Annotated in this window: 42 protein-coding genes (1 of these 42 running past the window's edge); 22 read left to right on the forward strand and 20 right to left on the reverse strand. The window is 73.8% G+C overall.

Features of this window, described 5'->3' with window-relative positions:
- Positions 1 to 44 precede the first annotated feature (44 nt).
- A complete protein-coding gene (locus tag V1L54_RS17505; RefSeq protein ID WP_330118964.1) occupies positions 45 to 2,633 on the reverse strand; it encodes an ATP-dependent Clp protease ATP-binding subunit in 2,589 nt (862 codons plus the stop codon).
- A 393-nt stretch (positions 2,634 to 3,026) separates the two neighbouring features.
- Here V1L54_RS17505 and V1L54_RS17510 point away from each other — a divergent pair, with 393 nt between their 5' ends.
- Entirely contained in the window at positions 3,027 to 7,562 is a 4,536-nt protein-coding gene (locus tag V1L54_RS17510) for a cation-translocating P-type ATPase (protein ID WP_330118965.1), read from the forward strand.
- 201 nt (positions 7,563 to 7,763) lie between these two features.
- Here the strand turns inward: V1L54_RS17510 and V1L54_RS17515 are convergent, their stop codons facing one another.
- The 9 genes from V1L54_RS17515 to V1L54_RS17555 all read right to left on the reverse strand — a co-directional run bounded on the left by V1L54_RS17515 (position 7,764) and on the right by V1L54_RS17555 (position 19,375).
- The gene (locus V1L54_RS17515) at positions 7,764 to 8,213 is read right to left on the reverse strand and encodes an SRPBCC family protein (RefSeq protein WP_330118966.1); all 450 of its coding nucleotides are present in this window, start codon (positions 8,211 to 8,213) and stop codon (positions 7,764 to 7,766) included.
- Between the two features lie 169 nt (positions 8,214 to 8,382).
- Entirely contained in the window at positions 8,383 to 9,267 is an 885-nt protein-coding gene (locus tag V1L54_RS17520) for an SDR family oxidoreductase (RefSeq protein WP_330118967.1), read from the reverse strand.
- 173 nt (positions 9,268 to 9,440) lie between these two features.
- Positions 9,441 to 9,860 (reverse strand): DUF2795 domain-containing protein, encoded by a 420-nt coding sequence (locus V1L54_RS17525; RefSeq protein ID WP_330118968.1) that lies wholly within the window; start codon positions 9,858 to 9,860, stop codon positions 9,441 to 9,443.
- A gap of 114 nt (positions 9,861 to 9,974) precedes the next feature.
- Positions 9,975 to 11,687 (reverse strand): aa3-type cytochrome oxidase subunit I, encoded by a 1,713-nt coding sequence (gene ctaD / locus V1L54_RS17530; RefSeq protein ID WP_330118969.1) that lies wholly within the window; start codon positions 11,685 to 11,687, stop codon positions 9,975 to 9,977.
- A 328-nt stretch (positions 11,688 to 12,015) separates the two neighbouring features.
- Positions 12,016 to 13,206 carry a CPBP family glutamic-type intramembrane protease gene (locus V1L54_RS17535; RefSeq protein WP_330118970.1) on the reverse strand — a complete coding sequence of 397 codons (1,191 nt, stop codon included), beginning with the start codon at positions 13,204 to 13,206 and terminating at the stop codon, positions 12,016 to 12,018.
- A 195-nt stretch (positions 13,207 to 13,401) separates the two neighbouring features.
- Complete coding sequence (locus V1L54_RS17540) at positions 13,402 to 14,373, reverse strand: zinc-binding dehydrogenase (RefSeq protein ID WP_330118971.1); 972 nt, start codon at positions 14,371 to 14,373, stop codon at positions 13,402 to 13,404.
- A 127-nt stretch (positions 14,374 to 14,500) separates the two neighbouring features.
- On the reverse strand, positions 14,501 to 15,133 hold the full coding sequence (locus V1L54_RS17545) for a pentapeptide repeat-containing protein (protein ID WP_330118972.1): 633 nt from the start codon (positions 15,131 to 15,133) through the stop codon (positions 14,501 to 14,503).
- Positions 15,134 to 15,244: 111 nt separating this feature from the next.
- The gene (locus V1L54_RS17550; RefSeq protein ID WP_330118973.1) at positions 15,245 to 17,671 is read right to left on the reverse strand and encodes an ATP-binding SpoIIE family protein phosphatase; all 2,427 of its coding nucleotides are present in this window, start codon (positions 17,669 to 17,671) and stop codon (positions 15,245 to 15,247) included.
- Positions 17,672 to 17,854: 183 nt separating this feature from the next.
- Positions 17,855 to 19,375 carry a GntP family permease gene (locus tag V1L54_RS17555; RefSeq protein ID WP_330118974.1) on the reverse strand — a complete coding sequence of 507 codons (1,521 nt, stop codon included), beginning with the start codon at positions 19,373 to 19,375 and terminating at the stop codon, positions 17,855 to 17,857.
- A gap of 947 nt (positions 19,376 to 20,322) precedes the next feature.
- Between V1L54_RS17555 and V1L54_RS17560 the strand changes: the two genes are divergently transcribed.
- Both V1L54_RS17560 and V1L54_RS17565 read left to right on the forward strand, forming a co-directional pair.
- Positions 20,323 to 21,318: a glycoside hydrolase family 6 protein gene (locus V1L54_RS17560; RefSeq protein WP_330118975.1), complete on the forward strand. Its 996-nt coding sequence runs from the start codon at positions 20,323 to 20,325 to the stop codon at positions 21,316 to 21,318.
- 44 nt (positions 21,319 to 21,362) lie between these two features.
- Entirely contained in the window at positions 21,363 to 21,806 is a 444-nt protein-coding gene (locus V1L54_RS17565) for a DoxX family protein (protein ID WP_330118976.1), read from the forward strand.
- A gap of 90 nt (positions 21,807 to 21,896) precedes the next feature.
- Here the strand turns inward: V1L54_RS17565 and V1L54_RS17570 are convergent, their stop codons facing one another.
- On the reverse strand, positions 21,897 to 23,153 hold the full coding sequence (locus tag V1L54_RS17570) for an ROK family transcriptional regulator (protein WP_330118977.1): 1,257 nt from the start codon (positions 23,151 to 23,153) through the stop codon (positions 21,897 to 21,899).
- Between the two features lie 418 nt (positions 23,154 to 23,571).
- On the opposite strand from V1L54_RS17570, the gene V1L54_RS17575 reads away from it, so the two are divergent.
- The 4 genes from V1L54_RS17575 (at position 23,572) to V1L54_RS17590 (ending at position 29,334) form a co-directional block, all read left to right on the forward strand.
- Complete coding sequence (locus V1L54_RS17575; protein WP_330118978.1) at positions 23,572 to 25,254, forward strand: ABC transporter substrate-binding protein; 1,683 nt, start codon at positions 23,572 to 23,574, stop codon at positions 25,252 to 25,254.
- Positions 25,255 to 25,339: 85 nt separating this feature from the next.
- Positions 25,340 to 26,329: an ABC transporter permease gene (locus V1L54_RS17580; protein WP_330118979.1), complete on the forward strand. Its 990-nt coding sequence runs from the start codon at positions 25,340 to 25,342 to the stop codon at positions 26,327 to 26,329.
- Between the two features lie 27 nt (positions 26,330 to 26,356).
- Positions 26,357 to 28,276, forward strand: coding sequence for a dipeptide/oligopeptide/nickel ABC transporter permease/ATP-binding protein (locus V1L54_RS17585; protein WP_330118980.1), 1,920 nt, complete (start codon positions 26,357 to 26,359; stop codon positions 28,274 to 28,276).
- The gene (locus V1L54_RS17590; protein WP_330118981.1) at positions 28,273 to 29,334 is read left to right on the forward strand and encodes an ABC transporter ATP-binding protein; all 1,062 of its coding nucleotides are present in this window, start codon (positions 28,273 to 28,275) and stop codon (positions 29,332 to 29,334) included. The genes V1L54_RS17585 and V1L54_RS17590 overlap by 4 nt, the downstream gene beginning before the upstream one ends.
- 35 nt (positions 29,335 to 29,369) lie before the next feature.
- Here V1L54_RS17590 and V1L54_RS17595 read toward each other — a convergent pair whose 3' ends face one another.
- A complete protein-coding gene (locus tag V1L54_RS17595) occupies positions 29,370 to 31,529 on the reverse strand; it encodes an alpha-galactosidase (protein WP_330118982.1) in 2,160 nt (719 codons plus the stop codon).
- A 323-nt stretch (positions 31,530 to 31,852) separates the two neighbouring features.
- Between V1L54_RS17595 and V1L54_RS17600 the strand changes: the two genes are divergently transcribed.
- From V1L54_RS17600 to V1L54_RS17620, 5 genes are all read left to right on the forward strand, one after another.
- Positions 31,853 to 34,354 carry a glycoside hydrolase family 2 protein gene (locus V1L54_RS17600; RefSeq protein WP_330118983.1) on the forward strand — a complete coding sequence of 834 codons (2,502 nt, stop codon included), beginning with the start codon at positions 31,853 to 31,855 and terminating at the stop codon, positions 34,352 to 34,354.
- Between the two features lie 113 nt (positions 34,355 to 34,467).
- Positions 34,468 to 35,346 carry a LacI family DNA-binding transcriptional regulator gene (locus V1L54_RS17605; RefSeq protein WP_330118984.1) on the forward strand — a complete coding sequence of 293 codons (879 nt, stop codon included), beginning with the start codon at positions 34,468 to 34,470 and terminating at the stop codon, positions 35,344 to 35,346.
- Between the two features lie 158 nt (positions 35,347 to 35,504).
- Positions 35,505 to 36,314: an SDR family oxidoreductase gene (locus V1L54_RS17610; protein ID WP_330118985.1), complete on the forward strand. Its 810-nt coding sequence runs from the start codon at positions 35,505 to 35,507 to the stop codon at positions 36,312 to 36,314.
- A 159-nt stretch (positions 36,315 to 36,473) separates the two neighbouring features.
- Positions 36,474 to 37,262 carry a VOC family protein gene (locus tag V1L54_RS17615; RefSeq protein WP_330118986.1) on the forward strand — a complete coding sequence of 263 codons (789 nt, stop codon included), beginning with the start codon at positions 36,474 to 36,476 and terminating at the stop codon, positions 37,260 to 37,262.
- Between the two features lie 93 nt (positions 37,263 to 37,355).
- Entirely contained in the window at positions 37,356 to 38,207 is an 852-nt protein-coding gene (locus tag V1L54_RS17620) for a phosphotransferase enzyme family protein (RefSeq protein WP_330118987.1), read from the forward strand.
- A 333-nt stretch (positions 38,208 to 38,540) separates the two neighbouring features.
- Here the strand turns inward: V1L54_RS17620 and V1L54_RS17625 are convergent, their stop codons facing one another.
- From V1L54_RS17625 to V1L54_RS17650, 6 genes are all read right to left on the reverse strand, one after another.
- Positions 38,541 to 40,301: a RecQ family ATP-dependent DNA helicase gene (locus V1L54_RS17625; protein ID WP_330118988.1), complete on the reverse strand. Its 1,761-nt coding sequence runs from the start codon at positions 40,299 to 40,301 to the stop codon at positions 38,541 to 38,543.
- An 84-nt stretch (positions 40,302 to 40,385) separates the two neighbouring features.
- Positions 40,386 to 41,159: a metallophosphoesterase family protein gene (locus V1L54_RS17630; RefSeq protein ID WP_330118989.1), complete on the reverse strand. Its 774-nt coding sequence runs from the start codon at positions 41,157 to 41,159 to the stop codon at positions 40,386 to 40,388.
- Complete coding sequence (locus V1L54_RS17635) at positions 41,156 to 41,461, reverse strand: BON domain-containing protein (RefSeq protein WP_330118990.1); 306 nt, start codon at positions 41,459 to 41,461, stop codon at positions 41,156 to 41,158. Before V1L54_RS17635 ends, V1L54_RS17630 begins: the two co-directional genes overlap by 4 nt.
- Positions 41,448 to 42,095: a nucleotidyltransferase family protein gene (locus V1L54_RS17640; RefSeq protein WP_330119122.1), complete on the reverse strand. Its 648-nt coding sequence runs from the start codon at positions 42,093 to 42,095 to the stop codon at positions 41,448 to 41,450. Before V1L54_RS17640 ends, V1L54_RS17635 begins: the two co-directional genes overlap by 14 nt.
- 552 nt (positions 42,096 to 42,647) lie before the next feature.
- Positions 42,648 to 43,328 carry a DUF4360 domain-containing protein gene (locus tag V1L54_RS17645; RefSeq protein ID WP_330118991.1) on the reverse strand — a complete coding sequence of 227 codons (681 nt, stop codon included), beginning with the start codon at positions 43,326 to 43,328 and terminating at the stop codon, positions 42,648 to 42,650.
- A 467-nt stretch (positions 43,329 to 43,795) separates the two neighbouring features.
- Positions 43,796 to 44,449 carry a DUF4360 domain-containing protein gene (locus tag V1L54_RS17650; protein WP_330118992.1) on the reverse strand — a complete coding sequence of 218 codons (654 nt, stop codon included), beginning with the start codon at positions 44,447 to 44,449 and terminating at the stop codon, positions 43,796 to 43,798.
- A 1,061-nt stretch (positions 44,450 to 45,510) separates the two neighbouring features.
- On the opposite strand from V1L54_RS17650, the gene V1L54_RS17655 reads away from it, so the two are divergent.
- The 3 genes from V1L54_RS17655 (at position 45,511) to V1L54_RS17665 (ending at position 47,947) form a co-directional block, all read left to right on the forward strand.
- Positions 45,511 to 46,200, forward strand: coding sequence for a DUF4230 domain-containing protein (locus V1L54_RS17655; protein ID WP_330118993.1), 690 nt, complete (start codon positions 45,511 to 45,513; stop codon positions 46,198 to 46,200).
- A gap of 197 nt (positions 46,201 to 46,397) precedes the next feature.
- A complete protein-coding gene (locus tag V1L54_RS17660) occupies positions 46,398 to 47,222 on the forward strand; it encodes a MerR family transcriptional regulator (RefSeq protein WP_330118994.1) in 825 nt (274 codons plus the stop codon).
- 212 nt (positions 47,223 to 47,434) lie between these two features.
- Positions 47,435 to 47,947 carry an STAS domain-containing protein gene (locus V1L54_RS17665; protein ID WP_330118995.1) on the forward strand — a complete coding sequence of 171 codons (513 nt, stop codon included), beginning with the start codon at positions 47,435 to 47,437 and terminating at the stop codon, positions 47,945 to 47,947.
- On the opposite strand, the gene V1L54_RS17670 is transcribed toward V1L54_RS17665, so the two are convergent.
- Entirely contained in the window at positions 47,855 to 48,862 is a 1,008-nt protein-coding gene (locus tag V1L54_RS17670) for a sigma-70 family RNA polymerase sigma factor (protein WP_330118996.1), read from the reverse strand. The two genes, V1L54_RS17665 and V1L54_RS17670, sit on opposite strands and share 93 nt — an antisense overlap.
- Before the next feature lie 154 nt (positions 48,863 to 49,016).
- Positions 49,017 to 50,261, reverse strand: a complete 1,245-nt coding sequence (locus V1L54_RS17675; protein ID WP_330118997.1) for an FUSC family protein — start codon at positions 50,259 to 50,261, stop codon at positions 49,017 to 49,019.
- 200 nt (positions 50,262 to 50,461) lie between these two features.
- Here V1L54_RS17675 and V1L54_RS17680 point away from each other — a divergent pair, with 200 nt between their 5' ends.
- From V1L54_RS17680 to V1L54_RS17710, 7 genes are all read left to right on the forward strand, one after another.
- Positions 50,462 to 51,277, forward strand: coding sequence for an SAM-dependent methyltransferase (locus tag V1L54_RS17680; RefSeq protein WP_330118998.1), 816 nt, complete (start codon positions 50,462 to 50,464; stop codon positions 51,275 to 51,277).
- A gap of 199 nt (positions 51,278 to 51,476) precedes the next feature.
- Positions 51,477 to 53,342: a SpoIIE family protein phosphatase gene (locus V1L54_RS17685; protein ID WP_330118999.1), complete on the forward strand. Its 1,866-nt coding sequence runs from the start codon at positions 51,477 to 51,479 to the stop codon at positions 53,340 to 53,342.
- A 212-nt stretch (positions 53,343 to 53,554) separates the two neighbouring features.
- A complete protein-coding gene (locus tag V1L54_RS17690; protein WP_330119000.1) occupies positions 53,555 to 54,112 on the forward strand; it encodes a hypothetical protein in 558 nt (185 codons plus the stop codon).
- Positions 54,113 to 54,192: 80 nt separating this feature from the next.
- Positions 54,193 to 55,413, forward strand: coding sequence for an inositol-3-phosphate synthase (locus V1L54_RS17695; RefSeq protein WP_330119001.1), 1,221 nt, complete (start codon positions 54,193 to 54,195; stop codon positions 55,411 to 55,413).
- Positions 55,410 to 56,423, forward strand: a complete 1,014-nt coding sequence (locus V1L54_RS17700; protein ID WP_330119002.1) for an HD domain-containing protein — start codon at positions 55,410 to 55,412, stop codon at positions 56,421 to 56,423. Before V1L54_RS17695 ends, V1L54_RS17700 begins: the two co-directional genes overlap by 4 nt.
- Positions 56,420 to 57,667, forward strand: coding sequence for a class I SAM-dependent methyltransferase (locus tag V1L54_RS17705; RefSeq protein ID WP_330119003.1), 1,248 nt, complete (start codon positions 56,420 to 56,422; stop codon positions 57,665 to 57,667). Before V1L54_RS17700 ends, V1L54_RS17705 begins: the two co-directional genes overlap by 4 nt.
- Positions 57,664 to 57,671 carry the start of a Gfo/Idh/MocA family protein gene (locus tag V1L54_RS17710; protein ID WP_330119004.1) on the forward strand. Its footprint extends 1,225 nt past the window's final position, so 8 of the gene's 1,233 nt are visible here — the first part of the coding sequence; it begins with the start codon at positions 57,664 to 57,666; its stop codon lies off the right edge, out of view. Before V1L54_RS17705 ends, V1L54_RS17710 begins: the two co-directional genes overlap by 4 nt.

Raw genomic sequence — 57,671 nt, forward strand, 5'->3', positions numbered from 1 at the left:
GGGGGCCCCCGCACCTACACACAACCCGCGCGCCTGCCGCGCGCTCAGTCGCGTTCGCCGCCGCCCGCCGCGGTGGCGGCCGGGTCCCGCTCGAAGACCAGCCGCCCGTCCGTCACCTCGACCCGGAGCCGGGTGTGCGGGGCCAGCTCGCCGCCGAGCAGCATCCGGGAGAGCCGGTTGTCCACCTCTCGCTGGATGGTGCGGCGCAGCGGCCGGGCCCCGTACTCGGGCTGGTAGCCGTGCCGGGCCAGCCAGTCGACGGCCTGCGGCGTGAAGTCGATCTCCACGTCCTGGGCGTGGACCCGGCGCCGGGTCTCGTCCAGCAGCATGTCGGTGATCCGCCGCAGCTGCTGGTCGGAGAGCTGCCGGAAGACCACGACCTCGTCGATCCGGTTGAGGAACTCCGGCCGGAAGTGCTCCCGCAGCGGGCGCAGCACCCGTTCGCGGCGGGCCTCCTCGTCGGCCTCGCCACCCGCGGCGCCGCCGGGGGTGAAACCCAGCGCGCCGCGCCCGGTGACCGCCTCCGAACCCAGGTTGCTGGTCATCACGACGACCGTGTTGGTGAAGTCCACCGTGCGGCCCTGGGAGTCCGTCAGCCGCCCGTCGTCGAGAACCTGGAGCAGGATGTTGAACACGTCCGGGTGGGCCTTCTCCACCTCGTCCAGGAGCAGCAGCGAGTACGGGTGGCGGCGCACCGCCTCGGTCAGCTGACCGGCCTCCTCGTGGCCGACGTAGCCGGGGGGAGCGCCGACCAGCCGGCTGACGGTGTGCCGCTCCTGGTACTCGCTCATGTCCAGCCGGACCATCCGGTCGTCCGTGCCGAACAACGCCTCCGCCAGCGCGCGGGCCAGCTCGGTCTTGCCGACGCCGGTGGGGCCCAGGAAGAGGAAGCTGCCGATCGGGCGGTCCGGGCTGGAGAGCCCGGCGCGGGAGCGCAGCACGGCGTCGGCGACGGCGGAGACCGCCTCGTCCTGGCCGACCACCCGGCGGTGCAGATGCTCCTCCAGACCCAGCAGCCGGTCCCGCTCCTCCTGGGTGAGACTGCTGACGGGGATGCCGGTCTGCCGGGAGACGATGTCGGCGATGTCCTCGACGCCGACCTCGGCGATGCGGTCGCCCACCGGCGGTTTCCCGTCCCCCTCCGCCATCTGGCGCTCCACCTCGGACAGCCGGTCGCGCAGCTGCCTGGCCCGCTCGTAGTCCTCGTCGGCCACGGCCTGGTCCTTGTCCCGGCGCAGCTGCTCGGCCTCCCGCTCCAGCGCGCGCAGCCCGGTGCCGCGGGTGGAGGAGCGCAGCCGTACCCGGGCACCGGCCTGGTCCATCAGGTCGATCGCCTTGTCCGGCAGGAAGCGGTCGGTCAGATAGCGGTCGGACAGTTCGACGGCGGCCAGCAGCGCCTCGTCGCTGTAGCGGACCTGGTGGTGCGCCTCGTACCGGTCGCACAGGCCCCGCAGGATCTCCACGGCGTCGGCGGTGGTGGGCTCGGGGACCAGGACGGGCTGGAAACGGCGGGCCAGCGCGGCGTCCTTCTCGATGTGGCGGCGGTGCTCCTCCAGCGTGGTGGCGCCGATGACGTGCAGCTCGCCGCGGGCCAGGGCCGGTTTGAGCATGTTGCTCGCGTCCATCGAGCCGCTCTCGCCGCCACCTCCGGCCCCCACCACCGTGTGCAGCTCGTCGATGAAGACGAGCAGCTCGTCGGAGTTCTCGCGGATCTCGTCGATGACGCCGGTGAGCCGTTCCTCGAAGTCGCCCCGGTAGCGGGTGCCGGCGACCAGGCCGCCGAGGTCGAGCTGCACGACGCGGCGGCCCAGCAGGTTGTCCGGCACGTCGCCGTCGGCGATGCGCTGTGCCAGGCCCTCCACGATGGCGGTCTTGCCGACCCCCGCCTCGCCGATCAGCACGGGGTTGTTCTTGCCCCGCCGGGCCAGGATCTCGACGGTCTGCTCGATCTGCTCGTCCCGGCCGATCACCGGGTCTATGCGGCCCTCGCGGGCCAGCTCGGTCAGATCGCGGCCGTACCTGTCGAGGTTGGGGGTGTTCGTGCCGCCCCGGGCGGTGTGCGGGCCGGGCGCGGGCGGGTGCTCGCCCGGGGGCGGGCCGCCGCTCTGGTAGTTCTCCGGGAGCCCGGAGCGCGCGTCGAAGTGGGCGGCGTTGAGTATCTGCCCCGCGGCGGAGTCCCGGTTGGCGGCCAGCGCCACCAGCATGTGCTCGGGTCCGATGTAGGAGGCGCCCGCGGACCGGGCGACCTGGTGGGCGTCCATCAGGGCCCGCTTCACGGCGGGACTGACGGCGATGGAGTTGCGCGGCGGTCCGTCGCCGGCCCGCCGGTCGATCTCGGCGAGGATCGTGTCGGGGTCGCCGCCGGCGCGGGAGACCATGGCGCGGGTCGGTTCGGTGGTGAGCGCCGCCCGCAGCAGGTGCTCGGTGTTCAGGTCGGTGCTGCCGTGCTTGGCCGCGTAGGAGGCCGCGGCGGTGACGAGCTGCCGGGCGGGCTCGCTCATCAGCCGGACGAAGTCGAAGTACCGGGGGCCGGGCTGCCGCCCACCGGAGGACGGGGCACCCAGGAAGCGTGCGAGGAAGTCTCCGAGCGGATCCCGGCCGTAGTCCTCGGGACCCATGTACCCACTGGTCATCGATGTCCTCCCGGCGGCCCGGACCGGGCCGCTGTCTCGGGTGTGTCCGCAGTGTGTGCCTGCCTGTAACGCGGTCCGGGTTTCCCGCTCCGCGCACCGCGACACGTCACCAAGATGCCTGTTTGTGTGCGTATGGGACCCGGGCGGCCCGTCGCGCGCCGGTCCCGCGGGGGAGCCACCGGGCCGGGGTCTTCGCGGTACGGGCGGCACCGGAGCGGACCGGCAGGTGTGAGGTGGTTCCGAGGGGTTATCCGGAGCGTGTAACCACTCGGCGGAGCCGTGTCCGGGCCCGGGGCGGCGTGTGCCGCCCGCGCGGCCGGAGGCCGCCGGGTGTCCCATCGGTCCGCGGTTGGAAGGGCACGGTGCTCGATGTCGATGCTGCCAGGTCTGCGTATGCCGGTCCCGCCCCTGTTCGGGCTGGTTCCCGACGGGCTGACGACGGGGGCGCGGGAGGCGGTGGGCACCGCGGGCCGGCTGGCCGGGCAGCTCGCGGGCGGTCTCACCGGGTTGCCGCGGCGGGAGGTGTGGTCCCGGCCGGGCCGCTGCTACATCACCGTCCACGGGGTGCACAATCCCGGCGGGGCGCTCCTGGCCCGGCGCGTGGAACGCGCCCTGGAGGGACACCCCCGGGTGCACTGGGCGCGGGTGAACGCCCCTTCGGGACGGGTGGTGGTGGGCCTGGGGACGCCACCGCCGCCCGAGCGCGAACTGGTCGCGCTGGTGGAGCGGGCCGAACGGCAGGTTCCCTGTGAGGAGGCGGAGGGGGAGTGGTGCCAGGAGCCGCACCACCCCTGTGAGGGGCCGCGGACCCGCCAGTCGGTCTCCGCCCTGGTGGCCGACGCGGTGGGGCTGGGGCTGTCCACCGTCAACCGGCTGGCGCCCTGGACGCCGCTGCCGCCGGAGGTGGCGGCGCTCACCTCCGCCGTCACCCGCCACCCGCGGCTGCGGGAGGCGGTCACCAAGGGGCTGCACGGGCCGGAGCAGGCCGAGTCGCTGCTGCCGGTGGTCAGCGCGCTGGCCCAGGGACTGGCCACGCGCGGTGGCGGACTCGCGCTGGACGTCGTACAGCGGCTGGCCCAGTGGCGGGAGGCGGACGCGCACCGCGCGGCCTGGGAGGAGGCCGAGCCGCGGCTGGTGCGCGGTCCCGAGGACGTGGCGACCGATCCCGCCGAGGCGGAGGAACGAGTCGGCCGCGATCCCGGTGACGCCGTCGACCACCACACCGAGCGGTCGATGTCCCTGGGAGCGCTGGCCGGGGCCGCGGCGGTGCCGTTCGCCGGACCGCGGCGCGGACTGGCGGTGGCGCTCGCCGCCGTGCCCAAGGCGCCGGACGCGGGCCGGGAGGGCTTCGCGACCACACTCGGCCGTGCCCTGGCGCTCAAGGGCACCACGGTCATGGACCGGGGGGTACTGCGGCGGCTGGGCCAGCTGGACACGGTCCTGCTGGACGAGGAGGCCCTGAGCGGCAGCCGCCACGAACTGACCGATCTGGTCCCGCTGGAGGGCGCCGATCCCGAGGAGACGGCCCGGCGGCTCTTCGCCCTCTTCGTCCCCGAGCACACCGGGACCGTGCACCGTGCGGACGGCTGGGTCCTGGGGCCGCTGGAGGAACTGGAGCTGAGCGGCCGCAAGGGCGCACAGGCCGCGCGGCGGCTGCGGAAGCAGGGCAGTGAGCGCGTACTGGGCCTGGCCCGGGGACGACGGCTGCTGGCCGTGGCGGGGCTGGCCCGGCAGAAGGCCCCGGGTGCGGACGCGGTGGCCGCCGCCGCCCGCCGCGCGGGGGCGCGGGTGGTCCTCGCCAGCGACCGGCCGGAACCGCTGTTCGGCTTCGCCGACACCGTCGTTCCCGGCGGGGACCGGCTGGCGCGTTCCGTGCGCGCACTGCAGGCGGAGGGCGCGGCGGTGCTGCTGCTGTCGGGCGACCGCCGTGCGCTGGCCGCCGCCGACTGCGGGATCGGGGTGCACCCGGAGGGCGATCCGGCGCCCTGGGGCGCGCACCTGCTGGTGGGCACGGATCTGGAGGCGGCCGGCCTCGTCGTGGACGCGGTGGGGGTGGCCGCCCAGGTGGACCGGGACAGCAGGATCCTGGCCGCGGGCGGCAGCGGGGTCGGCGCGGTCGCCGCCCTCCAGGCGCTCCCGTGGCAGGCCACCGCCCGGGGCGCGGCGGCCGGTACCACCGCCGGGACCGCGGCGTTCGCCCTGGGCACCTGGCGCGCCCGTCAGCTGCTGTCCAGGCCCGTCACCCCGCCGGTGGAGACCACGCCCTGGCACCTGATGCCCGCCGAGCGGGTCCTGGAGCGGCTGGGCAGCACGGAGGAGGGGCTGAGCCGGCCGGAGGCCGAGGAACGCGCCGCCAGGAGCACCACCGCCGAGGAGCCGACGCGGATCAGCCTGCCGGCGGCGTTCGTGGAGGAGCTGGCCAATCCCCTCACCCCGGTGCTCGCGGCGGGTGCCGCCCTGTCGGCGGCCGTGGGCTCGCGCACCGACGCCGCCCTGGTGGCCGGGATCACCGGCCTGTCCGCCCTGGTGGGCGGTGTCCAGCGGGTGCGGACCGACCGGGCGCTGGCGGAGCTGTTCGCCCGTTCCGCGATCGGCGCCCGGGTGCGGCGGGGCGGCACCGAGCGTCTGGTCGCCGCCGGCGACCTGGTGCCGGGGGACGTGGTCGTACTGCGCTCCCAGGAGGTGGTCCCCGCGGACTGCCGGCTGCTGCGGGCCGACGGGCTGGAGGTCGACGAGTCCTCCCTGACGGGCGAGTCGCTGCCGGTGGCCAAGGACCCGGCACCGGTGGTCGCCACCCAGATCGCCGACCGCCGCTCCATGCTCTACGAGGGCACCACCGTCTCGGCGGGCACCGCGGTGGCCGTGGTGGTGGCCACCGGATCGGCCACCGAGGTCGGCCGCAGTCTGGCCACCGCCCGTCAGAAGGCACCCGCCACCGGGGTGGAGTCCCGGCTGCACGAGCTGACGAAGACCAGTCTGCCGCTGGCGCTCGGCTCGGCCGCCGCGGTCGCCGGGGCCGGGCTGCTGCACGGCCGCCCGCTGGCCGACACCCTCGCCTCCGCGGTGAACCTGGCCGTCGCCTCGGTGCCAGAGGGGCTGCCGTTCCTGGTCAGCGCCGCACAGCTGGCCGCCGCCCGGCGGCTGGCCGACCACGGCGCCCTGGTGCGCAACCCCCGCACCATCGAGGCGCTCGGCCGCGCCGACGTGCTGTGCTTCGACAAGACCGGCACCCTCACCGAGGGGGAGCTGCGGCTGGCCAGCGTCAGCGACGGCGCCCGCGACCTGCCGGTGGACAGGCTCGACGGGCGCGCCAAGGACATCCTGGCCGCGGCCCTGCGGGCCACCCCGCCCGCCCGTACCTCCGAGCCCCTGGAGCACCAGACCGACCAGGCCGTGGTGACCGGGGCCCGGCGCGCGAAGGTGGGCGTACGCCAGGGCGCCTCGCAGTGGCGGCGCACCGACTCCCTGCCGTTCGAGTCCTCCCGTGCCTACCACGCCACCGTGGGCCGCACCTCCCGCGGAGCGCTGCTCAGCGTCAAGGGAGCACCCGAGAACGTCCTGGAGCGCTGTTCCCGGTGGCGCGGCGGATCGCGGGAGGACGAGCTGGACGACGCCGCCCGGAAGCGGCTGACCGCCACGGCCGAGGAGCTCGCCGGAGCCGGGCGCCGGGTACTGGCGGTCGCCGAGCGGCGGCTGCGCGAGAACACCGGAAACGCAGCGGACGCCGATCTCACCGACGAGACCGTCACCGGCCTGACCTTCCTCGGCTTCGTCACCCTCGCCGACCCGGTGCGCTCCAGCGCCGCCCCGGCCACCGCGCGGCTGCGCGCGGCCGGTGTGCAGACCGTCATGCTCACCGGCGACCACCCCGCCACCGCCGACGCCATCGCGGCGACCGTCAGCGACGATCCCGACCAGAAGGTGTGCACGGGCGCCGAGATCGACGAGCTGGACGACGACGCGCTGGACGAGCTGCTGCCCACCCTGGACGTCATCGCCCGGTGCAGCCCGCACCACAAGGTCCGCATCGTCCAGGCGTACCAGCGCATCGGCCGGGTGGTGGCGATGACCGGCGACGGCGCCAACGACGCCCCCGCGATCCGGCTGGCGGACGTGGGCATCGCCCTGGGGCGGCGCGGCACCCCCGCCGCGACCGCCGCGGCCGACCTGGTGGTCAGCGACGACCGGCTGGAGACGATCATCGCCGCGCTGCTGGAGGGCCGGGCGATGTGGGGGTCGGTCCGTGACGCGCTGGCCATCCTCGTCGGCGGCAACCTCGGCGAGGTCGCCTTCAGTGTGCTGGCCGCCGCCCTGACCGGCAGCTCGCCCCTGAACGCTCGGCAGATCATGCTCGTCAACCTGCTCACCGACCTCGCCCCGGCCCTGGCCATCGCGGTGCGCGAACCGGCGGTGGAGGACAGCGAGCGGCTGCTGAGCGAGGGACCCGACCGGTCCCTGGGCTCGGGGCTGACCCAGGAGGTGCTGCTGCGCGGCGCCACCACCACGCTGGGGGCGGGACTGGCCTGGGGCGCCGCCCGGCTCACCGGCAGGGGCCGCCGGGCGAGCACGGTGGCCCTGGCGTCGGTGGTCGGCACCCAGCTCGCCCAGACGCTGCTGACCGGCGGACTGGACCGCAACGTGCTGCTCGCCGGGCTCGGTTCGGCCGCCGTCCTGATGGGCGTGATCCAGACACCCGGGGTCAGCCAGTTCTTCGGCTGCACCCCGCTGGGCCCGGTGGCCTGGGGCATCACGCTGAGCTCGATCACCACGGCCACCCTGTTGGGGGCCGCCGCCACCCCGCTGGTGCGCCGGCTGGCGGCGGAGTCGGGGGAGGGCACGGGCCCGGACGCCGCCGCCGCGGAGCGGCCGGACGAGTCGGCGCCGGAGGAGCCGCGGGAGCCGGAGAAGGCCGCCGCCGCGGGGGAGTGACCCCGCCGGAGTCCCACGGGTGCCGTCGTCCGCCCCCGCCGTGCCACGGCGGGGGCGGACGGCTGTGCGGATGAGCGGCACGACGCCGCGGCCCGCGGACGCCGGTGCGTCCGCGGGCCGCGGTGGGATTACCCGAACGGGACGGAAGGGGGTGAGGGAGGAGGAGTCCCGCGCCGGGGCATCCGGTCGTACGGGACCGGGTCAGACCCGGCCGCGCCAGGCACCCGTCTCGGTGCCCCGCTCCTCGATGAACTCCTTGAAGCGCTTCAGGTCGCCCTTGACACGGTGCCGGACCACGCCGAGCTTGTCGCCCACGGTGTCCGCCGCGCCCTCGGGCTCGTGCTCCATCTGGAGCATCACCTTGGTGTGGGTGTCGTCCAGGCGGTGGAAGGTGACCACACCGGCCTGCTTGGCCTCGCCCCCGACCGTCGTCCAGGCCACCCGCTCGTCAGGGATCTGCTCGGTGATGCGGGCATCGAACTCCCGCTCGGCTCCGGCGACCTTCGTCACCCAGTGGGTCAGCGTGTCGGTCTTCTGCTCGACGCGCTCGACACCCTCCATGAACTCCGGGAAGGTCTCGAACTGCGTCCACTGGTCGTACGCGGTGCGCACCGGAACGCGAACCTCGATCGACTCCTCGACGGTGGACATCCGCATCCCTTCTCTCGACTGCGATGACCGCTGTGCGCGGTCCGTTCGTCACTTTCCGCGTACCCGGCGGCAGGGCGGCCATTCGGGCGAAAGGGTGAAAGGGGGCCGGACCGGCGAACCGGACCCGCCCCCTCTCCTCCGGGGTCCCGGGGTCACCGGGAGCGCCGGGTCACGGCAGGGGAGTGCCCCCGGTGGCGTTGACGACCTCGGCGGTGATGTAACTCGCCTCCTGGGAGGCGAGGAAGACGTACGCGGGAGCCATCTCGGCAGGCTGCGCGGGCCGGCCCAGCGGAACGTTCCCGCCGAACTCCGAGGTGTCGGGCAGCGTCGCGGGGATCAGCGGGGTCCACACCGGCCCGGGTGCCACGGCGTTGACGCGGATGCCCCGCTCGGCGAGGTTCTGGGCGAGACCGTGGGTGAAGGTGACGATGGCGCCCTTGGTGGTGGCGTAGTCGAGCAGGTGCGGACTGGCCTTGTAGGCCTGCACCGAGGTGGTGTTGATGATGCTGCCGCCCGCCGGGATGTGCGGCAGGGACAGCTTGCACAGCCAGAACATCCCGTAGAGGTTGGTGCGCAGCGTCCGGTCGAACTGCTCGGTGCTGATGCCCTCGATGCCCTCGGACTGCGCCATCTGGAAGGCCGCGTTGTTCACCAGGACGTCGATGCGGTCGAACTCCGCCACCGCCCGGTCCACCACCCGGCGGCACTCGGACTCCTCGCGGATGTCGCAGAGCAGGGGCACCGCCTTGCGCCCGGCCTCCTCGACCAGCCGGGCCGTCTCGCGGGCGTCCTGCTCCTCCTCGGCGAGATAGGTGAACAGCACGTCGGCGCCCTCCCGGGCGAAGGCGAGGGCCACGGCGCGGCCGATGCCCGAGTCGCCGCCGGTGATGACCGTCTTGCGGTCCGTCAGCCGGCCGCTGCCCCGGTAGGACGACTCGCCGTGGTCGGGCTCCGGGTCCATCCGGTCGGTCAGCCCGGGGTGCGGCTGGTCCTGCTGGGGGAGTTCCGGCCGCGGGTGGAGCCGAGTGGGGTCCTGCTGCTCCTGGTCGCTCATGTCTGCTCTTCTTCTCCCTCTTCCTGTCCTGTCTCCGTCGCCGTTTCCTGCGCCGTGTCCGTGTCCGTGTCCGTCCCGCCGTGCCCCCGGCCGTCCGCAGACGGGCACCCGTCCGGAGCCCCCGGGGGCTCCGGACGGGTGCCGTCCGGGCGCCGGCGGCGCCGTCGCCGGTGTCAGGTGCGGTGGGTGACGTCCTCGACGCCCAGGCCGAGCACCTGGACGATGTCCTGGACGTTCTGGAACTCCTGCCCGGCGGGCAGCCTTCCGGCCAGGTCCACCAGGCGGTCGGGCGCGTTGTTCTGGCGCAGCGTCTCCAGGATGGTGTCGCGGTCGGCCGGGTAGATCTCCTTGCCCAGGTGCCGGGCCAGTTCACTGCGCACCTCGACGTCGTTCTGGTTCATCCCCGGCGGGGTACCGCCGGTGAGCGTGGTGTTGGGGGCCCGGTCCACATCCGGCTGGTCCTCGCCGGAGGGCTGGAGTTCGTGCTCCTCCTCCATACGGGTCGACCGGCCCGCGCGCAGCTCGCCCTCCATCTCCTGCTTGAGCTCGTCGTCCCGGACGGAACCCGTCTTGTTCTTCCCGTGCGTGGCCATGTCGTCCTCCCAAAGGGTCCAGACAGTGCGGGCGGGCGCGTGCCCACGTTCGGCCGTCTTCCCTGGAGCGTCGCTATTACACCGTTTGGTGAGGTTTTGCGATCTACGGGACGGTCACCCCATGTCGCCCTTCCGCTCCGGTGAGACATCGGCGATGTCCCGGCGTCCGACGTTCTCGGCCTGGTCGATGGCGGCGACGTCCGGGTGGTGCAGGTCGAACGCGGGGGACTCGGAGCGGATCTTCGGGAGAGTGACGAAGTTGTGCCGCGGCGGCGGGCAGGAGGTGGCCCACTCCAGCGAGCGGCCGTAGCCCCAGGGATCGTCCACCTCGATCTTCGGCGCGTACTTGGCCGTCTTCCAGACGTTGTACCAGAAGGGCAGCATCGACAGGCCGAGCAGGAAGGACCCGATGGTGGAGACGGTGTTCAGGGCGGTGAAGCCGTCGGCCGCCAGGTAGTCGGCGTACCGGCGCGGCATGCCCTCGGCGCCCAGCCAGTGCTGTACCAGGAAGGTGGTGTGGAAGCCGACGAACAGCGTCCAGAAGGTGATCTTGCCGAGCCGCTCGTCGAGCATCTTCCCGGTGAACTTCGGCCACCAGAAGTGGAAGCCGGCGAACATCGCGAAGACCACCGTGCCGAAGAGCACGTAGTGGAAGTGCGCCACCACGAAGTAGCTGTCGTGCACGTGCCAGTCCAGCGGCGGGGAGGCCAGGATGACACCGGTCAGACCGCCGAACAGGAAGGTGGTCAGGAAGCCGAGCGCCCACAGCATCGGTGTCTCGAAGGACAGCGAGCCCTTCCACATCGTGCCGATCCAGTTGAAGAACTTCACCCCGGTGGGCACCGCGATCAGGAACGACATGAAGGCGAAGAACGGCAGCAGCACCGCTCCGGTGGCGAACATGTGGTGTGCCCACACGGTGATCGACAGGCCCCCGATGGCGATGGTCGCGCCGATCAGGCCGATGTAACCGAAGATCGGCTTGCGGCTGAAGACCGGGACGATCTCGGTGATGATGCCGAAGAACGGCAGCGCGAGAATGTAGACCTCGGGATGGCCGAAGAACCAGAACAGATGCTGGAAGAGGATCGGCCCGCCGTTGGACGGGTCGAAGATGTGCGACTGGAACGTGCGGTCCGACTGCAGCGCCAGCAGCGCGGCGGCCAGCACCGGGAAGGCGAGCAGCACCAGCACGCTGGTCAGCAGCACGTTCCAGGTGAAGATCGGCATCCGGAACATCGTCATGCCGGGCGCGCGCATGCAGATGATCGTGGTGATGAAGTTGACCGCGCCGAGGATCGTGCCGAAACCGGACAGCGCCAGCCCCATGATCACCAGATCGCCGCCCACCTGTGGAGTACGGGTGTCGTCGGACAGCGGTGGATACATCGTCCAGCCGAAGTCGGCGGAGCCGTCGGGGGTGAGGAAGGAGCTGAGCGCGATCAGCGAGCCGAAGAGGTACAGCCAGTAGGCGAGCATGTTCAGCCGCGGGAACGCCACATCGGGCGCACCGATCTGCAGCGGCATGATCCAGTTCGCGAAACCGGCGAACATCGGAGTGGCGAAGATCAGCAGCATGATCAGGCCGTGCATCGTGAACGCCTGGTTGTACTGGTAGTTGCTGAGGATCTGCGTGCCCGGGCGGGCCAGCTCGGCCCGGACCAGCAGGGCCAGCAGCCCGCCGAATGTGAAGAAGACGAACGAGGAGGCGATGTAGAGGGAACCGATCTTCTTGTGGTCGGTGGTGGTCAGCCAGCCGACCACCACCGCGCCCCGGTGCCGCCTGCGCGTTTCCTCCTGCTCAGGCTGCTCTGTCTGTACCGTCATTGACCCGCGTCCTCTCGCCCCACCGGCTCCGGCCGAGGCCGGAGCGTTTCCCCGCCCGGCGCGCGCTTGCCCGTCCGCTCCTGGCGGACGGGCCCGCTGGTGCCTGGTCCCTCGGGGGTTTACGAAACGAATGCCACCTTTGTTGTCTTCCGTCATACGCGTACCGGCCGCCGACGGCAACGGCATCGCCTCCGTGTCCACCGACCGGCGGTATCGCCCCGTCGTGACAGTCCCTCAGGGCCCGCGGCGGGCCGGACCGGCAGTGCGGAGTGCCCCGGAGACGGGGCCCGAAACCCCCGGTTCCCGGCCGGGCATGTCGGACGGCACGTCAGCGGAGCCCTCCGGTGCGGGCGGGACGCGGGGGCCGCCCGGCGCTCTCCCGGCCGTGTGACCGGCCCCGCGGCCGGGACCGTGCCGTCCCGGACCCGGCGGGCGCGAACCAGTGGAGCCAGGCGGCGAACGCCGCGCCGGTCCCCAGCAGAACGCCCAGGACCCAGGTGTTCAGCGCCTCGGGAGAGGGCGCGAGGGTCGCCGCCAGGTCGTAGGCGATGTGCCCGGCGACCAGCGGGACGAGCCGGCCGCGGTGCAGGTACAGGAAGAGTGAGCAGGCCCCCAGCAGGACGAGTGCCACCCCGGGCACCCCCAGGTACAGGTGTCCCGCCACCCGCAGCAGCAGACTGAGCGCGCACAGGGCCCACAGCGGCCGGCCCGCGGCGCGGCCCAGCACGACGACGGCGCCGACCAGCACCATCTCCTCGGCGATGCCGGTGAACAGGACGTTGGCCACCATGTCCGCCGGACCGCGCCAGCCCAGCGCCGAACTCTGCGCCTCGTGCAGCACCGGCAGCCAGGGGGCGGCCGCCGGGAGGCTCATCCGGAGATGGGCCATCCAGACGACCGTGGTGTAGGCGAGGACGAACACGGCCCCGAAGACCAGTACGGCCGTCAGCCGCCCCTGGGGGGTGCGGGCGCCGGAGGGAGCCACCCCCAGCCCCCGCCATCCCGCACCGTGCGAGACGGCCAGTTCCCCGCAGAGCCAGGCCAGCAGGACGGTGGTGGCCACGCCGCCCACCGCGCTCTGCGCCTCACCGGCCCGTATCAGGTCCGCGAACCGGGCGGCGCAGGCGAGCGCGGTCAGGGCGAGCACCGTCCGCAGCTGTCCCTGTCCCTGTCCCTGTCCCTGTCCCCGTCCCCGTCCGCGCCCCCGTTCCGGAGCCTGTCCGGGGCGGCGGGCCGGGCGCGCCCCGGTGCGGTCCGCCACCAGACGCGCCAGCCAGCAGCCGGTGGCCAGCGAGCAGAGCAGCCGGAGCCAGGGGAGCACCGCGCCGGACCAGCCGTCCGCCGGCGCGCCGGCCAGCAGCGCGAAGTCGGCCGCCGACCCCGCCACCGGCACGGCGCAGGTCACCAGGAGCAGCCACCGCAGATCGCGTGCCGCCCGCCGCCGTCCGTCCGGTGGCGGCCGGTCCGGCGGCCCGGCGATCCGGTGGGCGGCTGTGGTGTGTGGCGGGCGGTGAGCCATGGTGGCTGCCCTCTCATACGTCGGCGCATCGGCGTTCCGGTGCTTCGGTGCCTCTTCTTCCGGATAGCCGGTCACACGCCGCCGACACCTCTGACGGCGCTTTCGGCACATGCCGGAACACAACGGGTGACAACGGGCGGCCGCCGTTCCCTGCCCACGGGCCCGGGACCCGGGTGCCGGGTGCCGGGTGCGGTGCTAGGGAACGAGAAGTACCTTGCCCACGGTCGCGCGGGCGGTGAGCGCCTCGTGCGCCCGCGGGGCCTCCTCCAGCGGGAAGCACTGCCCGACGATAGGTCTGAGCCGCCCCACGGCGGCCTCGGCCAGGGCATGGGCCTGGAGCGCGTGGCGCCGTGAGTGGTCGATGACGGGGTTGCCGGCGCCGTAGCCGATGACGGTCAGACCCCGCCCGTAGACCAGGGCACCGGGGATCTCGGTACCGCTGCCCGAGGCGATGCCGTAGACGACGAACCGGCCGCCCGGGGCGAGGGTCTCCACGGCCCGGCGGCCGACCGCGCCGCCCACCGAGTCCCACACCACGTCCACCCCGCGCCCGCCCGCGGCCCGCCGCGCCCGGTCGGCCCAGCCGTCCACGCCGTAGTCCACCGTGGCGTCCGCGCCCAGCTCCTCGGCGAGCGCCAGCTTCTTCCGGCCCCGTGCCGCCCCGATCACCCGCGCCCCGGCGATCTTCGCCAACTGCACCAGCAGACTGCCGACCCCGCCCGCCGCAGCCTCCACCAGGACGGTCTCCCCGGCGCGCACCCGGGCGGCCTCCACCAGGCTCGCCGCGGTGAGTCCCGGGCCCAGCAGGCAGACGGCGTCGCGGAGCGACACGCTCCCGGGCAGCGGGTGCAGCGAGTGGCGGGGCAGGACCGCGCGCTCCGCGTACCCTCCGCCGGAACTCGCCGTCTGGCCGGAGACCCGCGCGCCCACCAGCGCGGGATCCACGCCGGGTCCCACCGCGCGGACCACTCCCGCGACATCCCGGCCGGGCGTGTACGGGCGGGGCACGGCGGCCGACCGCCCCGCCCGCACCAGTGTCTCGACGAACTGGACGCCGGCCGCGGCCACGTCGATCAGCACCTCGCCGTGGCCCGGTACCGGCTCCGGCACCTCCGCCACCCGCAGTACCTCGGGCGGACCGAACTCGGCGACCCGGACAGCGCGCATGCCGTGGACTCCTCCTGCAGCTGCGGCGGCCCCCGGCCGCCGCGGGATCCGTTCCCACAGCGCTCTACGGACCCGGGCCCCGTTTTCCTCACCCGCCGCGGCGGGGAGGCGGGCCGCCGGCGGGCTCTCAGCGGATCCGCAGCCCCAGTGACTCGGCGACGGCGGCGGCCTGTACCGCGTCTATCCGGGCCCCCGTCAGCCGCACGGCCGCCGGGTCCAGGACGGGCAGCTCACTGCCGCGCAGATCGGCACCCTCCAGCCGGGCACCGTGCAGCACCGCCCCGGACAGATCCGTTCCCCGTACGACCGCGTCCTCCAGCCGGGCGCCGGTCAGGTCGGCCCGGCTCATCCCGACATCGCATAAGGACGCCCCGCGCAGATCCGCTCCCGGCAGGCCGACGGACGACCAGTCGCCGCGCACCACCTCCAGCAGGGTGAACGTCGACCGGTGGAACGTACTGCCGCGCAGCGTGCAGTCGGTGAAGCCGACGTCGAAGAAGGCGCACCGGTGGAAGACGCAGTCGGTGAACACCGCACCGGTGTGCCGGGAGCCGTTGAAGCGCACCCCCGTGAAGACGCACCCGTCGAAGACGGCGCCCCGGTTCACCACCTCCGTCCAGTCCGTGCCGGAGAACGTGTGCCCGGTGTGGACGTGCCGGTCCGACAGGACGCGGCCGTACCAGCTCTCCTCCCGGACCGTCCGGTCCGCCGTGGAGCCGGGGAAGGGGCCGGGACACGGGTGGGTGCGGTCGCTTGTCATGTCCCCAATTCAACACCGTGTCACGGATACTGACGTACCGTCATTCCGGAAGACGGACGTCCGGGGAGCCGCCCGGCACGTCCGCCGCCGGCCGCCCGCAGCGGCCGGGTGTCAGAACGCTTCCGGGACGGGCTGTTCGGTCCAGATGGTCTTGCCGGAGGCGGTGTAGCGGCTGCCCCAGCGGTGGGCGAGCTGGGCGACGAGGAACAGGCCGCGGCCGCCCTCGTCGGTGAGGCGGGCGCGGCGCAGGTGGGGCTGGGTCTGGCTGGGGTCGGAGACCTCGCAGATCAGTGTCCTGTCGCGGATCAGGCGCAGTTCGACGGGTGAGCCGGCGTAGCGGACGGCGTTGGTGACCAGCTCGCTGACGATGAGTTCGGTGGTGAAGGTCAGGTCCTCCAGTCCCCAGTCGGTGAGCCGGTCGGTGGCCAGTTGGCGGGCCCGGGCGACGACGGTGGGGTCGGCGGTGAACCGCCAGGCGGCGGTGGCGTCCTCGGGCAGGGCCCGCACCCGGGCCACCAGCAGGGCCACGTCGTCGGCCGGGGGCTCGGTCAGCACGTGGTCCAGTACGGCCCGCCCGATGTCCGCAGGGGAGCCGGGGTTCGACACGGCGGCGTCCATGCCCGTGCGCAGCAGCCTCATCTGGTCCTGCCCGGCGCCCTGGTGATGGGCCACCAGCTCGTTGGTGTAGAAGGCCAGCACACTGCCCGGGACGAGATGCAGTTCGACGGGTTCGAAGGGCATGCCGCTCACGCCCAGGGCCGGACCCGGTTTGAGGTCCACGCAGTGGGTCCGTCCTTCCGCACCGGTCACGACGGGCGGTGGATGTCCGGCGCTGGCCATGACGCACCGGCCGGTGATCGGGTCGTAGACGCAGTACAGGCAGGTCGCGCCGAGGACGCCGCCCCCGTCGCCGTCCATCCGGTCCGGCTGCGGTTCGGTGGCGGAGAGGCGGACGACGAGGTCGTCCAGATGGGTGAGGAGTTCCTCGGGGGAGAGGTCCAGGTCGGCCAGGGTCTGCACGGCGGTGCGCAGCCGGCCCATGGTGGCGGTGGCGGCCAGCCCGTGTCCGGCCACGTCGCCGATGACGAAGGCGACCCGCGCGGAGGACAGCGGGATCACGTCGTACCAGGAGCCGCCGACCCCCGCCGCGGTGCCGGCCGGAATGTAGGTGCCCGCCGACTCGGCCGCGCTGAGGTCCGCGCCCTCCGGGGGGAGCAGGCTGCGCTGGAGGCTCTCGACGGTGCGCAGCTCGGCGGTGTAGCGCCGGGCGTTCTCCAGGCTCAGCGCGGCCCGGGAGGCGATCTCCTCGACCAGCGGCACGTCGCCCTCGGCGAAGGGGAGGCGGTCGCCGGTGCGCCACAGCCCCAGGACGCCCAGTACATGGCCCCGGGCCCACAGCGGGACGATCAGCGCCGAGGACGCCGTCTCCGGGAACGCCAGCCGGCGCCAGCTCTCGTCGATGCCGACGATCCGCTCCGCCCGGCGCAGGTCGGGCAGGAGGATGGACCCCGTCCCGGGCATCAGCCTGTCCTCGGTCTCCCGGGCGGTGAACACGTGCCCGCGCGGGTACATCCCGGCCGGCCAGACACCGTCGGCCGAGGCCACCGCGGTCCGGCGCTGCCGGACCCCGGTGGCGAAGAGCTTCGGTTCCTGCCCCTGGAACATCGCCTCGACCAGGTCCACGGACGCCAGGTCGGCGAAGCCCGGCACGAGGATCCGCACCAGTTCCTCGGCGTTGCGGGTGAGGTCCAGCGTCTGGCCCAGCCGGGTGGCGGCGGCGTGCAGGAGCGCCAGCCGCCGCCGGGCGGCGAACTGCTCGGTGACGTCGGTGTAGACCACGGCGACCCCGATGACCCGGTCCCGGGAGTCCTGGAGCCGGAAGGCGGACAGGGACAGCACGCGCTCCCGCTCGGGGAAGTGCAGCCGCCGTGCCGAGTGCTCCCAGTCGATCAGCGGCTCGCCGGTGTCCAGCACCAGCCGCAGCCGTTCCCGGACCGCCGCGGCGTCCTCCGGGACCAGGGCCTCCTCCAGCGTCACGCGCGGCGGCCGGTCCCCGGGGACGGCCCCGGGGACGCCGAAGCACTCGGGGCTGAGGTTGGTGCGGACCGCCACCAGATCGGTGCCGTGGATGCTCAGTCCGATGCGGGACTGGTTGAACAGGGCACGGATCAGCGCCCGGTCCTCGGTCCAGCGCTGTCCGACGGCCGAGGGGGTGGCGCAGAGCAGGAACCGCGCCTCGGGACCGTCGGACAGCGGCAGCACCTCGGCGTCCACCTGGACCGGTGTGCCGTTCCGGTGGCGCAGGACGGTGCGGACCGTCCACGGCCCCGCGGGGGCGCCGCCGGGCGGTCTGCTCCACGGCGCCGGACCGACGACGAGGTCCGCGGCGGGCCGGCCGCGGACCTCGTCGTCGGAGTAGCCGGTCAGGTCAAGTACGGTGCCCGTGCACTGCAGCACGGTCCCCTCTCCGTCCAGCACGAACGCGACCGCACCGCCGGGCGAGGGCGCCGCGTCGGAGGGGTGCCTGGTCGGATTCACTCGGTTGCCTCGATCCGGGAAGTGCAACGCTGTTCCCGGCCATTCAACCCCGACCGGAGCCCGTACGCATGGCGGCGCCGGGGGCGTGCCGGGGTCGTACCGGAGAAGGAGCGTGTACCCCCCTCACCGGGCGGAAACCATGCGAGGGCTCCGGCGGGGCGTTCGGGGTGCTCCGGGGAGAAGTCATGCGACCACCCACAGGCCGAGCGCGATCAGGAACACCGACAGACCGAGGGTCGTCTCCATCACCGTCCAGGTCTTCAGGGTCGTCTTGACGTCCATCCCGAAGAAGCGGCTCACCAGCCAGAAACCCGAGTCGTTCACATGGGACAGCACGGTGGCTCCCGCCGCGATGGCCATCACCAGCAGGGTGAGCTGGAAATCGCCCAGACCGGCCTCCGCCGCCGAGCCGGCGAGCAGTCCGGAGGCGGTGGTCAGGGCGACCGTGGCCGAGCCCTGGGCGACGCGCAGCAGGGTGGCGATCACGAACGCCTGGACGATCAGTGACATGCCCAGACCGGACAGGGAGTCGCTGAGGGCGGTGCCGATCCCGGAGAGTTCCAGCACACCGCCGAACATGCCGCCCGCGCCGGTGATCAGGATGATGGAGCAGATCGGCCCCAGGGCGCCGTCGACGATGTCGCTGACCCGGCCCATCGAGGTACGGGGCCGCCCCAGCACCAGGATGGCGACGACCACGGTGATCAGCAGGGCCACCGGGGTGAAGCCCAGCAGGCTCAGGAACTCGGCCCAGTCCTCGCCCTCGTCGATGGCGCCGGCGGTGACGAGCGTGCTCAGGACGGTGTCGAAGGAGATCAGGACCAGCGGCACCAGCAGCAGCCCCAGGACCGTGCCGAAGGCGGGGGGCCGTTCGCCGAGCCGTTCGCCGGTCTCGATCGCGCGGGCCGCTCCGCTCCGCTCGTTCGCCCCGCCGTCACCGTCACCGTCTCCGGTGCCGCCTTCCGCGCGGTCGCCGTCACCGCCGTCACCGCCGCCCTCCCGGTCCCCGGCGGCGCGGCCGCGGTCGTCCCGCACCTCACCGAAGACCACGTCGGGCAGGGACACCTGGATACGGGCGCCGAGGAAGCGGGAGACCAGCAGGACACCGACGTACCACGCCACCACCGCGACGGGGATGCCGACCAGCAGGGTGAGCCCGATGTCCGCGCCGAGCACCTCGGCGGCGGCGACCGGTCCCGGGTGGGGCGGGACGATGGCGTGCATGGCCGCGAAGGCACCGGCCGCGGGCAGGGCGTAGAGCAGCAGGGAGCCGCCGAAGCGCCGGGCCACGGTCAGGATGATGGGCAGGAACACCACCAGGCCGGCGTCGAAGAAGATCGGGAAGCCGAAGATGAGCGCGGCCACCCCGAGGGCCAGGGGCGCGCGGCGCTCCCCGAACCGGCCGATCAGGGTGTCGGCCAGGACCTGGGCGCCGCCGGTGATCTCCAGCAGGCGGCCGAGCATCACGCCGAACGCCACCAGCAGGGCGACCGATCCGATGGTGTCGGCGAAACCGAACATCAGCACGTCGGGGATGTCGGCCAGCGGGAAGCCGACCACGAGCGCGGTCACCGCGCTCACCAGCACCAGCGACACGAAGGCGTGCAGTTTCACCTTGATGATCAGGAACAGCAGCAGGGCCACGGCACCTGCCGCGATCAGCAGCAGTACGGCCGTGCCGTACGCGGGATCGATTGCTTCCACGAATCAACCTCCATGTCCGAGTGTGGTTCCTGTACCCGGAATCGGCGAGAAATCCGGCCGGAAGGCCGGCGACGGTCAGCGGTGACGGCCACCCTGCACCGGCCGTATTCCCCATTACAAGGGCGGTGAGGGAAACGCGGTGTCCGGCGCGCGGCCGGCGGCTCCCGCCGCGTCGCCGTCCGCCGGATGCCGGGATGCCGGGAAGCGGCAGGTGGGCACCGGTTCCGCGGTGGGAGCGGCCGGTCCGGACACGGGGCCGGCGGAGGGCGGCCGGGGAAATTCCTCCGCCGCCGGCTCATCTCGCCCGGGGAACGGGCCGGAAAATCCGAACCGCCGGACGACCCGTGATTCCGGGAGCGGAATCGAATACCGCGGGTGGCCGGGGACCGGGTGACCTGCCCGTGACCGCCGGGGGGGAGTGGGAGGGAATCGTCTCCTTTCCGGGGGAATTTCCCCTCCCTGTTTCGGGGGCGGCGGTGCGTCCCCCGCCCGCGCCCGGCCCGTCCGGTCGGTGCGTCCTTCCCGGAGATCCTTCCTGGAAGCGCTCCCATGGAGAGAGGGGTGAGCCTCGCGGGACGGATCTCCGGCTGCGAACGTCTCCCGGCGCGGTCAGACGCCTGTGCGGCGGGACGTCTGGTGTTCATCTACCGGTCGGTTCCTCTTGACGACGCATCCAGTGCGGCTACTCTCTATGGGAGCGCTCCCATTATGTGTTCCAGATCACACACTCCGGATCGGTGGTCGGTGGCCGACGGTCGGCGTCCACTGCGGCCCCGCACCACTGATCCGGCGGGCGTGCCCCCGGGCCTCCCGGTCGCCGCCCCGGCTCCTCGCATGACATGGACACCCCCACTGTCCACGTCGGCGGACGAAGGGCCGGGGCGGGGCCCGGAGGCGCGTTGTGTCGCCCTGTGGCGACGGTCAGTGACCCCCACCGAGGAGTACGCATGCTCCGCAAGATCCTCCCCCGGGCGAGTCGGGTGCTCGCGCTGGCGGCAGCCACGACGGCGGCCGCCGCCACGGCGATGCTGTTACCGGGGACCGCCGCGCAGGCGGCCGACTCGCCGTACTACGTCAACCCCGACACACAGGCCGCCCGCTGGGCGCTGGCCAACCCCAGCGACTCACGGGCCGACACGATCCGTGACCGGATCGCCGCCGTGCCCCAGGGCCAGTGGTTCACCACGACCAACACCGGTGAGGTCCGTGCCGAGGTGAACGCGCTCGTCACGGCCGCCGCCCAGGCGGGCAAGGTCCCGATCCTGGTGGTCTACAACATGCCCAACCGCGACTGCGGCGGTGCCAGCAGCGGCGGCGCGCCCAGCCATTCCGCGTACCGGCAGTGGATCGACGAGCTCGCCGCCGGACTGGAGGGCCGTCCGGCGGCCGTCGTCGTCGAGCCTGACGTGCTGGCGCTGATGTCCAACTGCCAGAGCCCCGACCAGCAGGCCCAGACCCAGGAGTCGATGGCCTACGCGGGCCGGGCCCTCAAGGCCGCCTCCGCCGAGGCGAAGGTGTACTTCGACGCCGCGCACTCGCGCTGGCTCCAGCCGGCCGAGATGGCCTCCCGGCTGGTCGCGTCGGGCATCACCGACAGCGCCGACGGCATCTCCACCAACGTCTCCAACTACAACCGCACCCAGGACGAGGTGGCCTACGCCAAGGCGGTCCTGGACGCGATCGGCTCCCCGGAGCTGAACGCGGTGGTCGACACCAGCCGCAACGGCAACGGTCCCGCCTTCGACGGGGAGTGGTGCGACCCGCCCGGCCGGGCGATCGGCACCCCCACCACCGACCAGACCGGTGACGACCGGATCGACGCCTTCCTGTGGGTCAAGCTCCCCGGCGAGGCGGACGGCTGCGCGGGACCGGCCGGGCAGTTCCTGCCGCAGCTCGCCTACGACATGGCGACGGCGGCGGCCCCCGGGGTGAACGCCCCGTGAACAGCGGCACAGGACTCCAGGCAACCGCAGAGAGGGGACACCTCATGGGAACGGCTGACAGGTACAAGGACCAGGTGCTCGGCGTCTATCGCATGGTGGTGGGGCTGCTGTTCGCCTGCCACGGTGCCGCGACGCTGTTCAACGTGCTCGGCGGCCCGCACGGCGGGAAGGTCCCCGAGGTCGGCCAGTGGCCCAGCTGGTGGGCGGCGGCCATCCAGCTCGTCGGCGGCGTGCTGGTGATGCTCGGCCTCGGCACCCGGGCCTCCGCGGTGATCTGCTCCGGTTCGATGGCGTACGCCTACTTCGTCAAGCACCAGTCGGAGGCGCTCTTCCCCATCCAGAACGGCGGGGAGGCGGCCGCGATGTTCTGCTGGGCCTTCCTCCTGATCGCCTTCGTCGGCCCCGGCGCCTGGGCGCTGGGCTCGCTGTTCGCGCGCACGCCGCAGAACGCGGCCCGCGGTGAGGAGATCAGGGCCACCGCGGTCTGAGGGACCGGGATGGCAGTCGGTGCCGGGCCGGCGGGTGCGGGGCGGAAGCCTGTCCCGCCGGTCCGGCCCGGTACCGCGGGACGGGAGGGGTCAGACGCCCGAGGGCTGTACCGGGGCGGGCTCGGCGTGGGCCAGGTTCTCCGGCAGCCGCGGCCCCTGGCGCAGCGGTACGAGTTCCGACTGCAGCACCATGGCCGCGCCGCCGATCGCGGGAGCGGTGGCGGCCGACCGGGAGAGCTGGACGGTGACCGGGTGCGCCGCGCGCGAGAAGAAGGCGCGGTCGAGCTCCTCCTGTACCACGGGCAGGTACACCGAGCCCGCGATCGCCAGGCTGGGGCCGGTGAGGACCAGCAGTTCGAGGTCCATGACGTTGGCGAGCGTGCGCGCGGCCACCGCGAGACAGCGCGCCGAACGCTCCAGCAGGGCGCGCGCCCCCGGTTCGCCGCGCCGCGCGGCCCGGGTGACCGCCGCGAAGTCCGCGATCACGGACGGTGGGCGGCCGGTGCGGAGGTCGTCGGCCAGCCCGGCCGCGCGGGCGAGTGCCGCGTCGGCGCGGGCGGCGGCCACGACCGCGGCGGGACCGGCCAGTGCCTCGACACAGCCGCGGGCCCCGCACCAGCACTCGGGACCCTCCACATCCAGACAGCTGTGGCCGATCTCGCCCGCGTTCCCGCTGGCACCTCGGTAGGTGATGCCGTTGATCAGCAGCCCGGAGCCGATCCCGGTCCCCATGTACAGGGCCGCGAGGGCCGAGGTGCCGCCGGCCCCGCCGGACCAGTGCTCGCCCAGGGCCGCGGCCGTGGCGTCGTTGTCGGAGATCACCGGCAGCCCGGTGGCCTCCTGCAGGGCGCGGTCGAGCGGGAAGTCCTCCCAGTGCCGCATCAGGGGCGGGGTCAGCCGCATCCCGCTGGTGGGGGAGAGGGGGCCGGGAGAGACCAGGCCCAGGCCGAGCACCCGCTCGCGCCGGACGCCGACGCCGTCGATGAGCGCGTCCACCTCGCTCGCCATGCGTGCGACAACCGCGGGGGGATCCTCGGCCCCGGCGCCCGCCCTGGTCATCCGGGCCAGCACCGAACCACCGAGATTGGTCAGGACATAGGTGAGTCCGGCGTGATCGAGGTGGACTCCGACCGCGTACCGGGACGACTGGTTGAGCTGGAGCAGCACCCGGCGCTTTCCGCCGGTGGACTCCGCGCGCCCCGTCTCCACCACGAGACCGTCGTCGATGAGGCGGCGCACCACGGTCGAGATCGTCGCCCCGGTGAACCCGGTCGCGTTGACGAGGCCGACCCGGCTGATGGTGCCCGCCGCGCGGATCACGTCGAGCACGGCCGCTCTGCTGTTCACGTGAGCCGTGGCCCGTGCCGCTCCGCTCACTGGTCCCTCCGCCCGTGCCCCGCCGGGGCGTCCGCACCGTCGCCGCGGTCCGTGCCGCGCCCACCAGGGATTCAGTCTATTCGGCCGCCGAAGCCGGGTGAGTTCCCGCCGCCGCACCGGTCGCGGCGCCCGGCCGCCGTGCGGTGGCAGAGCCCCGGGACGGGGCCGGCCGTCCGCCCCGTCCTCCACCGGGCTTCCGCGCGGATCCGGGCTGCCGCTTTCCCGGGGCGCGGACTCCTGCCGTGGTCGCGGTGACGGGACCGGCAGAGGTATTGACTTCCTTTCTTCGGTTACTTAACAATCGCCCCACATCAGCGATCCCGCCCGCCGGGAGGCGGACGAACGGCACACCGACGTGTCCCTCCAGCCACGAGAGGACCCCTCCATCATGTTCCTGCAAGCAAGACGCCGCCGCGCGCGTGCGGCCGCGTCCGGGGCGGCCGTGATCGCGCTGTTAGCCACGGCCTGTTCGGGGTCGGACGGCGGCAGCGGCGCCCAGGACGAGACCCTGGTGGTCTTCTCGGGGCAGGCGGGCGACTACCAGCGCAACTTCAACCCGTTCTCGCCGACCATGAACGAGGGGCCGGGCACGATCTTCGAGTCGCTCTTCTACTTCAACCAGGTGCGCGACGAGCCCGCCAAGCCGCTGCTGGGCACCGAGTACTCCTGGAACGACGACGGCACCGAGCTGTCGGTCACCCTGCGGGACGACGTCACCTGGTCGGACGGCGAGAAGTTCACCGCGGACGACGTGGTGTTCACACTGGACATGATCTCCCGGCACAGGACGCTCAACAGCACCGGCTACGAGGGCAGGGCCGAGGCGGTCGACGACACCCACGTCAGGATCACCTTCCCCGAGCCGGCCTACATGGAGGGCCCGCAGGTCCTCGGTGAGATCTCCATCGTCCCGGAGCACCTCTGGAAGGACATCGAGGATCCGGCCAAGGACACCGTCCCGGACCCGGTGGGCACCGGTCCCTTCACACTGGAGGAGTTCAAGCCGCAGGCCTTCACGCTCCTGGCCAACCCCGAGTACTGGGACGGGGAGCCGGAGCTCAAGCAGGTCCGCTACGTCTCCCTCTCCGGCAACCAGGCCGGTGCGAACGCGCTGGCGGCCGGGAAGATCGACTGGCAGACCGGCCCGGTCCCGGACATCAAGAACGTCGAGAAGAACTACCCCGGTTACCGGGTCATCACCGTCCCGCTGAACCAGAACGTCCTGATCACCTGCTCCGACGCCGAACTGGGCTGCGAGGGACCGCAGACCGACCCGGCGGTGCGCCGGGCGATCTACTACGGCATGGACCGCGCCCAGCTCAACTCGCTGGCCTACCAGGACACCTTCAGCCAGATCTCACCCGGCTTCGCCTCGGTGGACAGCGCCAAGGAGCTCATCTCCGGCAAGCTCCGGGACACCCTGGCACCGATGGAACCCGACACCGCCGAGGCGGCGCGGATCCTCGAGGACGCCGGCTACACCAAGGGCTCCGACGGCATCTACGCCAAGGACGGCCGGAAGCTGTCCATGACCGTCCACGTGGTCTCCGGCTGGACCGACTACATCACCGCGGTCGGCACCCTGGCCGAGCAGCTGAAGAAGATCGGCATCGAGCTGACGGCCCAGCAGTCCTCCTGGAACGAGTGGTCCGAGGCCCGCGGCCAGGGTGAGTACCAGCTGCTGATCGACGCGCTGTACCCGGGCCCGACGCCCGACCCCTTCTACATCTACAGCTACTTCTTCAGTACCGAGACGACCGCGAAGGTCGGCGAGACGGCCAACCCCAACTTCGCCCGGTACAGCGACGAGGACGTGGACAAGGCGCTGCGGGCCCTCAAGGGGATCGCCCCCGAGGAGACCGAGCGACGGCAGAGGCACTACGACACGATCCAGACCCGGATCGAGGAGGACATGCCCTACATCCCGATCCTCACGGCCGGTGTGCCCAGCGAGTACCACGCCGCCAAGTTCGAGGGCTGGCCGACGGAGTACAACCTCTACGCCGTTCCCGCGGTCTGGAGCCGTCCCGACCAGGCGCAGATCTTCAAGGCGCTGAAGCCGGCGGGCTGACGGCCCGGCGGGACGGCGGCGCGGCGCGGAAGGGCGGCACGGTGGACGGTTCCGGGGAGGGACGGACAGTGGCGGGCGGACAGCGGTGAGGTACTACACCCGGAAGCTCGGGTTCTATCTGGTCGCCCTCTGGGCGGCGCTGACCCTGAACTTCTTCATTCCGAGGATGATGCCGGGCAACCCGGTGGACACCCTCATGGCGAAGCTGCAGCAGCGCGGCGGTGCGGCCGACCCGTCGATCCGCAGGTCCTACGAGCTTCTCCTCGGGACCGACACCGGGGACCCGCTGATCAGCCAGTACCTCTCGTATCTGGCGGGCATGCTCCGCGGTGACCTGGGCGTCTCGGTCAGCGTCTTCCCGGCGGCGGTCTCCGACGTCATCCTCGAGGCACTGCCCTGGACGATCGTGCTGGTGGGCGTCGCGACCCTGCTGTCGTTCCTGCTCGGCATCGGCCTGGGCGCCGTCGTCGGCTGGAAGCGCGGTTCGTGGCTCGACTCGCTCATCCCGGCCACCACCGTCCTGGCGGCGGTGCCCTACTTCTGGCTGGCGCTGATCCTGGTCGCGGTCTTCGCCTCGGCCCTGCGGTGGTTCCCCGTCAACGGCGGCTACGACGTGATCCTCGACCCCGGCTGGAACGGAGAGTTCCTCGCCTCCGCCGTCTACCACGGCATCCTTCCCGCCCTGACCATCGTGATCTCCTCGGTCGGCGGCTGGCTGCTGGGCATGCGGAACATGATGGTCTCCACGATGTCGGAGGACTACGTCCTGACCGCCCGGGCCAAGGGCCTGCGCGACACCCGCGTCATGACCCGCTACGCCGCCCGCAACGCGGTCCTGCCCTCGGTCGCCGGTTTCGCGATCTCCCTGGGCTTCGTGGTCTCCGGCTCGGTCATCACCGAACAGGTCTTCTCCTACCCGGGCATCGGCATGAAGCTGCTGCAGGCCGTGGAGAACAACGACTACGCCCTGATGCAGGGGATCTTCCTGGTCATCACGGTGGCGGTGCTGGGCGCCAACCTGGTCGTGGACCTGCTGTACGGCCTCATCGACCCCCGCACCCGCGCCGGCCACTGACGCCGCCGACAGCGAGGAACCGACACCGTGACCAACATCGACCCGTCCCCCGGAACCGCCCCGGACGGCACGGCGGTGGACACCCCCATCGGGACCACCGGTGCCGGGGCCGCGCCCCGGTCCGCCGGGGGCGGCGGCTGGCGCTCCCTGCTGCCGCGCCGGTCGGCCAAGCTGGGCGTCGGCCTCGGCCTGGTCGCCGCCATCGCCCTCTTCGGGATTCTCGGGCCGCTGTTCACGGGCGATCCCGGCACGGTCCGCGACATCGGCATGACGGCTCCCGGCGGGGGGTTCCGGCTGGGCACCACCCAGACCGGCCAGGACGTGTTCGCCCAACTGGCCCACTCCACCCGGGGTTCCCTGCAGATCGGCCTGCTGGTGGGCGTCCTGGCCACCGTGCTCTCCGCGGTCTTCGGTGTCATCGGCGGCTATGCCGGCGGAGCGGTGGACGAGGGCTTCTCCCTGCTCTCCAACGTCATGCTGGTCATCCCGGGCCTGCCGCTGGTGATCGTCATCGCCGGCTTCGTGCCCGTCCGGCAGCGCGGCTGGTGGACGATCGCGGTGGTGCTGGCGATCACCGGCTGGGCGGCCTCCGCCCGGGTGCTGCGCGCCCAGACCCTCTCGCTGCGCAACCGCGACTACGTCGCCGCGGCGAGGGTGGCCGGCGAGAAGCCGTGGCGAATCGTTTCTGTGGAGATCCTCCCCAACCTGCTGCCGCTGATGGCCTCGCAGTTCGTGTTCGCCGTCATCCTGGCCATCCTCAGCGAGGCCGGCCTCTCCTTCCTGGGGCTGGGCGCGTCCAACTCCGAGACGCTCGGCAAGATGCTCTTCCACGCCCAGAACGGCTTCGCGCTCCAGCACGGGGCATGGTGGTGGTTCGGACCCCCGGGGCTGGTCATCGCGCTGTTCGGCTGCGGCCTGGCCCTGATCAACTTCAGCATCGACGAGATCATCAACCCCAGGCTGCGCACCGCCCCCGCCCCGGCCCGCCGCAACCGCCGCGCCCACCGGGACGCACAGGCCCGCCGGAGGCGCGAACGGTCCGTGCCCCGGCGCGACGCCGCCGGCAGTGACGCCGTCCTGACCGTCGAGGGCCTCAACGTGGTCTACGGGGGAGAGCCGCCCACCCACGCCGTCAAGGACGTCTCGCTGACGCTGGGCCGCGGCGAGATCCTCGGTCTCGCCGGCGAGTCCGGCTGCGGCAAGACCACCCTCGCGTACGCGGTCAACCGGCTCCACCGGCCGCCGGCCGAGGTGACCTCCGGCTCGGTCGTCTTCCACGACCGCGACGGCACGGACATCGACCTGCTCTCCCTGGGTGACGAGGAACTGCGCGCCTTCCGCTGGTCGAAGCTGTCGATGGTCTTCCAGGGCGCGATGAACGCCCTGAACCCGGTGATCTCCGTCCGCGCCCAGCTCGAGGACGTCCTCACCACGCACCGGCCCGGGATGTCCGCGGCGGAGCGCGAGGAGCGGTGCGCCGAGGTGCTGCGCCTGGTGGGCGTCGACCCGCGGCGGCTGGACTCCTTCCCGCACGAGCTCTCCGGCGGCATGCGGCAGCGCGTCATGATCGCCATGGCGCTGCTGCTCGACCCCCAGGTGATGATCATGGACGAGCCCACCACGGCCCTCGACGTGGTCGTCCAGCGCGGCATCCTCGCGGAGATCCTGCGCTTCCGGGACGAGCTCGGCTTCGCCGTCCTCTTCATCACCCACGACCTGCCGCTGCTGCTGGAGCTGAGCGACCGGATCGCCGTCATGAAGGACGGCGAGGTGGTCGAGTACGCCGCCGCCGAGGAGATCCACCGGCGGCCGCGGCATCCGTACACCCGCGAGCTGCTCGACTCCTTCCCCAGCCTCACCGGTGAGCGGGGCGCGTTCGTCCGCACCGGGGAGTCCAGTGCCCGCGAACGCACCGGGACGACAGTGAAGGAGGCGGGCCCGCGATGACGAGGCTCGAGGTCCGCGGTCTGGTGAAGGACTTCACCCTGCGCTCCGGTCTGCGCCGGTCCCGGCTCCGAGCGGTTGACAACGTTTCCTTCACCCTGACACCCGGCCGGACGGTCGCCCTGGTCGGCGAGTCCGGGTCGGGCAAGTCCACGGTCGCGAGGATGATCGCCCGGCTGGAGAGACCCACCGCCGGGGAGATCACCGCCATCGCGCCCGACGGCGCCCGGGTGGGCGACCGCGCCTACCGCGACCACGTGCAGATGGTCTTCCAGGACCCGTTCGCCTCCCTCAACCCCTTCCACACCGTCGAGCACCATCTGGCCCGCCCGCTGAGACTGCACGGCCGGGCGAAGGGCGGGGAGGAGGCCCGCCGCCTGGCCGAGCGGCTCCTGGAACGCGTCAGCCTGACCCCGGCCGCCGACATCGCGCGCCGCCGCCCCCACGAGCTCTCCGGCGGCCAGCGCCAGCGGGTGGCGATCGCCCGCGCCCTGGCACCGGGCGCCCGGGTCGTCGTCGCCGACGAGCCGGTGTCCATGCTGGACGTCTCCATCCGGCTGGGCGTGCTCAACCTGCTCGCCCGCCTCCAGCGCGAGGACGGCCTCGCGGTCCTCTACATCACCCACGACCTCGCCACCGCCCGGCACTTCTCCGACGACATCCTGGTGATGTACCGCGGGCGCGTGGTCGAGCGAGGGCCGGCGGACGAGGTGATCCTCGGTCCCCGGCATCCGTACACCAGGATCCTGGCGGCCGCCGCGCCCGACCCGGAGGCCCGCGGCCGGGACCGGACCGGCGGGGCGCCGGCGCCGGAACCGGCGGGCGGCCCCGTCCTCCCCGGCGGCGGTCCCGGATGCGCCTTCCGGGACCGGTGCCCGGCGGCGACGGGGATCTGCGGCCGGATGCCGGAGGACTTCGCGGTGGGCCCCGGCCACTACGCCAAGTGCTGGCTGTACGCCGGGGATTCCGGGACCGCCGGGGCCACCGGGGCCGAAGGCGACGGCCGGGGCGCGGAACCGCGGGCCGGAGCCGGGGGCGCGGCCTCCGCCCCCGCCCCCTGACCGCCGCTCGCCTCCCCCGCGCCCCGGATCCGGACTCAGACCCGGGTCGCGCGCAGCAGCACCAGCCGCTCGGGGTGGAGCACCGGTGCCTGGAGGCCTGCGGCGGCCAGCACCCGGCCCGGCAGGCGTACGCCCTGGGGCGTCCACCACGGCAGGGGCACGCCCCAGTGGTGGGGGTTGCCGTCGGGCAGGTCGCCGGGGGGCTGCGGCCGTACGCGGTACACCGCGCCGGGGTCGAGCCCGGGCAGCCGGACCGGCCCGGGCGGATACAGCTCCGAGGTGGCCGTGGCGACGAGGGCGTACAGCGCGTCGGAGCCGTCGGCGGCCACCACGCCGTGCAGCCGGAGGGCGGGGTCCGGATGATCGGCGTGGACGGCCGTGCCGGTGTGGAGCAGGCCGCGCAGCTCCTTGTACAGGGCCACCCACTCGCCCAGCCGGGCCAGTTCCCCCGGGGACGCCGCGGTCAGGTCCCACTCGATGCCGAAGTGGCCGAACAGCGCCGTGCCCGCCCGGAAGTCGAGCGGATGGCGGCGTCCGGTGGTGTGCGCGGTGCCGGCACCCACGTGGGTGCCCATCAGCTCCAGCGGGATCAGCGCGTTCGTCCAGCGCTGGACGCCCTGCCGCTCCAGGGCGTCGATGCAGTCCGAGACCCACACCCGGTCGGTGCGCCGGAGGATCTCCAGGTCCACCCGTCCGCCGCCGGAGGAGCAGGACTCGATCTCCACTCCCGGATGGCGGCGGCGCAGCTCGTCCAGCAGCCGGTAGACCGCCAGCGTCTGGCCGTGCACGCCCGCGCGGCCGGTGGGCCGGTGCCCGGCCTCCACCAGATCGCGGTTGTGGTCCCACTTGAGGTAGGAGACCGGGTACGTGCCCAGCAGCTCGTCCAGGCGCGCCAGGAGGTGCGCGTACGCCTCGGGGCGGGCCAGGTCGAGCACCTGCTGGTGGCGGGCCGCGCCGGGCAGCCGGCCGCCGGTGGCCATGATCCAGTCGGGGTGGGCGCGGGCGAGGTCGGAGTCCTCGCTGATCATCTCCGGCTCCACCCAGATGCCGAACTGCAGGCCCAGCCCGGTCACATGGTCGGTCAGCGGCCGCAGGCCGCCGGGCCACGCCTCGTCCGAGACGTACCAGTCGCCCAGCGCGCGCCGGTCGTCGCGGCGCGCGCCGAACCAGCCGTCGTCCAGGACGAAGCGTTCGGCTCCCACCGCGGCGGCGGCGTCGGCCAGGGCGCGCAGCCGCGACAGGTCGTGGTCGAAGTAGACGGCCTCCCAGGTGTTGAGCGTGACCGGCCGCGGGGCCGCGGGATGGTGCGGCCGGGACCGCAGCCAGCGGTGGAAGCGGGCGGACACCTCGTCCAGGCCCCGCCCGTACGAGCCGTACTGCCAGGGGGAGGTGTAGGACTCGCCCGGCGCCAGTTCCACCTCGCCGGAGAGCAGCAGCTCGCCGGAGCCCAGCAGCGAGACGGAGTGGAAGGTGCGCTCGGCGAAGGTGCGGTGGTTGCCGGACCAGGCGGTGTGCACCGCCCACACCTCGCCCGAGCGGTTGCCGAAGCCCGCCGTACCCGCGGCGAGGAGGTAGGCGCTGTCGTGGCCGGTGCGTCCGGTGCGGTTCTCCCGCATCCGCAGCCCCTGGGTGAAGGCGGTGCGCTGCGGGCCGCGCTCGCGCAGATGGTGCCCGGTGAAGTCCAGCAGCTCGGTGGCGACGGCGGGCACCGGCAGGGTGAGGTGGAGCGCGTCCAGGGCGAAGGGGGAGGAGCCGCGGTTGGCGACCGCCGCACGCTGGCGCACCAGTCCGGCGGGGGTCAGCTCGATCACCAGCTCCAGGTCCAGTCCGGCTGCGGGATCACGGGCGCGGACGGTGACGCGTCCGCCCCGGTCGGCACCGGGGGAGGAGGAGTGCCCGGGGACCGTCCATGCCGTCTCGCGGACGGTGAAGGCCGTGGAGAAGTCCTTCCCGCCGCGGTTGCCGGCCAGCCCGGGGGTGCCGAGCCAGCCCGCCGACTGCTCGGGCAGCACGGCCACCTCGACGGGATCGTCCACCGGGAAGCCGATGGGCTGGGGCGTCCGCGCGAGCCGGAGGTCCGTCAGCTCCCCGGGGCCGAGACCGCCGAGGTCGGCACCCCAGTGCAGCACCCGGGGAAGGGTGCCGCCGGTCAGGTCGAGCACCAGCCCGACGCCGGCCGCCCGCAGCTGTGTCACCTCGGGGGGCGCGGCACCGGAGGGAGCCGGGGAACCGGGGGAAGGCGGGGGAACGGGACGCGGTGCCACGGTGGGTCTCCGTCCTGGCCGGGCGGGCCGGGGGTGCCGTTGACTTACTTTGTTCGGTGGCGTAAGAATCTCGGGCGACGATACCCGGCCCGTGGCGGCGAAATCCACCGGTCGCCGGCCGGTGCCTCCGGCAGACCGCGATCCCGGCCCTCCCGGCCGTTCCCCTCCGTCCCGCCGTCCTCCTCTGCTCTTCCGCCCCTTCCCCGACCCGCCCGCCGCTCCGCCCGGCGGAGCCGACCTAGGAGTGAGCGCCGATGATCCGCCGAACCCTGCACGACGGCTGGCAGTTGTCGGCGACCGCGGGACCGGTCCCCCCGGACGTCGCGGGGCGGACGGTGCCGGCCACCGTGCCGGGCAGCGCCCATCTGGACCTGCTGGCGGCCGGTCTGATCCCCGACCCCTACCTGGACCGAGCCGAGGCGGAACTGGTCTGGGCGCACCGCACCGACTGGCGGTACGAGCTCGCCTTCGAGGCCGGCCCGCCCGCCCCCGGAGAGCGGGTGGACCTCGTCTTCGACGGCCTGGACACCGTGGCGACGGTCGAACTGGACGGAAGGACGCTCGGCAGCACGGCCAACATGCACCGCGGCTACCGGTTCGACGTCCGCGAGGCCCTGCGCGGCGGCGGCTCCCACCGACTGGCCGTCTCCTTCCGCTCCGCCCTGGAGTACGCCGAGGAGACCGAGCGGCGGCTCGGCCGCCGCGCCCACGTCTACCCGCACCCCTTCAACATGGTGCGCAAGATGGCCTGCAGCTTCGGCTGGGACTGGGGCCCGGACCTGCAGACGGCGGGCATCTGGAAACCGGTGCGCCTGGAGCGCTGGCACACCGCCCGGCTGGCCCGGGTGCGTCCGCTGGTGACGGTGGACGCCGACGGCACCGGCCGCGCCGAGATCCACGTCGACCTCGAACGCTCCGGCCGGGGCGAGGACACCCCGCTGGAACTGACCGCCGGTGTGGCCGGCCGCACCGGACGCGTCACCGTGCCCGCGGGCGGGACGAGCGCGGTCGTCACCGTCACCGTCCCCGGCGTCCGGCTGTGGTGGCCCGCCGGCCACGGCGACCAGCCCCTGTACGACCTCGACGTCACCCTCGGCGCCTTCGGGGCGGACGGCCGCGCCGGCGCCGGGGAGCCGCTGGACACCTACGGGCGCCGCGTCGGCTTCCGCACCGTCACCGTGGACACCACCCCCGACGAGATCGGCACCCCCTTCACCGTCACCGTCAACGGCAGGCCGCTCTTCGTCAAGGGCGCCAACTGGATCCCCGACGACCACTTCCTCACCCGCGTCACGCGCGAGCGGATCGAGCGCCGGGTGGACCAGGCGGCCGGCGCCCATCTGAACCTGCTGCGGGTGTGGGGCGGCGGCATCTACGAGACCGAGGACTTCTACGACGTCTGCGACGAGCGCGGCATGCTGGTCTGGCAGGACTTCCCCTTCGCCTGCGCCTCCTACCCCGAGGAGGAGCCGCTGTGGAGCGAGGTCGAGGCGGAGGCCCGGGAGAACGTCGCCCGCCTCACCCCGCACCCCTCCCTGGCGCTGTGGAACGGCGCCAACGAGAACATGTGGGGCTTCCGGGACTGGGGCTGGCCCGAGCAGTTGAAGGGCCGCACCTGGGGCCTGCGCTACTACACCGAACTGCTGCCGTCGATCGTGGCCGAGCTCGACCCGACCCGCTTCTACTGCGCCAACAGCCCCTACAGCCCCGGCGCCCCGGCCGACGGGCTCCACCCCAACGACCAGGACCACGGCACCCGCCACGAGTGGGAGGTGTGGAACCGCGTCGACTACACCCACTACCGCGACCACATCCCGCGGTTCTGCTCCGAGTTCGGCTTCCAGGGCCCGCCGACCTGGGCGACCCTGACGAAGTGGATCCACGACGAGCCGCGGACCCCCACCTCGCCCGCCTTCCTGCTCCACCAGAAGGCCGAGGAGGGCAACGCCAAGCTGGACCGCGGCATGGCCCCGCACCTGCCCGTCCCCAGGACCTTCGAGGACTGGCACTGGGCCACCCAGCTCAACCAGGCCCGCGCGGTCGCCTTCGGCATCGAGCACTTCCGCTCCTGGTGGCCGCGGACCGCCGGCGCGGTCGTCTGGCAGCTCAACGACTGCTGGCCGGTCACCTCCTGGGCCGCGGTGGACGGCGACGGGCGCCCCAAGCCGCTGTGGTACGGCCTGCGCCACGCCTGCGCGCCACGCCTGCTGACCGTGCAGCCCCGCGAGGGCCGCCGGGTCCTGCTCGCGGTCAACGACCACGACGAGCCCTGGACCGGTGAGCTGCGGCTGGAGCGGCAGACCTTCGCGGGCACCGTGCTGCGGAGCACCGGGCTCGCCCTGGACGTCCCGCCCCGCTCGGTCGCCCGGACGGAGCTGGCGGCGCCGCTGACCGGTCCGGGGAACGCCCGGGAGGAGGTGCTGGTGGCCACCGCGGGCGGGGTACGCGCCGTGCACCTCTTCGCCGAGGACCGCGAGCTGGCGTACGACCCCGAGCCGCTCAAGGCGGAGGCCGTCGCGGTGCCCGGCGGCTACCGGGTGGACGTGCACGCCGCGTCGTTCGCGCGCGATGTGGCGATCCTGGCCGACCGGGTCGCGCCCGACGCGGTCGTGGACGAGATGCTGGTGCCGATGCTGGCGGGGGAGCGGCGCTCCTTCACGGTCACCACCGCGGCCGGCATCGATCCGGCAGCGCTGACGGGACCGCTGGTCCTCCGTTCCGCCAACGCCCTGAGCGCTCCGGCGGCACGGTCCTGAGCGGCCGCGGGGCGGCGCGGCGGCCGGGCGGCCGGGACGGGGCCCGGACGGAACGGGCGGAGCCGATCGAGTGGGGCCGGGCAGGGACGAGCAGGGGCGAGTGGGGATGAGCGATGGGTAGCGCCGACTTCTCGGGAGCCGTCGGGCTGGTGCTCGCGCGCCCCGCGCGACTGCTGGGCACCGAGCCGTTCTTCATGGAGTTCATCGCGGGCATCGAGGAGCGCCTCGCCGAGCGCGGTCTGTCCGTCCTGCTGCATGTGGTGGCCGACCAGGAGGCCGAGATCGCCGCCTACCGGCGCTGGGCGGCGCGGGAACTGGTCGAGGCGGTCCTGGTGGTCAACCGCACCGTCGGCGACCGGCGGCCGTCCGTCCTGCGCGAGCTGGCGCTGCCGGCCGTGCTGGTCGGCGGGGGCGGTGCGGACGGCGGCGGGAGCGACCCGGCCGGGCCCGTGATCCGCACCGACGACGCCGGCCCGGTGCACGAGGCGCTCGCCCGGCTGCTGGACCTCGGCCACCGGCGCATCGCACGGGTCGGCGGCCCCGCGGACCTGCTGCACACCCGGGCCCGTACCGCGGCCCTGACCGAGGGGTGCCGGGCGGCCGGCGTCGAACCGGTCGTCGTCGAGGGCGACTACTCGGAGGAGTCGGGCGGGCGGCTGACGAAGGCGCTGCTGCGCGGGCCGGACGCGCCCACCGCGATCCTCTACGACAACGACGTCATGGCCGTCGCGGGACTGGCCGCGGCGAAGGAGCTGGGCGTCGCGGTACCGGAGCGGCTCAGCCTGGTCGCCTGGGACGACTCGACCATGTGCCGGCTCACCTCGCCACCGCTGACCACCATGAGCGTGGACGTGCACCGGTACGGCGTGCTGGTCGCCGAGTCGGTACTGGAGCTGATCGACGGACGGCCGGTCGCCGAGCGGTGGTCTCCCACCGCCCGGTATGTGCCGAGGGGGTCCACCGCGCGCTGCGGCGTCGCGTCCACCGCGTAGCGGAGGGCGCGTCCCGGACGGCCACCGGATGCCATCCGCCTCAGACGGCCTCAAGGCGTCTCGTCCGTCTCACACGTCCCGTCAGTTTCGGCTGCGGGAACCCGGGTACCGGAGCTGCCGGACCCGGGCCGGGCCGCCCGACGACCTACGGAGAGCAGATGAGCGCAACCGGCGCATTCACCCCGCGGACCGCCGTGATCACGGGGGCGGACTCGGGAATCGGCCGTGCCACCGCCGTACGCCTGGCCGAGCGGGGCATGGACGTCGGCATCACCTGGCACACGGACGAGGAGGGCGCCCTGGCCACGGCCGCCGAGGTGCGCGAGAAGGGCCGCCGGGCCGTCGTCGCGCGGCTGGACCTCACCGAGCTGCCCGGCGCGGCGGACACCGTCGACCGGCTCGCCGACGAACTGGGCAGGATCGACGTCCTGGTAAACAACGCGGGAACCGGCACCGCCACGCCCTTCCTCGACATCGGTCCCGACACCGTCCGGAAGGTCCTGGACACCGATCTCGTGGGCCCCTTCCTGTGCTCCCAGCGCGCTGCCCGCCGCATGATCGAGCAGGGGGACGGCGGCCGGATCGTCAACGTCACCAGCGTCCACGAGCACCAGCCGCGGGTGGGTGCCGCGCCCTACTGCGCGGCCAAGGGCGGGCTCGGCCTGCTCACCCAGGTCATGGCCCTGGAACTGGCCGCGGACGGGATCACCGTCAACTCCGTCGCGCCCGGCGAGATCGCCACCCCGATGACCGGCCAGGAGGACACCGACGTGACCACCGAGCCCCGGCCGGGCATCCCCGCCGGGCGGCCGGGTGACGCACGCGAGGTGGCCGCCGTGATCGCCTTCCTGGCCGGCCCGGAGGCCGCCTATGTCACCGGGGCCTCCTGGGCGGTCGACGGCGGGATGCTGCGGATGGGGCCGCAGGCCGGTTCGCATCTGCCGGACGACTCCTGGCGCCGCCCCTGACCGGTGGGCGGGGCGGCCCGGATTGCTCCGGTTGGTGGCCGCCGGTTTTCCCGCGGCGCCGCGAGAGGGCAGCATCGTGTCGCCGGGTGACGCACGGCGAGATGCGGCGGCACGGCGAGATACGGCGATACACGGCGAGATACGGTGTGGTGATCGGCAGTGACGGAGACCGCGCGCGCCTCTCAGGGGGTTCCCTGCTGGGTCACCCTGCTGGTCCCCAGCCTGGAGGCGGCCCAGCACTTCTACGGCGAACTGCTGGGCTGGCGGTACCGACCCGGCTCGCAGAAGCTGGGCCACTACATGATCGCGCTGGCCGGGGACACGGCGGTCGCCGGACTGGGCGAGGCCCGGGACACCCTGCGGGTCCTCACCGCCTGGACGGCGTACTTCGCCACCGACAGCGTCGACGCGGCCGCCGGCCGGGTGCGGGAGCGCGGCGCCACCGTCGCGGTCGGGCCGGTCGGATTCGGCTCGGGCCGGGTGGCCTGGGCCGCCGATCCCGCGGGAGCGGTCTTCGGGATCTGGGAGGGCGGCACCGACCCCGAGTGGCGCAGGGGCGGCAGGCCCGGCGCCCCCGCCTGGCTGGAGCTGATCACCCGGGACTCCTTCGCCGCCGCCCTCTTCTACGGGGAGGTCTTCGGCTGGGACCGGGCCGATCCCGACCGCTACGACATCCGTTACGAGCACGACCGGGTGCTCCTGCGCGTCGACGGGCGCACCGTGGCGGGCATCAGCGGCGGAGCGGTGGAGGACGCCCCCGACCCGCGCGTACGGCCGCACTGGCACGTCCACTTCCGGGTCGACGACGTCGACGCGACGGCGGCCAGGGCCCGGGCTCTGGGAGCCGAGGTGGTCGAGGGCCCCGCCCGGACGCCGACGGGACGGCTGGCGGTCATCCGGGACCCGCAGGGCGCCGTGTTCTCCGTCGAGGCATCCGCGTCCCGGTGACCGGGGTCGGGGAAGACCGAAACCTGGTGGGGTGCGCGGGGTCACCACTTGGGGAGTCGTGGCGGTGTTCGAAGGGAGAGGGGGCGGGCGGCGGTGCAGGCGTTGGAGGTCCCGCGTGCGGTGGCCGCGGCCGTGTCGGCCGCCTCGTCACTCGGTCTGGCGGCCGAGGACGCGGTCGTTCTGCAGGACTCGAACAGGCTCACGCTGCGTCTGCTGCCCTGTGACGTCGTGGCCCGGGTGGCACCTGCGGCGGACCAGGTCGCGCGGTCCGAGGTCGAGCTCGCTCGGCGGCTCGCCGGAGCCGGGTGCCCGGTGGCCGCCCTCGAGCCGCGCGTGGAGCCGTGTGTCCATGAGCGGGACGGCTTCGCGGTCACGCTGTGGACCTACTACGAGCCCGTGACGCCCCGGGAGGTCTCACCGGCCGACTACGCCGGTGCGCTCGGGCGGCTGCATGCCGGCATGCGCGAGCTCGACGTCCCGGTGCCGCGCTTCACGGACCGGGTCGAGCGGGCTCAGCACCTCGTGGCGGACCGCGACCGCACTCCGGCGCTCGCCGACGCGGACCGGGAACTGCTCGGTGCCACGCTGCGGAGCCTGGGACGGGTGATCGGCGAGCGCGGCGGTGCCGGGCAGCCGCTGCACGGCGAGCCGCACCCGGGCAACGTGCTCGCCACGGAGGGCGGGCCGCTGTTCGTCGACCTCGAGACGTGCTGCCGCGGGCCCGTCGAGTTCGACCTCGCCCATGCGCCCGAAGAAGTCGGCGCACACTACCCGGGGGCCGATCAGGTTCTGCTGCGCCAGTGCCGGATCCTCGTACTGGCGATGATCACGACATGGCGCTGGGACCGGGACGACCAGCTCCCCGGCGGGCGCCGGCTGGGCACACAGTGGCTCGGCCGGATCCGGGCGGCGCCCGGTCGCGACGGCCTGGACACTCCTGGCTGACCGCGGCCCTGCGAGGTCGTGGCCCGCCGGCTGCCGGTGCCGGGACCCACCGTGATCCCGGCCCTCGCCCTGGCCCGCCGCGGGCGAGACCCGGTCGCACCTGCCGACGGCTCGATCACCGCCCGGACTCCGCCGGGACGAGGCGGACATCGCCGGTCGCGGCACGTGCCGCCGCGGTCCGCGACGCGCCGATCGGGGTCCGCTCCCGAACGGCGCGTCCAGTCGGGACGCAGACCCCGGCAGGCTGCCGCACGGCCCGGTAGCCGGCTGACGCACGCCCAACGACACCACCCCTGGCCCGATCCGCTGATCCGACCCGGTGGCGCCGCCGCGCTACCGGCCGTTCCCGGCGGCCGGGTCCTCTACGAGGGTGAGCAGTTCCTGCCCGGACACAGCGGTCAGGGACAGGGTGCGGTAGCCCACCGAGTCGAACAGGACGGTGACCCGGTCCTCCTCCTCGCTCATCACCAGGCCCTCGCCCCACTCCCGGTGGCGCACCCGCGCCCCGGTGCGGAAGCGCGCCCCGCGCGGCGGGGCCGGTTCCCCCGCGTGCTCGCCGCGTTCCCGCTCCCGCTCCTGTTCCAGCCGCTCGAACCCCTGCCGCTCCTGCTTCCGTTCCTGCTCCAGCAGGCAGTTGTCGCAGTTGCCGCACGGCGGCTCGTAGTCCTCGCCGAAGTAACCCAGCAGGAAGCGGCGCCGGCATCCGGTGGTCTCGGCGTAGCCGCGCACCATCTCCACCCGGGACCGTTCCAGCCTCCGCCGGGCCTCGGCGACCTCGGCCGCGCGGTCGGCGGCCTCGCGCGGCGAGTCGTCCCCGGCGGGCAGCAGCTCGCCACCGGGGGCGGTGGTCACCGCTCCGGCCTCCTCCAGCAGGTTGACGGCCGCGGTGAGGCGGGCGGACGACAGGCCGGTCCGCCTGCGCAGGCGCGCGGCGGGCAACGGGCCGCCGTGCCGCCGGATCCGGGCGGCGACATCGGCCAGCACCCGGGGGTCGGGGCTCCCGGCGGAGAAGAACCGCCGCAGCCCCAGGTCCTCGGGCCGGTAGTACAGCACGGCCGACGCCGGGGCGCCGTCCCGGCCCGCCCGGCCGATCTCCTGGTAGTAGGCGTCGGGAGAACCGGGCACGGAGGCGTGCAGCACGAACCGCACGTCGGGCTTGTCGATGCCCATCCCGAAGGCGGAGGTGGCGGCCACCACGTCCAGCTCGCCGCCGAGGAACGCGTCGTGCACCCGGGCGCGGTCGCCCGCGCGCATGCCCGCGTGGTATGCGACTGCGGACAGGCCGAGGTCCACCAGCCGCGCCGCGCAGTCCTCCGCCTCCCGGCGGGTGGCCGTGTAGACGATGCCGGGGCCCGGCTCCGCGGCGGCTCGCTCCGCCACGGCCCGGTGCTTCTCCTCGTCGTCGGTGAAGCGGTGCCCCTCCAGCCGCAGGTTCGGCCGGTCGAAACCGGCGACGATCCGCGCCGGATCGGCCATGCCCAGCCGGTCGGTGATCTCCTCCCGGACGGGCGGGGCCGCCGTGGCGGTCAGGGCGAGGACGGTGGGACGGCCCAGACGCCGCACCACATGTCCCAGGCGCAGGTAGTCCGGGCGGAAGTCGTGACCCCAGGAGGAGATGCACTGGGCCTCGTCGACGACGAACAGGGAGGGGGAGAGCCGGGCCAGCCGCTCCACCACCTCGTCCTTGGCGAGCTGCTCGGGGGAGAGCAGGAGGTACTCGGCGTCCCCCCGGCGGACGGCCCGCCAGGCGTCGGCGGTCTCAGCGGCGGCCTGGTCGGAGTTGATCGCGACCGCGCCGGGGGCGTCGCTCTCCCGCAGGCCCTCGGTCTGGTCCCGCTGGAGCGCGATGAGCGGGGAGACCACCACGGTGGGGCCGGGCAGCAGCACCGCGGGCACCTGGTAGACGGCGGACTTCCCCGCCCCGGTGGGCATCACCACCAGGGTGTCCCGCCCCCGCAGCACCTCGGCCATGGCCCCGGCCTGGCCGGGGCGCAGCTCGGACCAGCCGAAGACATCGGCGGCGACATGCCTGAGCCGGGCACCGGCCTCTCCGCGCGGGGGACCGGTTCCGGTGGTTCCTGCGGCGCCGGACATGGGCCGCTCCTTCCTCTCCGCCCCGCCCGCCCTTCTCGTCCGCCCTCCCGGCCGGTCCCCGCTCCCCGTCCGCCCCTCCGTGCCTCAGCGGGCGGCCCGGGCCAGGTCCCCAGCGCCGTGTACCCCGTGCACCGTGCCGGGCTCCAGGTGGTACACGGCGAAGGCCCGGCGGATGACCGGCTGGGCGACGTTGCGCACCTTCACCCCGCCGCTGGTGAGGCCGTGCTCGGTGCCCGCGTGGGCGTGCCCGTGGACGGCCAGGTCGGCACCGGCGGTGTCCACCGCCTCGGCCAGCAGGTAGCTGCCCAGAAAGGGGTAGATCTCCAGCGGTTCCCCGGCGAGCGTGTCGGGCACCGGGGAGAAGTGCGTCAGGGCGACGCGTACGGCGCAGCCCTGCCGCCCCAGGTCCTCCAGCGCGGTCCGCAGGCCGTCCGCGCAGCCGCGGGTGTAGCGGATGAAGTCCTTCATGGCCCGCTCGCCGAACTCGCTGCCGCAGCGTCCGGCGAACCCGCCGCCGAAGCCCTTGGTGCCCGCGACGCCGACCCGCGTCCCGCGCACGTCGACGACCGTGCCCCCGCCCTCCAGGACGGTCACGCCCGACTCCCGCAGCAGGGCGGTGACCTCCTCCGGACGCTCGTCGTGGTGGTCGTGGTTGCCCAGTACGGCGATCACCGGCACACCCAGGCCGGAGACCTCCTCGGCCACGACCCGGGTCTCCTCCAGGGTGCCGTGCCGGGTCAGGTCACCGGCGAGGAGCAGGAGGTCGGCACACTCGGGCAGCTTCTCGAAGGCCGGGCGGAGCACTCCGGCGCTGTCCGGTCCCATGTGGATGTCGCCGACGGCTGCTATGCGGATCATGCGAGTTCCTCCGGGCGGTCGGGGGCGGTGGCGTCGGCCACGACGATGTCGGTCCGTACCGGCACGCCGGCCAGCTCCTCCCGGGCGACGCGCTCGACGGTCTCACGGCACTCGGCGGTGGGGACGGTACCGGTGACCACGACGGCGTCGCCGCGGGACTCGATACGCATGCCCAGCTCGGCGATCTCCTCGCGGACGAGCCGCTCCTGGAGATGGGCGATGCGGTACTCGGTGTTCCCGGCACCGGCACCGGCACCGGCGCCTTCCCCGGAACCGGCCCGGCGGGCGTCACGGTCCATCATGGGACTCCTCCTCCGGCTCGACGACCTGCAGGCGTTCCAGCAGGTAGAGGAAGGCGCCCGGCATCGGATCCGCGCCGCACTCACGCCGCACCCGGGACCAGTCGACCTTCTCCCGCAGCGCCCGGGCGATCGGCAGGACGGCGCCGAAGTCGCAGTGGTGCTCGGTGAAGGCGGTCAGCAGGCTGGCGACCAGGTCGGTCACCGACAGCACGGGCATGTGCACCGACTCCACGGACAGCCGGTCGGCCCGGTCCAGCAGTTCGCGGGTCACCGGCTGCCGCGCCAGCCGGAAGATCAGGTCGATGTCCTGCCCCAGGCAGCGCGCCTTGAGCAGCCAGTCCTCCGGCGGTGTGTACACCTCGAGGCCGGCGTCGCGCAGCGTGGCGGCCACCGCGTCGGCGTCCTCGGGCAGGACGCAGAAGTCGGCGTCGTGCTGGAGGTTGTCGGGTCCGCCGTGCGCGTACACGGCGACACTGCCCGCCAGCGCGAAGGGGTGCCCCGCGCCCTTGAGCAGAGTGGCCACCTGCTTGGTGGCCTCCAGGATGGCCTGGGTGCGGTTGGGGGGCAGCTCCCCGGGCTCCTTGTGATGGTCCCGGGGCCCCGGGCGCTCCCACCCGCCGCCGGGACCGGACACCGGGCGTGGGCGGGGCGGTACGTCCCGCCCCGCCGGAGCCTGGCCGCCCGGATACTCCGTCACAGTCACTCCGATCTCCACGTCTCTCGTCGTTCCCCGCGGCCGCGGTGCTCCGCGGCGTACCGCCGGTGGCACCGCTCCGCGGACGCCGGTCGGGCCCTGCCGGTGTCCGGCCGGGGCCCGAGAGCCTTCCACGAGTGCACCGGTACCCGCCGTCCTCCGTTCGATACCGGTTGACACTGGCGGCGAGGAGGCTCCCGGAGGCGGTGCGCGCCCCACGGGGCGGCCGGGGGAGCGCGGAGGCGCGGCGGGGACGGGCGGAGACGGGGAAACGGAGAAGGGAAAGGGGCCCGGAACGTCCTGGGCGGACGTCCGGGCCCCTGTGTGGACCGGGGACGGGCCGGTCCGGCTGTCATCCGGTGAGCCGGTGCCGGCGGTGGCCGCCGGCGGTGGGGGTGCGGCACCGGGCCGGGTACCGCACCCCGCGGTCAGTCCGGGAGCCCCTCCGGGCACTTCCCGGATCTCGGTCCGGATGGTGTCCCGGGATGAGGATCAGGCCTCCCCGCCGTCACCGCCGTCTTCGTCACACTCCTTCCAGGCGAGCTGGTAGGTGGTGTTGACGGAACCGTCGGTGGAGTCCATCGCGATGAAGCTGGTGGTCTCGGCGGTGTTCGAACTGCCGCCGCTGACCCGCAGTTCGGTGTTGATGTTGAAGTTCCGCAGTTCGCCGCAGGGCGCCCAGGCCAGCGAGCCGACGGGAACCTCGTCGGTCGACTGCCAGTTCTCGTCGTACGGACCCGCGAGCTGGTGGGTCCCCGACCGGGTCTCCGCCTGGCCCTGGAAGAAGTACTGCGCCTTCTGCGTGGCGGTGGCGCCCTTCTCCAGGTAGGCGTAGCCGCGGTAGTTCACGCTCGCGATGGCGTAGGTGAAGCCCTGCGGGACCCGGACGGCCAGGTTGAGCTGGCAGTTCTTCCGGAAGTCCATGGGCTTCGAGCCCACGCCGACCGAGGCGATGTAGTCGCTGTAGGTCACGGTGAAGGCCGTGTTGTCGGGAGCGACGGCCACGGCCGCGGTGCCGAGCGGGCAGCCCGACCCGTTGACCGTGAGGACCTCGATCACCATTCTGTCGGTCGGCGCGTCCTCGAAGTAGGGAGGAGTCGCGACGACGTTCGACGAGAACGACGAGGCGAATAACGCCGCGATCGCGCCGCCGGCAACAAGTGCTCCGGACATGGTTCTCCAATCAATCGTCTGTGAAGCGCGACGGGGCAGAGAGGCCCGACGCGTTTGCCGAGTGAAATCGCCGATTCGCGTCATACCGCGTCTTTGGCGGACATCGCCCGCCGACTGCGGGCACCGCGGCTCCAGGAAAGGAGCGAGGGATTGTGAACACCCCGTTCCCCCGGCCACGGAAAGCTTTCTCCGATTCCCGCGGGCACTGGTGGACACCCCGCCGTCCCAGCGATGGAAGTGGCTGGGACGGCGGGACACCGGTCCGCGTGGTTCGGCTCTCCGTGTCGCCGCCGAAGGGTTTCCCGGTTTTTCGGCACAGCGGAGCGCCGTGCTGTCCGGTACCGGTCGCCGCCCCGGTGTGCCCGTGACGGACACGACCGGTTCGGGGGCGGCCTTCCCTCGGGGTCCTGTCTTTTCCGCTCGCGGCCGAGCCGGACGCGGTTACGCGTGGACCATGCGTGTGCGGATCAGCTCTCGCACTTCTTCCAGGCGATGTGGTAGATGGTGCTCACGGCACCATCGGTGGAGTCCATGGCCATGAAGCTGGTGGTCTCCTTGAGGTTGGAGCTGCCGCCGTCGACCCGGAGCTCGGAGTTGATGTTGAAGTTCCGCTCCACGCCGCAGGGCGCCCAGACCATCTCGCCGACCTCGGCCTCGTCCGTGTGCTGCCAGTTGTTGTCGTACGGGCCGTCGATCTTGTGCGTGGCGGACTTGGTCTCGGCCGAGCCCTGGTGGAAGTACTGCGCCTTCTGCAGCGCGGTGGCGCCCTTCTCCAGGTAGGCGTACCCGCGGTAGTTCACGCTCGCGATGGCGTAGGTGAAGCCGTGCGGGACCTTCACGTTCAGGTTGAGCTGGCAGTTCTTCCGGAAGTCGGTCGGGTGCGAGCCCACGCCCACCGAGGCGAGGTAGTTGCTGTAGGTCACGGTGAAGGCGGTGTTGTCGGGGGAGACGGCCACGGCCGCCGTCCCCGCCGGGCAACCCGACCCGTTGACCGTGTTGACGCCGACCTGGATCTTCTCGGCGGGAACCGTGGAAACCGGCTCCGTGTCCACAGTGGTGCCGGCCAGCGCCGAGGCGAATAACGCCGCGGCCGCTCCACCGGCGAGGAAGACTCCGGACATGACTCTCCAATCGATCGTCGCGAACGCGTCGCAGCCGGAGGGGAACCGGCTCCGTCGGCCCGCGCGGTGGGATGTGCGGGTGTTGCCATCCGGACTCCCGAGAGCTCCCCTTCCGGGACCGGAGCCGGCGGCACGGCCCGGCGTCCGCGGGCGGCCTCCGACAGGGGGCGGTCGTCGGTGCCCGGTGCCCGCGGGGCACGACTCCGGCCGGAGTGCGGCCGGAGCGGTCCACGTACCCGTGCGGACTGTTGCGGACGATGCGGAGCGTGCGGCTGGACGCTGGAGGGCGAGACGGCATCGCGCGACCGGGGAGGTCGCCCATGACCTGGCCTCCAGCTGTCCCGTGGGGGGAGAAGTGGGAGCGCTCCCACAGTAGGGAAGGACGGGCGGCCGGGCAAGGGTGCGTACGGCGTCCGGGAAACACGTCCGAAAGAACGCCCCGTGAAGTGCCCCCGGCGCGATCCCCGGCCCCGCCGACGGTGGGAGGAGAATGCCCCCGCGACGGGAGCGGTGTGCGGCGGACTGTTCTCTCCGGTGGGTTCCTGCGGGTTTTCACCGGAACAGCCGCGACGCCTTGGTGATGTTGTCCGATATTCAGTAGACCGAGTGCCGGAGGATGCCTCCGGATCTCTGTCTCGCGAAGGATCCGTCCTGCCTTTCGACCGCTAATTTCCGCCATCGGGAGCCTTGCCGGAGTCAACCGCCCAGAGGTGATTGTACGGGCGCGGCCTTTCCTGGTTTAAGCGGCTCCTTCCTACCGGTCGGCCGTACTGTCCGGTTAACGGCGCATTTGCCACTGGGACTTCTTCGGTTGCCATGTCTTCTGTTCGGGCGGCGGAGAACCGGCCCGGCGGAAGGGCGGCCTCCGCGGCGTGGGGTTCCCCGGTCCGCGGGGACGCCCGGACGGATGGGCGGGTGCGCGGGTGGCGGGGCCGCCGGGAGCGCGGGGAAGCCTCCGAGCGTGCGGGCGCGCCGGCGCGCCCGCCGGACGCCATGAGAAGGCGGATTCCGGGAAGACGGTGGAGGCAGACTCTCCCCGCCGCCCCGGAGGTGTTCACCGGATGGCCCGGTCCGTCAGGTTCTCGCCCGCCCCGCGCCGGCTGCCCTCCGCGCGGTGGCTCGTCCCACCGCTGTTCCTGGTCCTCCTGCTCGCCGGGTTCCTGCTGGCCGGTCAGCTCCGCCTGCTTCCGGACCTGAGCAATCCCTTCGCCACCGAGACCGAGGACCGCACGGGTCCCGCGGTGTTGAAGTCCCTGCGGGACATGAGCCGCTACGAGGGCGCCTCCGGCACCTTCCAGGTCGTCGTCGATCTGGAGAAGGACGCGAAGTTCCTGCCGGACGCGGTGCGCGGCAGCCGGACCCTGTTCGTCGGCACCGGCAGCGTCGGCGCCTATGTGGACCTCGGCGGCCTCGGCGAGGACGCCGTCACGGTCACCGAGGACCGCGAGGGGGCGACGGTGCGGCTGCCGCACGCCCGGCTGGAGAAGCCCGCGCTGGACGTCGAGCGCTCGTACGCGGTGATGAAGGAGCGAGGGCTGCTCGACCGGCTCGGAGACCTCTTCTCCGGCAACCCGGGCGACGAACGCGAGGTGCACGAACTGGCGGCGGAGCGCATCGGCGAGGCAGCGAAGGAGAGCGGCCTGACGGCACGCGCCGAGCGGAACACCGAGGACATGCTGGAGAACCTGCTGCGCTCGCTGGGCTTCGAACGGGTCACCGTGTCCTTCGGCGAGCCGGACGGACGCGGCTGAGCGCCCGGGCAGCCCGCCCGCCGCCCTCCGGCGCGTCCCGGTCCCGTCCCCGTCCGGAGCCGGCGGGCCGGTTACCGTACGGCGACCGGTGACCGCGTCCGTCCGGGGCGGCACGTGCCGGAGGGCACCGGTTCGTGTTCCGTCCCGGCCGCGGGCTTGACCATGACACCGTGTGAGGCCCTGAAGTGTGAGGCACCATGTTCACCATCGGAGACTTCGCCAAGCACGGCAGGGTGTCGGTCCGCATGCTGCGGCACTACGACGCGATCGGTCTGCTGCGCCCCGCCCGTACCGACCCGGCCAGCGGCTACCGCTTCTACGAGGCGGGCCAGCTCGCCCGGCTCAACCGCGTCATCGCGCTGAAGGACCTCGGCCTCACCCTCCAGCAGGTGAAGTCGGTCCTCGACGAGCGGGTGAGCACGGAGGAACTGCGCGGGATGCTCAGGCTGCGGCGGGCGGAACTGGCGGCCGCGATGGCCGAGGCCGCCGCGCGGCTGGCCCGGGTCGAGGCGAGGCTCCGGACGATCGAGAGCGAGGGACACATGCCCGCCCACGACATCGTGGTCAAAAGCGTTCCCCCCGTCCGGGTGGCCGAGTTGAGCGGCATCGCCGACAGCTACGAACCCGAGGACATCACCCCGGTCATCCAGCCGCTCTACGAGGAGCTGTGCCGCCGCCTGGAGCGTGCGGGCATCATCCCCTCCGGGCCGGGCATCGCCTACTACGAGAGCGCCCCGGACCGGGAGGGGGCGGTGGTCGTGCACGCCGGCCTGACGGTCGCGGCGGCTCCCGGCGGCGGCCACGACTTCGAGATCGTGGACCTGCCCGGCATCGACCGCGCCGCCACCGTCGTGCACCGCGGCCCCATGGACGACATCCTGCCCACCGCCCAGGCGCTGGCCCGCTGGGTGGAGGGGAACGGCTACCGCTCGGCCGGCTACGCGCGGGAGCTGTACCTGGAGGTCCCCGAGGACAAGGGGAAGTGGGTGACCGAGCTCCAGGAGCCGATCGTCCCGGCCTGAACCCGGCACCGGTGTCCCGGTCCGTCCGCCGGAAGGCCGGGACACCGGCCTTCCGGCGGCGGGCCGACCAGGGCCGGGAGGATCCGCCGCGTGGCACCGCCCTCACCACGGATACCGGGCCGGGCGGCCGCTCGGCCGCGGGCGGGGGACGATGACTTTCTCCCGCCCGGCCGGTCTGCCCCGGTGGAACCCCCTATGACAGGAGGCGGGCCTTGGCGGGGCATGACGAACAGCGGACCGGACCGTGGACCGGACCGCGGACCGGGTGGCGCGGGCGCCGGGCAGGACGCGCCGGGCCGGAGCCGGCCGTCCTCGTGCTCGCGGCCGACCGGCCCGTCACCCGTGCCGACATCCCCCGGCTGTGCGAGCGGCTGCACCGGCTGCTGGAGGGCACCCGCGCCGACCCCGTCACCGTCGAGGCGGGCGAGCACTGTGCCGCGGACCTGGTCACGGTCGAGGCCCTGGCCCGGCTGCGGCTCACCGCCCGCCGGTTCGGACGCGGCCTCCGGCTGGCCCGCGCCGACCGCGCGCTGTGGTCCCTCCTGGCCTGGACGGGCCTGGACGGGCAGTTGTCCGGCCCCCCGGAAGAGGCCCCGGACAGGGCTCCGGACGAGTGGCCGGGGCCGGACGGCTCAGCGGGGACCGAGCCGCGGCGGCAGGCCGAACAGCGGGAACAGCCTGGCGGTGTCCAGGAACGAGTTGAGCGCGGTGATCCGCCCCTCTGACACCTCGATCACCTGGAGCGCCCAGGGGGTGAAACCGCCGTCCGGGGCGGGCCGGTACTGCCCGAACCCCTGGCAGCCGTTCGCCGCGACCGGGACCAGCCGTGACCCGCGGCAGCCCGCGCCGTGCCCGACCAGCCACGCCCGTATGTCGGCATGGCCGCGCAGCCACAGCTCGTAGGGGGGCATGGACAGTGTCGCGTCGTCGTGCAGCACCGCGGTGAGCGCGTCGAGGTCGTACTCCTCGAAGGCACGGACGTAGCGGGCCAGCAGGGCGCGCCGCTCCTCGTCCATGGCCTCCGCCCCGCCGGTGGGGGTGATGTCGCACGCGGCGAGCGTCGCCCGCGCCCGCTGGAGCGCGCTGTTGACCGACGCGACCGTGGTGTCCAGCAGCTCGGCGACCTCGTTCGCCCTCCAGCTCAGCACCTCCCGCAGGATCAGCACCGCCCGCTGCCGGGGCGCCAGGTGCTGCAGCGCGGCGACGAGCGCCAGCCGCACCGACTCCCGTGCCACCGCCGTCTCGGCCGGGTCGCCCGTCCCCGGCAGGATCCGGCCGTCGGGCATCGGCTCGATCCAGGTGGCCTCCGGCAGTGCCGGGCCGGGCGGCAGCTCCGCGCTTCCGGGGGACGACAGATCCATGGGCCGGGCGCGCCGCTGGCCGCTGCCGAGCATGTCCAGGCAGACGTTGGTGGCGATGCGGTACAGCCAGGACCGCAGCGAGGAGCGTCCCTCGAAGCGGTCCAGGGCCCGCCAGGCCCGCACCATCGTCTCCTGCACGGCGTCCTCCGACTCGAAGGCCGAGCCCAGCATCCGGTAGCAGTAGCCGGTCAGCTCCCGCCGGTACGGCTCCAGCCGCTCCGCCGCGGACTCGCGCGTCGCCGCGCGCCCGGCGCCCTGTGTCGTCGCGACGTGACTCATGGAGGCCCCCTGTCGACCCTGGAACGTGCCCGGCCGAATCGGTGACGGCACGGGCGGCACACCTTCTCCGGACCCGCCGGCCGCCGTGGCGGCCGACACTGCCCAGCAAACCACCGGCCACTGACAGTCGCCTCCGGGGCGGCGTTCCGGCCGGTCAGACCTCCGCACGTGCGGTCGTGGAGCGCCGCCGACGGCGGCGGCGGGGCACCCGGAGACGGCGCTTGAGCTCGTACAGCACCGGATGCCGGTCCCGCTCCTCCCGGGTGTAGCGGTCGAGCTCCTCCGCCAGGCGTGTCGAGCGCTTCTCCACGTCCAGCTCGTCGAGCAGCCGGTCGGCCTCGGCCAGCAGCGCGCCCTGCAGATGCCACTGGCGCGGGTGCTCCTGGGTGCGGGCGAGCAGCAGGTGCGCGACCTTCTCCCGGCTGGCGCGGCCCGCCTCCATCGCCTCGGCCAGCCGGTTCTCCGCCTTCTCGGAGCTGCTGCTGAGCGGGCTGGTGACCAGGACGGCGAAGTTGTGCACGGCGTCGGCCAGATGGTCGAACAACTCCTCGGTCGCCGCCGCGACGTCGGGCGGGAACAGCGGTTCGTCCCTGCGGTGTGCGGCCAGGTCGGTCAGGGTCCGCGACATCGCCCTCGTGACGGCGGTGCAGATCTCCAGGGTGTCCAGACCGGTCCGCAGCACGACCCGGGACAGCAGCCCCTCCTTCACCCGGGGATTGAGCCGCAGGCTCTCCTCGGCCTGTACGAGCGCCTCGTCGACCCGGGTGATGTCGTTGTCCAGCCGGCGCGCCTCGTGGAGCCGGGCGGCGGCGCGGTGCACCGGGACCGGGGAGCCCAGCGGCTCGCGCATGCGCAGCAGCAGCCCGCGCACCCGCCCGGCGAGGTCCTGCAGCGCCTCCTCTGCGGGCTGCACCCACACCGGGGGCACGAACAGCAGGTTGAACAGCAGGCCGACCGCGGCGCCGATCAGGGTCTCCAGCACCCGGTTCAGGGCCAGGTCCGTGGCCCGGGTCACCCCCAGCACCAGCATGGCGCTGATCGCCACCTCGTTGATGAAGTCGCCCGCCCGCACCAGATGGCCGACGACCAGGGCGGTGAGGATGAGCAGGCCCAGACTCCACCAGCTCAGCCCCACCAGGGCGCTGAAGCCGACGGCGACCGTGACGCCCGCGACCACGGCGTTGACGCGGGTGATGCCGCTGGTGATCGTGGCGTACAGGGTGACCTGGACCACCAGCAGCGCGGTCAGCGGGGCCAGCAGCGGGGCACGGGCGTCGGTCAGCCACAGCGCGGCCGCGTAGGCGATGGTGGCGGCGGCGGTGGAGCGCAGGGTCTGCACCACCACGGGTTCTCTGCGCCGCCTGACCAGTTCGATCACGGGTCCGGGAACATCGGGCACAATTACGGCCTTTCCCGTCCGGAGAAGATCGACACGGGTCGTTTTCCCGCCGTACCGGCCCCGTCCGCCGGCCGGTCGGCGTGTGCGACGGCGAAGACGCTGGTCACCCGCGCCGCACCGTTCTAGGTTGGCCCCTGGTACCCGTATCCGCACGACAAGTGCCCGCAGCAGGACACGACGCACGGCAGGAGCAACCTCACATGGCAGACGTCTCGCCCGCCTCCGACAGGCGGGTGCCGCCGCAGATCGACACCACCGTGCCGCACTCGGCCCGGATCTGGAACTACTGGCTGGGCGGCAAGGACTACTACGAGGTCGACCGGCGGGCGGGCGACCAGTTCGCCGCCAACTTCCCCGCCATCGCCGACACCGCCCGGGCGTTCCGGGAGTTCCTGGGCCGTGCCATCCACCACCTGGCCGGCGAGGTGGGCGTCCGGCAGTTCCTGGACGTCGGCACCGGACTGCCGACCGCCGACAACACCCACGAGGTCGCCCAGCGCGCCGCGCCCGACGCCCGGATCGTCTACGTCGACAACGACCCCCTCGTCCTGGCCCACGCCCGCGCCCTGCTCACCTCCACCCCCGAGGGCGCCACCGACTACGTCCACGCCGACCTGCACGACACCGACCGCATCCTGGCCGAGGCCGCCCGCACCCTGGACCTCGACAAGCCCGTCGCCCTGATCCTCAGCGGCATCCTCGGCCACCTCGCCGACCACGAGGAGGCGCGGTCGGTCGTGCGGCGGCTGCTGGACGCCCTGCCGCCGGGCAGCCATCTGGTGGTCTGCGACGGCACGAACACCCACGAGGTGCTCAACGAGGCGCAGGAGCAGCACAACGAGGGCGGCGCGTCCCAGTACCACCTGCGCAGTCCCGAGCAGATCGCCGGTTACTTCGACGGTCTGGAACTGCTGGAGCCCGGTGTGGTGCCGTGCTCGCGGTGGCGTCCGGAGACCAGCACCACGGGAGTCCTGACCGAGGCGCACGCCTACAGCGGGGTGGGCCGCAAGCCGTAGCGGACGCCCGCCGCCGGGGGGCCGGAGCCGCGGCCCCCCGGCCTCCTCCCGGGCCGGCGGGGTCCGCCGGCCGCCCGTACGGCCCGCGCCGGATGTCTGGGAGGCGGGGAAAGGGGTACCCGGCGGTGCCGGACGGCGGTCGGCCGGAGGTGCCGGGACCGCCGGAGACCGGCCCAGGCGGTGAGAGGGCAGCGAGGCGATGAACGCGACCGGCCGGGCACAGGAGCCCGGTGTCCTGCGGGCGATCTTCGAGGATCTGGGCGCCGGGGTGTTCGCCGCGGACGCCACCGGAAGGGTGATCGCCGCCAATCCCCGCGCGGAGCAGCTCGCGGCCCGTCCGGCGCCGGAGATGCTCGGCCGCAACCTGCACGACCTGCTGCACCGCAACGCGGACGGCAGCGGGATCCCCCGTGAGCGGTGCCGGATGCTGCGGGTGCTCGCCGACGGCAGACCGGCCGAGGGCAGCGACGAGTACCTGCTGCGGGGCGACGGCGTCACCGTGCCGATCATCTGGTCCGCCTCCCGGCTTCGGCTGGCCGGGGAGCCGGACGGGCTGGTGCTCGTCTTCCACGACTTCAGCGTCCGCCGGGCCGCGGAGGAGCAGACGGCGGCCCATCTGGCGGCGCTGGAGACCCTGACCGCGCGGCTGACGCTGGTGGCCGAGGTCTCCAGCGTCCTCATCTCCAGCCTGGACGTCCCCTCGGTGCTGCGGCGGGTGGGACGGCTGCTGGTGCCGGAACTCGCCGACTGGACGGCGGTGGACGTCCACACCGGCCAGCCGGGCGAGGTGCGGCGGATCGCCGTCCACAGCGGCACCGACCCGGTGTCCGCCGGGGAACTGGAGGGCTCGCTGCCGCCCCTGCCCGAGACGTCCGGCGCGCCCCTGGCCCGCGCGCTGCGCGGCAACCGTCCGGTCCCGGTGAGCGCCGCGGACACCCGCGGGTCCGCACGGGAGCCCGACACCCCGTTCACGGCCGCCCACCGGCAGCTCTTCGAACGGCTCGGCGGGCACAGCGCGGTCGTGGTGCCGCTGCACAGCCGCAGGCAGGTCTACGGGGCCCTGACGGCGGCCCGTACCGGGGACTCCCCGCTCTACAGCGAGGACGAGACGATGGTCCTCGCCGACATCGGCCGCCGGGCCGGACTGGCGATGGACAACGCCCGCCTCTTCGACCAGCAGCGCCATGTCGCCGAGGCCATGCAGCGCCAGCTCCTGACCCCGCTGCCGCAGGTCGACCACCTGCGGATGGCGGCCCGCTACCGGCCCGCCGAGGTGGCCGCCGAGATCGGCGGGGACTGGTACGACGCCTTCCTGCTGGCCGACGGGGCCGTCACCATGGTCATCGGGGACGTGGTGGGGCACGACCTGCAGGCGGCCGCCCACATGGCCGAGGTGCGCAACATGCTGCGTGCCCTGGCCTGGGACCGGCAGGAACCCCCCAGCCTGGTCATGCGCCGGCTGGACGAGGCCATGACCAACACCAGCGACGCCCCCATGGCCACCGTCGTCCTCGCCCGGGTGGAGGGTGACGAAGGGGGTCCCTGGCAGCTGCACTGGGTCAACGCCGGGCACCCTCCGCCGCTGCTGGTCGCCGCCGACGGCCGGACCCGCTGGCTGGAGGGCGGCCACGGCCCGCTGCTGGGCATGAGCGCGACCCTGCGGCTGGGGCTGTCCTGGCCCGACGCCCGCGAGAACCTGCCCCCGGAGTCGACGGTGCTGTTCTACACCGACGGTCTGGTGGAGAGCCGCGCCCGGCCGGTCGACACCGGTATGGCCCTGCTGTGCCGCCATGCCGCGGCCCTGGCCCGCAGCGACGTGGAGGACCTCTGCGACGAACTGCTGGAGCGCATGGACCCCCGCGGCGACGACGTGGCCCTGCTCGCACTGCGGCTGCCGCCGTACGGGGCCGGCGCCCCGGGTGACGACACTCCGCAGCCGGCGCGGGAGCGGCGCGCGCACAGTCCGGCCGACGCCTCCAGGTCGGCCCCCGGGGCCGAGGCGCTGGGCGCCGACGAGGTGTTCGCGGACGCGCCCCGGGGCACCGCCCGGCCACCCCTGCCCTGACCGCTCCGGCCGCCGGGCCGGGTGGCCCGCGCGGCGGGCACCCGGCCGGTACGGCATTCGGGTCGTGGTGATGCGAGATCCCCGGACGTGGGTGATGCTGGCAGGCGAGCCGGTACATATGCGTTCATATTGGACGGATATGGCTGCCGAGACTCCGGCTCGGTCCGTGCCGGTGAACCGGACGGCGCCACCGACGACCCGTGAGGAACATCGTGTCAGAACGCAACACCTTCGCCCGGAGCCTGCACGACCTCGGCCTGGGAGCCTGGTTCGGCGGATCGCTGATGGGAGTCATCGGCCTCAACGGCGCCGCCGCCGACGAGGACACCGCCGACCGCGACCGGGTCTCCACCAACGGCTGGGCCAAATGGACCCCGGTCAACGCCGCCGCGATCGCCGCCCACCTGATCGGCGGCACCGTCATCCTGGCGGCCAACGCCCGCCGGGTGCAGTACCAGCGCGGCGTCGACGTCTCCACCGCGGCGAAACTCGCCGCCACCGGGGCGGCGATGGCCGCGACCGCCTACACGCGGGTCCTGGGCAAGCGCCTGGAGAGGGCCACCGAGCCGGGGCCCGACGGCGGCGGCGAGGGCACCGAGGACCTGATGTCCGCCGACGACGCGCGGCGTCAGCTGCACATCGCCCAGTGGGCGGTCCCCGCGCTGACCGGTGTCGTGATGGTGCTCAACTCCCTCCACGGCGAGCAGCAGCGCCCGGAGGAGCAGCGGCGAGGGGTCCTGCAGCGGGTCACCGGGCGAGATGTCCCCTGATCCGCTTCCGCCCCGTACGTCCGGCGCCGGTACCGCCGCGGCGCGGTACCGCCGGACGCCGACCCGCAGGAAGGCGAACCATGCACGAGCCGGCCGGTGAGGGACCCGCACGGCGGCTGGGAGCGGCCGTCGTGGGCCTGGGCGGCGCGGTGGCCACGACGGCCGTGGCCGGTGTCGAACTGCTCAGGCTCGGCGGCTGCGGACCGGAGGGCCTCCCCCTGGCGGCGCGCGGCGACCTGGTGCCCTACGACGCCCTGGTCTTCGGCGGCTGGGACGTGTCCGCCGACGATCTGGCGAAGGCGGCCCATCTGCACGGTGTCCTGGACCCGGCCCAGATCGAGGCCGTGGCCCCCCGGATGCAGCGGCTGCGCCCCTGGCCGGCCGTCGCGGACCCGGCGTACTGCCGCGGGGTGACCGGGGCGAACGTCGCGACGGCCGGCACCCCGCGCGAGCGGGCCGAACGGATCCGGGCGGACCTGCGGGGCTTCCGGGCCGAACAGGGCCTGGACACGGTGGTCGTGGTCAACCTGGCCTCGACCGAGCGCCGGCCGGACCCGGCCGCGCCGGCGCTCGCCTCCCCCGAGGCGTTCGAGGAGGCGCTCGACCGGGGGGACGAGGCCGTCACCCCGGCCATGGTGTACGCCTACGCGGCCCTGCGGGAGGGCATGCCGTACGTGAACTTCACCCCCAGCGTCGGGGCCGACGCGCCGGCCCTGGCCGAGCTGGCCGAGCGGCTGGGGGTGCCGGTCGCCGGCAAGGACGGCAAGACCGGGCAGACCCTGCTCAAGACCGTGCTCGCCCCCGCGCTGCGGTCCCGCGCGCTGCGGGTGGAGGGCTGGTACTCCACCAATCTGCTGGGCAACCGGGACGGCCGGGCGCTGGAGGACCCGGACTCGCTGGCCAGCAAGACGGCCACCAAGGGCGCGGCGCTGGACGCCCTGCTGGGCTACCCGGTCGAGGACCATCTGGTCCGCATCGAGTACTACCGGCCGCGCGGGGACCGGAAGGAGGCGTGGGACAACGTCGATCTGGTGGGCTTCCTCGGCCACCGCATGCAGCTGAAGATCGACTTCCTGTGCCGGGACTCCGTCCTGGCCGCGCCGCTGGTGCTGGAGCTGGTCCGGCTGCTCGCGGAGGCGCGGCGCCGGGGTGAGCGGGGGCCGCAGGAGCAGTTCGGGTTCTTCTTCAAGGCCCCGGCGACCCGCGACGGACGCGTGCCGGAGCACGCCCTGCACCGCCAGGAGCACCGGCTGCTGGAGTGGCTGGACCGCACCGGCGCGCCGGAGGTCGTACGGCCGTGACGCACACCGCATCCCGGGCGGCGCGGGGCGTGCCCGGGGAACCTCCCGCGGCGTTGCCGCGGCGGGCGCTGCGCGCCGCCGCACCGCTGTTCCGCGAGATCGGCGACCTCAAGCGGGTACGCACCGCCGGGTGCGCGGGCTCGGCCGCCGAGCGCTCCTTCCTGCGGGCCTGGGCGGCGCTGGCCCGGGGCGCCGACCCCGGCGAGGTCGCCGCCGCCGAGTGCGCCGCCGCCGTGGCCGGCGCGCGCCTGGCCGGGGTGGACGGCCCGGTGCTGCGGCGCTGCGGACTCGGCGAGCGGGAGGCCGCCGACGTGCTGCGGCGCTCGGTGGAGGCGCACCGTGCCCGGCTGGAGCCGCGGACCCTGGCCCGGCTGGCGGAGGCGCTGCCCGGCCTGGTGGCCGAGCCCCCCGGACCGTCCGGCGCCGACGGGGCGCCGCGGTTCGCGCGGGCCCTGTGCGCCCAGCCCCGGGCCGGCGCCACCCGTCCGGGACGACCGCGGCTGATGGCCGAACCGGCCGAGAGCCACGGCGACCACTGCTGGGCCACCGCGGTCTGCGCGGCGCTGCTGGCGGACGCGTTCGGCGCCGATCCGGCGGACGTCTTCCTCCTCGGTCTCGCCCACCACCTGCACAACGCCGTCCTGCCCGACGCCGGGTTCGCCGGCGAGGAACTGCTGGGCGAGCACCTGCCCGGCATCACCGCCCGGCTGACCGACCGCGCGCTGGCCGGGCTGCCCGCCCCCCTCGCGGCCCGGCTGACCGGCCTGCTGGACGCCCGCGAGGAGACCGCGCGGCCGGTCTCCCGCGCCTTCCAGGCCGCCGACGTCCTGGACCGGGTGCTGCAGGTGCGCCATCACGCGCGCGCCGCGGCCTTCACCGCCGAGCAGGCACTGGGGGAGATGCGCCTGGTGCACGACTCCCCGGTGGCGGACTTCCACCACGCGGTGCTGGCCGCGGCGGGAACGGGGGAGCCGGGGGAGCCCGAGCGGCCCGGACGGGAGTCCCGATGAGCGACACGGTGCGCGGCGGACCGGCCGACCGGAGAAGAGTCCGGGAAACAGCCGGGGAAACAGCCCCGGAGACGGCCGGCCTGGTCAGCCCAGCCAACGGGGCACCGCTGGTTCCCTGCGGCCCGGGCCTGCTGTCCGACGGGGAGCGGCGCTGGCCGGTCGTCGCGGGCGTCCCCTGGCTGCGCGCCGGACGTGAGGAACTGCGCGAGCGGGCGGCCGGCGCGCTCGCCCGCGGTGACGTCACCGGGGCCGCGGTGGCGCTGCTCGCCGACGCCGACGACTGGTGGGACCGCCCGCAGCCGCCCGCCGGGCGGCTGCGGGCCGCGCTGGCCGCGCCCACCCTGCGCGAGGCGGTCCGGCTGCTGGACATGGGCCGGGTGGGGGACTACTTCCTGCACCGGTGGAGCGACCCGACCTGGCTGGCCGTCCTCGCCCTGACGGACCGCCATCCCCCCGGGGGGCTGCCGGTGCTGGAGGCGGCCTGCGGAGCGGGCCACCTGCTGCGCGAGCTGGTGCTGCGCGGGCACCGCGAGGTGACGGGGATCGACGTCGTCTTCGCCAAGCTGTGGCTGGCCCGGCGCTTCGTCGCCCCCACCGCCCGGCTGGTCTGCGCGGACCTCACCGCGCCCTGGCCCCTCCTGCCGCGCGGCCCGGCGTACGTGGCGTGCCACGACGCGCTGTACTTCCTGCCGGACAAGCACCGGGTCGTCCACCGCGCCTGCCTGCGCGCCGACCGCGACGGCGGCGGCGCCGTCGTCCTGGGGCACTGCCACAACGCCCTGGTCCCGGGCCAGGGCGCGGGACTCCCGCTGGACCCGGCCGGCTGGCGGTCGCTGCTGCCGCACGCCCTGTGCTACGACGACGCCGAACTGACCCGGGCGGCGCTGGAGGGGACCGCGCCCGCACCCCGGTCCGAGCGGGAGCTGGCCGGCAGCGCGGCGCTGGCGCTGGTGGACGCCCCGGCCCCGCCGCCCGTGCACCGCCCCGGCAGGTTCCTGCGGCCCGTCGGGGGCCGGCCCCTGCGGCTCAACCCCCTCTACCGCGGCGGACGGCGGCACTGGCCGGGGGAGCGCTGGCGGGCCGAGTACGCCGTGTCCTCCCCGGTCGGCGCCGCCGACTACCTGCCCGAGCGCGTACGGCTGTCCGAGGACGTCCTCGCCGACGCCCGGGCCGGCCGGCTCACCCCCGAGGTGCTGGAGTACGCCCGCCGCCGGGTGCTGCTGGACCTGCCGGAGCGGTGGTGAGCGC

The sequence above is a fragment of the Streptomyces rubellus genome, from assembly GCF_036323805.1.
In the GTDB taxonomy this organism is placed as follows: Bacteria; Actinomycetota; Actinomycetes; order Streptomycetales; family Streptomycetaceae; genus Streptomyces.

What these genes read in the sequence shown, in the direction of transcription:
- V1L54_RS17505 (WP_330118964.1), bottom strand. Translation starts at nt 2,633, where the DNA reads ATGACCAGTGGGTACATGGGTCCCGAGGACTACGGCCGGGATCCGCTC.
- V1L54_RS17510 (WP_330118965.1), top strand. Translation starts at nt 3,027, where the DNA reads ATGCCGGTCCCGCCCCTGTTCGGGCTGGTTCCCGACGGGCTGACGACG.
- V1L54_RS17515 (WP_330118966.1), bottom strand. Translation starts at nt 8,213, where the DNA reads ATGTCCACCGTCGAGGAGTCGATCGAGGTTCGCGTTCCGGTGCGCACC.
- V1L54_RS17520 (WP_330118967.1), bottom strand. Translation starts at nt 9,267, where the DNA reads ATGAGCGACCAGGAGCAGCAGGACCCCACTCGGCTCCACCCGCGGCCG.
- V1L54_RS17525 (WP_330118968.1), bottom strand. Translation starts at nt 9,860, where the DNA reads ATGGCCACGCACGGGAAGAACAAGACGGGTTCCGTCCGGGACGACGAG.
- ctaD (WP_330118969.1), bottom strand. Translation starts at nt 11,687, where the DNA reads ATGACGGTACAGACAGAGCAGCCTGAGCAGGAGGAAACGCGCAGGCGG.
- V1L54_RS17535 (WP_330118970.1), bottom strand. Translation starts at nt 13,206, where the DNA reads ATGGCTCACCGCCCGCCACACACCACAGCCGCCCACCGGATCGCCGGG.
- V1L54_RS17540 (WP_330118971.1), bottom strand. Translation starts at nt 14,373, where the DNA reads ATGCGCGCTGTCCGGGTCGCCGAGTTCGGTCCGCCCGAGGTACTGCGG.
- V1L54_RS17545 (WP_330118972.1), bottom strand. Translation starts at nt 15,133, where the DNA reads ATGACAAGCGACCGCACCCACCCGTGTCCCGGCCCCTTCCCCGGCTCC.
- V1L54_RS17560 (WP_330118975.1), top strand. Translation starts at nt 20,323, where the DNA reads ATGCTCCGCAAGATCCTCCCCCGGGCGAGTCGGGTGCTCGCGCTGGCG.
- V1L54_RS17565 (WP_330118976.1), top strand. Translation starts at nt 21,363, where the DNA reads ATGGGAACGGCTGACAGGTACAAGGACCAGGTGCTCGGCGTCTATCGC.
- V1L54_RS17575 (WP_330118978.1), top strand. Translation starts at nt 23,572, where the DNA reads ATGTTCCTGCAAGCAAGACGCCGCCGCGCGCGTGCGGCCGCGTCCGGG.
- V1L54_RS17590 (WP_330118981.1), top strand. Translation starts at nt 28,273, where the DNA reads ATGACGAGGCTCGAGGTCCGCGGTCTGGTGAAGGACTTCACCCTGCGC.
- V1L54_RS17600 (WP_330118983.1), top strand. Translation starts at nt 31,853, where the DNA reads ATGATCCGCCGAACCCTGCACGACGGCTGGCAGTTGTCGGCGACCGCG.
- V1L54_RS17605 (WP_330118984.1), top strand. Translation starts at nt 34,468, where the DNA reads ATGGGTAGCGCCGACTTCTCGGGAGCCGTCGGGCTGGTGCTCGCGCGC.
- V1L54_RS17610 (WP_330118985.1), top strand. Translation starts at nt 35,505, where the DNA reads ATGAGCGCAACCGGCGCATTCACCCCGCGGACCGCCGTGATCACGGGG.
- V1L54_RS17625 (WP_330118988.1), bottom strand. Translation starts at nt 40,301, where the DNA reads ATGTCCGGCGCCGCAGGAACCACCGGAACCGGTCCCCCGCGCGGAGAG.
- V1L54_RS17630 (WP_330118989.1), bottom strand. Translation starts at nt 41,159, where the DNA reads ATGATCCGCATAGCAGCCGTCGGCGACATCCACATGGGACCGGACAGC.
- V1L54_RS17635 (WP_330118990.1), bottom strand. Translation starts at nt 41,461, where the DNA reads ATGATGGACCGTGACGCCCGCCGGGCCGGTTCCGGGGAAGGCGCCGGT.
- V1L54_RS17645 (WP_330118991.1), bottom strand. Translation starts at nt 43,328, where the DNA reads ATGTCCGGAGCACTTGTTGCCGGCGGCGCGATCGCGGCGTTATTCGCC.
- V1L54_RS17650 (WP_330118992.1), bottom strand. Translation starts at nt 44,449, where the DNA reads ATGTCCGGAGTCTTCCTCGCCGGTGGAGCGGCCGCGGCGTTATTCGCC.
- V1L54_RS17655 (WP_330118993.1), top strand. Translation starts at nt 45,511, where the DNA reads ATGGCCCGGTCCGTCAGGTTCTCGCCCGCCCCGCGCCGGCTGCCCTCC.
- V1L54_RS17660 (WP_330118994.1), top strand. Translation starts at nt 46,398, where the DNA reads ATGTTCACCATCGGAGACTTCGCCAAGCACGGCAGGGTGTCGGTCCGC.
- V1L54_RS17670 (WP_330118996.1), bottom strand. Translation starts at nt 48,862, where the DNA reads ATGAGTCACGTCGCGACGACACAGGGCGCCGGGCGCGCGGCGACGCGC.
- V1L54_RS17680 (WP_330118998.1), top strand. Translation starts at nt 50,462, where the DNA reads ATGGCAGACGTCTCGCCCGCCTCCGACAGGCGGGTGCCGCCGCAGATC.
- V1L54_RS17685 (WP_330118999.1), top strand. Translation starts at nt 51,477, where the DNA reads ATGAACGCGACCGGCCGGGCACAGGAGCCCGGTGTCCTGCGGGCGATC.
- V1L54_RS17695 (WP_330119001.1), top strand. Translation starts at nt 54,193, where the DNA reads ATGCACGAGCCGGCCGGTGAGGGACCCGCACGGCGGCTGGGAGCGGCC.
- V1L54_RS17705 (WP_330119003.1), top strand. Translation starts at nt 56,420, where the DNA reads ATGAGCGACACGGTGCGCGGCGGACCGGCCGACCGGAGAAGAGTCCGG.